Origin of the sequence: Kocuria sp. SM24M-10, from assembly GCF_001027955.1 — a bacterium.
GTDB classification, from domain to species: domain Bacteria; phylum Actinomycetota; class Actinomycetes; order Actinomycetales; family Micrococcaceae; genus Kocuria; species Kocuria oceani.
The window spans coordinates 1-48,580 of record NZ_LDNX01000054.1 but is presented as its reverse complement, the minus strand read 5'-3'; the positions used below and the strand labels follow the sequence as shown (position 1 = coordinate 48,580).

Sequence of the window (48,580 nt, the reverse complement as noted above, 5' to 3'; positions counted from 1 at the left end):
GCGGAACCCTCGAGCGGATCGGCCTGGAGACGGTCGACTCGAAGGGCTACTGCTTCCAGATCGACCTCGGCTGGCGGACGGAGCGCGCCGGGCTGCAGGTCGTGGAGGTCCCGATCACCTTCGTGGAGCGCGCCGAGGGCGAGTCGAAGATGAGCCCGGACGTCACGCGCGAGGCCGTCGTCCGGGTGGCCCAGTGGGGGCTGACCGCCCGCGCGTTCTGGGGCTGCGGGCTCAGATCGCGTGCTTGGCCCGGTAGAACTCGATCCGCTGGGCGAGGATCTCCTCCAGCTCGTCCACGCTGCGCCGCTCCAGGAGCATGTCCCAGTGCGTGCGCTGGTGCTTCTCGTTGGGGTTCTCCGGCTTCTCGCCGTTGACGATGATCGCTTCCTTGCCGGTCTTCGACACCCAGACCGGGGGGATCTCGGCCTCCGCGGCGAAGGTGACCGTCACCGACTCGCCGTCCGCGGTGCGGTACTCCACGCGCTGGCGCGGAGCCGGCTCGACACCGGCCTCCGTCTCCATCGACTGGGAGCCCAGACGCATTCCCCTGAGACTGCGGTCGCTCATAGTGGTGGTTCCTCCATAACTGACGGTGGCCACGGCCGTGGCGCACACTCGGGCTGACGACGGGTCTGCAGGGACCCGGGATCCTCTGGGTGCAACGTCGACGGCCCCCGGGATGTTCCCCGGAGCGGGCCCGGATTCCCGGGCGGCCCCTGCCTCAGCGGACCCTGCCTCAGCGGCCGGCCGGGCCGTCCTGGGGCGGCATCGGGTCCTCGAGGCGCACGGGCGCGTCCGGGTCGATGCTCGAGGGGCGGGGGATCGTGAACTCGTCCGGGTCCACCGTGGTGCGCTCCAGGTTCAGGGAGAGGTCCTCGTCGGTGACCCGGACCTCCTCCGGGGTGACGAGCGGCTCCGACTCCGGTCCCGCGGCCTCCTCCGGCACCACGCCCTCCTCGTCGGCCGCACCGCGGCCGGGACCGGGGCCGTCGCCGTCCTCGTCGGGGCGGGAGAGGAAGTCCCCGACGCCCCGCAGCGCGTCGCCCAGCTCCGCGGGGATCATCCAGACCTTGTTCGCGCTGCCCTCGGCGACCTTCGGCAGCGTCTGGATGTACTGGTAGGCCAGCAGCTTCTGGGTGGGCCGGGCACGGTGGATCGAGTCGAAGACCTTGCGGATGGCCTGCGCCTCGCCGTCGGCGCGCAGGATCGCGGCCTTCGCCTCGCCCTCGGCGGAGAGGATCGCGGACTGCCGCTGGCCCTCGGCCATGAGGATCCGGGACTGCTTGTCGCCCTCGGCCGTCAGGATCACGGCCCGGCGCTCCCGCTCGGCGCGCATCTGCTTCTCCATGGAGTCCTGGATGGAGGGCGGGGGAGTGATCTCCTTGATGTCCACCCGGGAGACCCGGATGCCCCAGCGACCGGTCGTGGAGTCCAGGACGCCACGCAGCTCAGCGTTGATCTTGTCCCGGGAGGTGAGCGCCTCCTCGAGGTTGAGCCCGCCCACGACGTTGCGCAGCGTGGCGGAGGTCAGCTGGTCCGCGGCCTGGATGTAGTCGACGATCTCGTAGGTCGCCGCACGCGGGTCGGTGACCTGGAAGTAGACGACGGTGTCGATGCCGACGACCAGGTTGTCCTCGGTGATCACGGACTGCGCCGGAAAGGACTGCACCTGCTCGCGCAGGTCGATCAGCGGGAGCAGCCGGTCGATGAACGGGATGAGGAAGTGCAGCCCCGGGGTCAGGGTCGTGCGGTACTTGCCGAGGCGCTCCACGATGCCGGCCCGCGCCTGCGGGATGATCCGCACGGAGCGGAACAGGATGATGACGACCAGGACGATCAGGACGGCGAGCAGGATGATGACGGCTAGGTCCACGGGTGCCTCTCTCGGTGGGTGCTGCGCGACGTCGGTGACGCCGGGTCCGGCGGCGCGGCGCCTCCGGAGCGGGGGTTCAGAAGGACGGGCGGGGCTCGGGCCGGCCGTCGGCGGTCGGGGCGGGGTGGGGCGCCACCAGGACGGTGGCGCCCTCGATCTCGTGGACGTAGACGTCGGTGCCCACCGGCAGCTGCTCACCGGTGACCGAGCGGGCGCTCCAGGTGTCGCCCTCCAGCCGCACCAGCCCGCTGCGGGCGGTGACCGGGTCGAGGACCTGGCAGGGCAGGCCGATGAGCCGGGCCGCGTTGGACACGGTCCCGGGGGTGGACCGGTTGATCCGGCGCAGGGCGACGGGCCGGACGAGGAAGATGAGCAGCACCGCGGCGAGGGCGAAGGCCACCACCTGGATCACGAAGTTGTCCGTGACCCAGCTCAGGCCGAAGGCCAGCAGCGACGCCGCGGACATCATGAGGAACACGAAGTCGAGGGTCAGCATCTCGATCGCGGCCAGCACGATCATCGCCAGCAACCAGAACAGCCACGCGTTCTCGACGAGCCATTCCCACATGATCGGTCCCGACCTCTCCTGCGCCTTCGCCAGGGCGTGCGCCCTGGTCTCCATTGTGCCCCAGCCCTCCGACGCCGTCCCGGAGCGGCGTGCCGCCCGAGGACCGCGGGCGGTGCCGCACGGAATACCTGCGCTTTCCCCGCTGTTCACCCGACAACGGTGGTGCCGCGGTCCCGAGCAGGATCCGTGGCACCACCCGTGAGTTCCGCCGGGGCACCCGCGCCCCCGCGGGTCCGCCCGGACCCCGTCCGACGGACCCCGTCGGACGGACGCCGTCGGACGAACCGCGTCAGGCGGACCGTCTCAGCAGGAAGGAGGAGAACCATGAAGCTCGTCACCTCGGTTGCGGTCTCGGCCGCGGGCGCGTGGCTGGCCGGCACGGCGACCGCCGTCGTCGGCCTCTCCGCCCTGCAGTCCCGGCTGCCCGCCATGATGACCCGCTGGCTGGCCGCCGAGCCCGACTTCGAGCGGGCGCTGGTCCTGCTCGGCACCGGGCAGTGCGAGCCCGGGGACGACCGGGCCGAGCGGCTGCGCGCCCGGCTCGAGGCCGCCTCCGGCCGGCCCGTGGTGTACGTCGACGTCACCGTGCGGCCGGGCACCTCCGCGCGGCGGGCCGCCCGCAACCGCGAGCTGGCCCGCAGCTTCCACGCCGACCACGTGCTGGACCACGACCTGGGCGGGGATCCCGGTCCCGGCCCGGGACACGACCTGCGCCTCGGCGCGGCCGGCGGACCCGCGGAGCGCTGACGCCGTGGCTCACCCGCCGGTGCTGGTCACCGGCAGCGGCGCGGTGGCGGCGAGCATGCGGAAGGCCTGGCCGCTCAAGTGGATCAGCGCGTCCTGGCCGTCGATGCGGTTCTTCGGGCGACGGTGGCGTTGGCCGTGCCGTTGCGGTCGATGGTCTCGCGTCCCCGGCGGTGACCATGGAGAAGCGCGTGGCGATCCCCACGAGCTCCAGGTGGGAGTCGTCCCCGACGGCCCGGGCCAGGGGGAGTGCCTCCTCGACCACCACGCCCTCCAGCCCATGCCGCTGTCCACCCGCAGGCGCACCGTCGGCGTCCGATCGGCCGCGTCCTCGATGACCCTCCCGGCCACCTCCACGGGCGCCGTTCGGGAGCACGGCCCCCAGTTGGACGTCCTGTGGGGAGTCGGCCCGGCTCTCCTCGGCGTTGCAGCGCACGGTGTGCGTGTCCGCCGTCAGCACGGGGATGTCCTGTGTGCCCTGCGTCGTATAGGTGTAGGCGGTCTCCGCCCCGACGTCGCTCCCGCCGGCGGCAAAGGCGACTTCCACCGCGCAGGAGGCGCTCGGCGGCGGCGCCTCCTGCGCGGCCGCCCATCGGCCACCTCGGCCGCCGGGTCCGGCACGCCGACGGCGAGTCTCCGGCGCGGCCCGCACCTGTCCGGCCGGGGCTGCCGGGCTTAGGCTCGGAGCGAGCCCGACCGGAGCGCGTCGTCGCCGAGGACGACACCGGCGGGACCGCCCAGGAGGGGACCACACCATGACCACACCGCCCAGCACGGCACCGCGGACGGGCGCGCCGCACGTCGCCGACCACCACGACCTGATCCGCGTGCGGGGTGCTCGCGAGAACAACCTCCGGGACGTCAGCATCGAGATCCCGAAGCGCCGGCTGACCGTGTTCACGGGAGTCTCGGGCTCGGGCAAGAGCTCCCTGGTGTTCGGCACCATCGCCGCGGAGTCGCAACGGCTGATCAACGAGACCTACAGCGCCTTCGTGCAGGGCTTCATGCCCACGCTGGGCCGGCCCGAGGTCGACCGGCTGGAGGGTCTGACGACGGCCATCATCGTCGACCAGGAGCGGATGGGCGCCAATCCCCGCTCCACGGTCGGCACCGCCACCGACGCCAACGCGATGCTGCGCATCCTCTTCAGCAGGCTCGGGGAGCCGCACATCGGCTCGCCCAACGCCTATTCCTTCAACGTGCCGTCGGTGCAGGCCAGCGGTGCGATCACCGTGGATCGCGGCCCCGGCCGGACGCGGGCGGAGAAGACGACGTTCACCGTCCTGGGGGGCATGTGCCCCCGCTGCGAGGGCATGGGCTCGGTCAACGACGTCGACCGGTCCGCGCTCTACGACGACGCCCTGTCGCTCGACGACGGCGCGCTCACGGTCCCCGGCTACAGCATGGACGGCTGGTACGGGCGCATCTTCCGCGGCTGCGGCTTCTTCGACCCCGGCAAGCCGATCCGAGCCTTCTCGGAGCGGGAGCTCCACGACCTGCTGTACAAGGAGCCGACCAAGATCAAGGTCGACGGCATCAACGTGACCTACGAGGGGCTGATCCCCAGGATCCAGAAGTCGATGCTGTCCAAGGACGTCGACGCCCTGCAGCCGCACGTGCGCGCCTTCGTGGAACGGGCGGTGACGTTCACGACCTGCCCCGAGTGCAGCGGCACCCGCCTGAGCGCCCAGGCCCGGTCGTCGAGGATCGGCGGGAAGAACATCGCCGACGTCTGCGCGATGCAGATCAGCGACCTCGCCGGTTGGGTCCGCGGACTCGACGAGCCGTCGGTCGCCCCGCTCCTGACCGGCCTGCAGCACCTGTTCGACGCGTTCTCGCAGATCGGGCTGGGGTATCTCTCGCTCGACCGCCCGACCGGCACGCTGTCCGGGGGAGAAGCCCAGCGCACCCGGATGATCCGCCACCTGGGATCGTCGCTCACCGACGTCAGCTACGTCTTCGACGAACCCACCATCGGGCTGCACCCCCACGACATCGAACGGATGAACGGGCTGCTCCTGCAGCTGCGGGACAAGGGCAACACCGTGCTCGTCGTGGAGCACAAGCCGGAGACCATCGCGATCGCGGACCACGTCGTCGACCTCGGTCCCGGAGCCGGCAGCCACGGCGGGACGGTCGTGTTCGAGGGCACGGTCGAGGAGCTGCGGGCCAGCGGCACGCTCACCGGCAGGCACCTCGACGACCGCGCGTCCCTCAAGAAGACGGTGCGCACGCCCACCGGCACCCTCGAGATCCGCGGTGCCGATACCAACAACCTGCAGGACGTCGACGTCGACATCCCCCTCGGAACGCTCTGCGTGCTCACGGGTGTCGCCGGCTCGGGCAAGAGCTCACTGGTCCACGGCTCGGTCGCCGGCCGCGAGGGCGTGGTGCTGATCGACCAGGGCGCGATCCGCGGGTCGCGCCGGAGCAACCCGGCCACCTACACCGGCCTGCTCGACCCGATCCGCAAGGCCTTCGCGAAGGCCAACGGTGTGAAGCCCGCGCTGTTCAGCTCCAACTCCGAGGGCGCCTGTCCCGCTTGCAAGGGCGCCGGAGTCGTGTACACGGACCTCGGCGTCATGGCGACCGTCGAGTCCACCTGCGAGGAGTGCGGAGGACGGCGTTTCCAGAGCGCCGTGCTGGAGCACACGCTCGGCGGCCGGGACATCGCCGAGGTCCTGGCGATGCCGGTGGCCGAGGCCCTCGACTTCTTCGGCGCCGGAGAGGCGCGCACGCCGGCCGCCCACCGGATCCTCGGCAGGCTCGCCGACGTGGGGCTCGGCTACCTGGTGCTCGGCCAGCCGCTCACCACACTCTCCGGCGGGGAGCGGCAACGGCTGAAGCTGGCCGCCCAGCTCGCCGGGCAGGGGGAGGTCTACATCCTGGACGAGCCGACCACCGGCCTGCACCTGGCCGACGTGGAGCAGCTGCTGGGACTGCTCGACCGGCTCGTCGACGCCGGGAAGTCGGTCGTCGTGATCGAGCACCACCAGGCGGTCATGGCCCACGCCGACTGGATCGTCGACCTCGGCCCCGGGGCCGGCCACGAGGGAGGCCGTGTGGTCTTCGAGGGCACGCCCGCGGACCTCGTGTCCTCCCGCTCGACCCTCACCGGCCGCCACCTGGCGGCCTACGTCGGGGCGTGACCACCGGGCCCGGTGCCGTCCGGCCCGCGCGTGGGTTCCTGCGAACCATGGTCGGCGGGCAACGACCGCACGGGCCGGGGGAGTACCGCGGCCTCTGCGGGTGCGCCCGCGCCCGCCGGGGCGCCGCCGTGGCCGGGAGCAACGACGCCGCACGGCCGATCCGCACGGCCCGGCCGCTGGAACAGTCCTCCGACGGACGACCGGGACCTGTGCGGATCGTGGGCGCGGCAGTGACCCAGGTCACAGGCGATGCCGGAGCCGGGCGGCTCGTGGGCACCGGGGGCCACAGGGTCGCCGGCCACGGGCGTTACCAGCACCTCGGGCAGGCCAGGGATGCCCGGACCGCAGGGAACGATCCGCTGCGTGCGGACGGGCCCGGCGCGGGCCGCATCCGTCCGCGCGCACCGACGCCGAGGACCGCCCGGGCGAAGGCGCTCACGGACACGGGCACACCCAGGCGGCATGCCGAGGCGTCGGACGGCGGACGACACCTCGGCGCGGCACGCCTCGACGGCCGAACACCACAGCCGGACCACGCAGCCGGACCACACTATGGAACACCGGCCCCGGAGGCGCGCCGGGACGCCGCAGCGGAACGGGCCGGCCTCGGCGGAGTCCCGGTCGCGCGTCCTCAAGGCGCCTGCGCGCCGGCCGACGGGGACGCAGGTGCAGGCTGCATGCACGATCGATGAACAGGTCCGAACAGTGGGTTCCGGGCCTACGACGGACCCGGTTCAGCACTCCTCTCCAAAGCGCCGATAATCTACATTATGTAAAGTCGGGGCGAGAGGGTCCTCCCCGTCCGGCCATTCCACCTCCTCTCACCCCGGGTGCGCCACACCCGCTCGGCACAACCACGGAGCACGCCGTGCGGCCGACCGCCTGCGGCCCCGACCCCTCGGTGCGCCGCGCACCGCCGAGCGCATCGGCGTCCGGGTGGCCGGCGCACGACCGCCGACCGCGCCACCACCCTTCGACCCCGGCCGCCGAACCCGCTCGTCGCCGTTCCGGACCGCACCCGGTTTATCCCTGGACTCCTGGTCGAAGGTTGAGGGTTCACCCACCCTCAGTCCTTCAACCTTCAGCTTCGACTTCACCCCGAACGGCATGCGTCGGATCGCCCCGGGACCCCGACTAGACTGCGAGCATGCACACCACGGCCCCCACCACCACGCCGCCCACCGGGCGCACCGGGCGCCGGAGCTCCTGGCCGGCGGCCCTCGTCATCGACGTGCTCCTGGTCCTCCTCTTCGCCGCCGTCGGGCGCAGGACCCACGCCCTCGATGCCGTGGGCGTGCTGGAGACCGCCTGGCCGTTCCTCACCGGACTGCTGCTGGGCTGGGCCGTCTGGCAGCTGCCCCGCCACCCCGTCGGCCTGTGGCCGCGCGGCGTCGCCCTGTGGCTGACCACCGTCGTCGTGGGCATGGGCCTGCGGGTCCTCGTCGGCGAGGGCACCGCACCGAGCTTCGTGCTGGTGACCTTGGCCACTCTCGCCGTTCTCCTGCTGGGCCACCGCGCGCTCGCTCTCACGGTGCGCGCGGCGCAGGCCCGCCGCAGGCCCTGATCCGCCCTGTTCCACCGGCTCCGGCCGGCCCCGTCCCGAGAAAGGCGTCCCATGCTCACCGCCATCGTCCTCATCAAGACCTCCGCCGACCGCATTCCTGAGGTCGCGGAGCAGATCTCGGAGATCCCCGGGATCAGCGAGGTGTACTCCGTGACCGGCGACTGGGACCTGATCGCCATGGTGCGCGTGCACCGGCACGAGGACCTCGCGGACGTCATCGCCGACCGCCTCTCCAAGGTCGACGGTGTGGTGGGCACGAACACGAACATCGCCTTCCGCACCTACAGCAAGCACGACCTCGACGCCGCCTTCTCCCTCGGCATCGACTGAGCCCGCCGGCGCCGCCCCCGGTCGAAGCGCCCGGCGACGACCGGGGGCCGGGACGACGACGGGAGGCCGGAACGACAGAAGGCCGGTGAGCGGGTGCTCACCGGCCGTGCGTCGTCGGATCCTCCGGTGTCCTCAGCGGACGGTGTGGGCGATCCAGCGGTCCAGGACCGCGCGCGCGGCGCCGCTGTCCACGGCCTGCTCGGCGCGCCGGACCCCGGCCGCCAGACGGTCGTGGAACGAACCCTCCGCCTCCTGGTCGAGCGCGACCAGCCCCGCCGCCGCGTTGAGCAGCACGGCGTTGCGCACGGGCCCCGGCTCCCCCGCCAGCACCTGCTCGACGACCCGGGCGTTGTACAGGGCGTCCCGCCCGCGCAGGTCCTCGATCGTGGCCCGCGGCATGCCGAGGTCGAGGGGCTCGAGCTCGTGGTGCTCGACGGTGCCGCCGCGCACCTCCCAGATCTCCGAGGGCGCCGTCACGGTGAGCTCGTCGAGCCCGTCGCCGCCGCGGAAGACCAGGGCGCGATGCCCCCGAGCGGCGAAGACCCCGGCGATGAGCGGAGCCAGGGCGCGGTCGGCCACGCCGATCGCCGAGGCCTCGACCCGGGCCGGGTTGGTCATGGGCCCGAGGACGTTGAACGTGGTGGCCACCCGCAGCTGCGCCCGCGCCGCGGCCACGAAGCGCATCGACGGGTGGAACGTCTGGGCGAACAGGAACGTGATGCCCACGTGCTCCGCGGCGGACTCGACCAGCTCGACCGGCAGGTCCAGGCGGACCCCGAGGGCCTCGAGGACGTCGGCGGAGCCCGACTTCGACGACGACGCACGGTTGCCGTGCTTGACCACCTTCGCGCCCGCGCCCGCGCAGACCAGGGCCGCCATCGTGGAGATGTTCACGCTGGACAGCCGGTCTCCGCCGGTGCCGACGATGTCCAGGGCGGGCCCGGGGATGTCGGCCGGCCGGGCCCGGGACACCATCGCGTCCGCCAGGCCGGTGAGCTCCTCGACCGTCTCCCCCTTGGCCCGCAGGGCCACGAGGAAGCCCGCGATGACGACGTCCGACACCTCCCCCGACATGATCGTGTCCATGGCCCAGTACGCCTGCTCCCGGGTCAGGTCGGCCCCCGAGATCAGCGCGGTGATGAGGTCGGGCCACTCGAAGTGCGGTGCGGTCGCCGGAGTCGTCGTGTTCACGCCTTCGATCGTATCGCCCGCCCCGCCGGGGCCCGGAACCCACCGACAACGGAGCGACCGAGCGCTCCCCGGCCGGTGGTGACACGGATCACGGACGCCCTCCGCAGGCCCCCTCCCGCCCGGGATCCACGGCACCCGGGCGCCGGACACGGCCCCGGGGCCCGATCGCGCGGGGCGGCGGGGCGCCGGACACGCAAATCGCCCGATCCGATCCTGGTTGGTCCACCGGCAGTTTTGGCGACATAATGTCTCTGTGACGACTGCAACCCAGACCCCAGCCAAGCCGGTAGGCGGGTCGATCAACCGACCCAACCTGACCTCCGTGGGCACCATCGTGTGGCTCGCCTCCGAGGTCATGTTCTTCGCCGGCCTCTTCGCCATGTACTTCACGCTGCGCTCCACCTCCCCGGAGCTGTGGGCGGACGAGTCGGCCAAGCTGAACGTGTGGCTGGCCACCGCCAACACGATCATCCTGGTGTCGAGCTCCGTGACCTGCCAGTTCGGCGTCTTCGCGGCCGAGCGCCTCCAGCCCCGGCGTGCCGGCGGCGCCCTGGACGTGCGCCGGTGGGGCATGGTCGAGTGGTTCGCCCTGACCTTCATCATGGGGGCGATCTTCGTGGCGGTGCAGGCGTTCGAGTACGCCGAGCTCGTGAGCCACGGCATCAGCATCCCGGCCAACGCCTACGGTTCCGCCTTCTACATCACCACGGGCTTCCACGCCCTGCATGTGACGGGCGGGCTCATCGCCTTCCTGTTCATCATGGGCCGTGCCTTCGTGGCCAAGCGCTTCGGGCACTTCGAGGCCACCTCGGCGATCGTCGTGTCCTACTACTGGCACTTCGTGGACGTCGTCTGGATCGTCCTCTTCCTCGTGGTCTACTTCCTCAAGTAGCCCGCGCCCTCCCGGGGACGACCCCAGCAAACCAACGCAGCACCGAGTTAAAGGAACGTTTGACGTGAAGGCACTTTCGCAACAGCGGCGCCACCCTCTCGCAGTCCTCGTACTGATGGTCCTGGCCCTGCTCCTCAGCGGTGGGCTCTACGCAGTCGCCACCACCACCAACGAGGCCAAGGCCCAGACCGAGTCCTACTCGGCCCAGGACCTCGAGGAGGGCGAGAAGCTGTTCATCGCGAACTGCTCCACCTGTCACGGCCTCGACGGCGCGGGCACCCCCTCCGGGCCGTCCCTGATCGGCGTCGGCGCCGCCGCGGTCGACTTCCAGGTCGGCACCGGGCGCATGCCCATGCAGGCCAACGGCCCGCAGGCCCCGCAGAAGGCCCCGCAGTTCAACCCCGAGGAAACCGCTCAGCTGGCCGGCTACGTCGCGACCCTGGGCCCCGGCCCGGCCGTGCCCGAGGAGGAGTACCTGGACGTCACCCAGGGCAACGCCGCCAACGGTGCGAAGGTGTTCCTCGCCAACTGCGCCATGTGCCACAACGCCGCCGGCGCCGGTGGCGCCCTGACCCGCGGCAAGTACGCGCCGTCCCTGATGGGCGTCGAAGAGGTGCACATCTACGAGGCGATGCAGACGGGGCCGCAGAACATGCCGGTCTTCAACGACGCGAACATCACCCCCGAGGAGAAGCGGGACGTCATCACGTACCTGAAGACCCTCGAGGAGAGCCCCAACCCGGGCGGGTTCGGCCTCGGCGCGCTCGGCCCGGTCTCCGAGGGCCTCTTCGTGTGGACCATCGGACTCGCGGTCATCATCGGGTTCACCATCTGGCTCACCTCGCGCTCCGCCTGAGCTGCCGTCCCGGCAGCAGATGTCGGACCCACTAGCTACGATCAACTGCACCAAGAGAAGAATGAGGGACCACACATGGGAAGCCACAGTGACGGCACTCCCCACGAGTCGGGAACAGTTGCCACCACGGGCACCACGGCGATGGAGCGTTTCCCTGACCCCGGACTGCCCCCGCACCGCCCGCGCCTGACGGACGTCGACGACCGGGCGGCCAAGCGCGCCGAACGGCAGGTCGTCCTGCTGTTCCTGATCTCGGTCATCGGGTCCGTCCTGTTCTTCGTCGGCTACTTCGGCGTCCGGGTGGACGGTCCGATCTACGACGTCACGAACACGGCCCCCACCCAGGCGCTGCAGCTGCAGAACCTCCTGCTGGGCCTGGGCATCGCGCTCGGCATGTTCGGCATCGGCCTGGGGGTCGTGCACTGGGCGCGCACGCTCATGCCGGACCACGAGTTGGTCGAGAGCCGGCACGCGGTCCGCACCGAGGAGCAGCGCGCCGAGGCGCAGAGCATCCTCACCACGATCTACGACGAGTCGGGCATCAAGCGCCGTCCGCTGCTGCGCAACACCCTCATCGGCGCCGCGGTCCTCGCTCCCCTGCCCTTCGTCGGGCTGCTCAAGGATCTGGGCCCCACCAACCTGGACGTCCTCAAGGAGACCCTGTGGGACGAGGGCATCCGCCTGGTCCGCGACCCCTCCGGGACACCGATCAAGGCCTCGGACGTCACCCTGGGCTCCACGTTCCACGTCGTGCCGGAGAACCTGAGCACGATCGGGCACAACGAGGGCTACCTGGACGAGAAGGCCAAGGCCGTGGTCCTGCTCATGAGGCTGGACCCCGAGTCCGTGAACGTGTCGCCCGAGCGGGCCGACTGGAACGTGGACGGCATCTTCGCCTACTCGAAGGTCTGCACCCACGTCGGCTGCCCGGTGGCGCTGTACGAGCAGCAGACCCACCACCTGCTCTGCCCGTGCCACCAGTCCACTTTCGACCTCACCAACGAGTGCGAGGTCATCTTCGGGCCGGCTGCCCGGCCCCTTCCCCAGCTGCCGATCACCGTGGACGACGAGGGCTACCTCGTGGCCCGCAGCGATTTCCAGGAACCGGTCGGACCGACCTACTCCCAGCGGGGTACCCATGTCGAAGAGATGCAGGGTGAGGCGAACTGATGTCCACGTCCACTGATTTCCAGTACAAGCCGCAGACCGGCACCGGCCGGATCGCGAACTTCGTCGACACCCGGGTCGGCATGTCGCCGATGGTCAAGGAGTTCGGCCGGAAGATCTTCCCGGACCACTGGTCCTTCATGTTCGGCGAGGTGGCGCTGTACACCTTCGTCATCCTCCTGCTCTCGGGAACGTTCCTGGCGCTCTGGTTCGAGCCTTCCATGGCCGCACTCGAGTACGAGGGCTCGTACGTGCCCATGCAGGGCGTCGAGATGTCGGCGGCCTACGCCTCCACCCTCGACATCTCCTTCGACGTCCGCGGCGGGCTGTTCCTGCGTCAGATCCACCACTGGTCCGCGCTGGTGTTCGCCGCCGCCGTGGCCGTGCACATGCTCCGCGTGTTCTTCACCGGTGCGTTCCGCCGGCCCCGTGAGCTGAACTGGCTCGTCGGCGTCGGGCTGTTCCTGCTGACCATCGTGGCGGGCTTCTCCGGCTACTCCCTGCCGGACGACGTCCTCTCCGGCAACGGTCTGCGGATCGCCGACGCGATCCTCAAGGCCATCCCGCTGGTCGGCGCCTACCTGTCGATGTTCCTGTTCGGCGGCGAGTTCCCCGGCCACGACATCATCGCGCGCCTCTACATCATCCACGTGCTGCTGATCCCCGCGGCGATCCTCGGTCTGATCGTGGTCCACCTGTTCATGGTCGTCGTGCACAAGCACACCCAGTTCCCCGGCCCGGGCCGCACCGAGAACAACGTGGTCGGCTTCCCCGTGGGCCCGGTCTACGCGGCCAAGGCGGGCGGCTTCTTCTTCATCGTCTTCGGCATCATGGCGCTGATGGCGGCCACCACCACCATCAACGCGATCTGGAACTACGGGCCGTACGATCCCTCCCCGGTGCAGGCCGGTTCCCAGCCCGACTGGTACATGGGCTTCACCGACGGCGCCGTGCGCCTCATGCCCGGCACCTGGCCGATCAACTGGGAGTGGACCTTCTGGGGCATGTCGATCCCGCTGAACGTCCTCCTGCCCATGGTCCCGATCATGATCCTGTTCGGCCTCATGGCCGCCTGGCCGTGGATCGAGCGGTGGGTGACCAAGGACGACCGCGAGCACCACATCCTGGACCGCCCGCGCAACGCCCCCTTCCGCACCGCCATGGGCGTCGCCGGCGTGGCCTTCTACACCGTGATGCTCGTCGCGGCCAGCGGTGACCTCATCGCCACGCACTTCAACGTGTCGCTCAACGACGTCATCTACTGGCTGCGGGCCGCGTACTTCATCGCGCCGATCCTCGGCTTCATGATCACCCGGCGCGTCTGCCTGGCGCTGCAGCGCAAGGACCGCGAGATCGTGCTCCACGGTCGCGAGACCGGTCGTGTCCAGCAGCTGCCCCACGGGGAGTTCATCGAGGTGCACGAGCCGCTCGACGAGTACAAGCGCTACCGTCTGGTCGCCATGCCTGACTACGACGTGCTGCCGGCCCAGCCCAACGGCAAGGGCAGGATCACGGGCACGGAGAAGATGCGCGAGCGGGTCAGCCGGTTCTTCTTCGAGGACCGTGTCGCCCCCGTGACCCCGGCCGAGCTCGAGGCCGCGCACCACCACCACGAGGTGGAGGCCGTGACGGCCGGTCCGCAGGACCGGGAGCTCGTCCGCTGAGTCGTTCGACCGCCTGACGGAGCCCCGGGAGGATCATCCTCCCGGGGTTTTGTCGTCGCTGCACCGAGGCGCTCCCCCCGCTACGTCGACCCCGTGTTCCCACGGACGCGCAGCCGATCAGCGGGCCCCTCGAACGGCTGCCTCCGGCGGCACCGGCCGTGGCCCGTGGGTTGCCGCCGGACCGTTCTGCGACGGCCCACGTGCCGCCTCACATCGCGGCCCGCGGCGGTTCCGTTCCGCGGCAGAAGTTGGGCATCCGGGCGGGCACCGGGCGGCTGCCCGCCACCCAGAGCCGTGCCTCCGTGATCCCGGTTGCGCCGCCGCGCCAGTGGCGGGCCTGGCCGTGCTCACCGGCGGTACCGTCGTGGCCGGTGACCGTGCGCGACATCTGCGCCGAACACTCCGCCCGGGATGCGCTCCGCCTCGCACGTGCACACGGTGCCGTCGGCCCGGAGGGACCACGCCCTGGGACGCCTAGCCCTGGGACCCCGGCCCTGTCCGATGTCCGTGGCGGGACGGGCTCGGCGTCCGACGGCCGCAAGGACTGTGTGCTGCCGCCGGAACGGCTCCTCGCCGTCCGACGCCGTGCCGGCCGGTGCCGGACGCGGGCGCGGCCGAGATCGACACGGCCGGCACACCCCCTCCGACAGCGAGGAGCACGCCGAGGCCCTGCCTGCCTCTTCTTGGGGGCGGCGGCCTCACCGCCGACGGTGTCAACGACGGTCGAAAAGTGAGCAGTAGCGACGGCCCAAAAGTGAGCAGTGGATGTCGCTAGTTGGTCTGGTGGGTGGTGCTGGGCAGGGAGTCGGTGCCCAAGGTCTTGAGTCGGTAGCTGGCGCCTTTGAGGGTGTGGACCTCGGCGTGGTGGACGATGCGATCGATCATGGCCGCGGCGATGGTGACGTCGCCGAAGACCTCACCCCACCGGGCGAAGGGCAAGTTCGAGGTCAGGATCAGCGAGGCCTTCTCGTAGCGGGTCGAGACGAGCTGGAAGAACAGGTTCGCGGCCTCCTGCTCGAAGGGCAGGTAGCCGACCTCGTCGATGATGATCAGCCGGTACCGGCCCAGCTTGCGCAGCTCTGCGTCCAGGCGCCCGGTGTCGTGGGCGCCCTTGAGCCGGTGGATCCAGTCCACGGCGGTGGCGTAGAGCACCCGGTGGCCCTGCTGGCAGGCGGTGATGCCCAGGGCCGTGGCCAGGTGGGTCTTGCCCGTGCCCGGGGGCCCGAGGAGCACGATGTTGCCGGCCTCGGCCAGGTACCGGCCCGAGGCCATCGCGGCGTAGTCGGTGTGGGTGATCGCCGTCTGGGCAGTGAAGTCGAAGTCCTCGGCGGTCTTGATCGCGGGGAAGCCTGCGGCAGTGATCCGCAGCCGGGCCCCGGAGGCATTGCGGGCGGCGACCTCGCGCTCGAGGACGGCGGCCAGGTACTCCTCGTAGGACCAGTGCCCCGCACGGGCAGTGTCGGCGATCCGGGCGGCGGCCTCACGGATCCGTGGGGCCTTCAACGAGGCGGTGAGGTACTCCAGGGTCTTGGCCGTCTCGGCCGGTGTGGTGGCCATCAGGCGACCTCGATCCCGAACGCGCGGTCGTAGTCGGCCAGATCCCGCACCAGCGGATCCGCCTCGGCGCCCGGGTGCGGGCGCTGCTGGTAGGCCCGGCGCAGCACCGCAGCGGTAGCCACGTGCGCCGGGTCGGTGACCGTGGTCGCCCTTGCCCAGCAGCGCGCGTGCTCGGCCACGACCCGGCCCTGGTGACGCACGAGCACCCGATCCAGGTCAGCGGTGACCTCGACCATGGCCCCGATCACGGTCGGGTCCACGGAGTAGTCGTTGCCGGCGACCCGCACGTAGTAGTCCCGACCCAGCCGCACCCAAGAGCGGTGCCCGATCGCCGGGGCGACCGGCGGCACAGGGAGCATCGCGGCCCGATCAGCGGCGATCAGCTCCGCCGGCCGGGCGGCGATGGCCCGCACCCGCCGGGTGTTGGCACCCACCAGCCACTGGCGCAGTTGGGCGTTGAAGTCGGCCGGGGAAGCGAAACTGCGTCCGGGCAGGAACGAGGTCTCGAGATAGCCGTTGGCCCTCTCCACGATGCCCTTGGACTCCGGATCGTAGGGCCTGAGCTGCACCAGGGTTGCCGCCATCGTGCCCATGAACGCGACCACCCCCTCGGCCGGGCGGCCCCCGCGACCGATGCCGGACTCGTTGTCCCAGACCCACCGCCGCGGCACACCCTGGATCTGCTCGACCACCAGATGCCACATCCCGGCCAACAGATCACCGGTAGTACGCGATGGAATCATCACCGCGGTGACGAACCGCGAGGAGGAGCAAACCATCACCAGCACCGGCGGTGATCCCTGCTGAGCGTCACCCAGCGGGATCCGTGCCGGCGGGAACCACAGATCGCACTGGACCTGGTCCCCGGGACGGTAGAACAACCGGTCCGCCGGATCGGGCGGGGCGTACTCGCGGCGGACGGCTCGGAGATTGTCCCGGAACCAGGTGATGGACCCCGACCACCCCACCCGCTCGGCCAGCACCGTGGCCGGCATGGACGGGTGCTCGGCCAGCAGCGCCCGCACGACCGGCTCGACATCGGTGAACGCGTTGGGCCCGGCGGACCTCTCGTAGCGCGGTGGCCGGGAGGCGGCCACGGCCTTGGCGACCGTGTTCCGCGAAATCCCCAGCCGCGAGGCGATCTGGGACTTCGGCACCCCCTCGGCATGCAGCCGACGGATCAACGCCCAATCTTCCACAGTGATCACACTCCAATCGTCGAGTGCTCACTTTTCGACCGTCGCATCTGCTCAGTATTCGTCCGGCGTCGACAGACGGCCAGCACGCCGGAGGCGCGTCCCGGGCCGTACGGGACCGCTTCTCGGGCGTCCGACACGCTCCTGGCCCGAACCCGCCCGAACCCGCCCGAACCCGCCCGAACGCACGAGCCACGGGCCGGAGCATGGAAGTCCCGGCGGGACAGGAGCTCGGGCACCGGGGCGACGCGACCGGGGCCGTCCTGCCTCGGACGGTGTCCGCCAGCCGGCGGCGGCGTTCCCGACCGCGCGGACGTGCTGTGCGCATCGGCACGCGGACGCGAGCTGTGCAACCCTGTCCAGAGCCGCCTCCCGGGTCGTCAAGGCCGGGACCGCAAAGCCTCCGTCGAGCTGCTGGGTCTGTGGCGAGGTGCCGGTGGTCACGGTCCCGTCACCGTCCACCAGGACCGGCATAACGCTCTCGTCCATGCCCCCGCCGTACATTCGGACGCCGAGGTCTCCCGCCTCCTGCACCACAGCGTGGGCGGTGTCCGACACGGCCTGCCGCTCGCCGCCGGACAGCACCACGGCAACGCCCGCGAACGACATCAGGTGCTTCGTCATCGCGTCGACTCCTTGGCGTGCTGCAGGACCAATGCCGTCCTCGCCGGATCCGCAGCCTCGTGCAGCGGTACGTCCCGCTGGTGCGCGCACCAGGCACGCACTGTGCTGAGGGCGGCCGTGGACGTCCTGCGCCGCCGAGTTTCCGGTCCGGTGTGACCTCGCGGCACCAGGGCCGCCCGGGAGCCGACGCCGGGCCAGTTGCAGGGCGCACCCGGGCGGCTTGGAACGCCCTGGCGCGTTCGGGTCGGTCGGAGCCCCATGAGCCCCTGAACCGTCACGCAGACCCGTACGGCGGCGCACGGGCCCAGAGCGGATGCCTGCGGTCCGGCGGACGCGTGTCCATCCGCGACTGGACCGGTGCGGGTCCAGTAGCAGCGGAGGCACCCGCGACGGGGGTTCCAGGGGCTGGGCGACAAAGACGGGCGCAGGCACCAACGGGCGCGAGCAGGAATGCACCGGGCGGGGATGAGCACCGCCGGGACGCGAGAACGGCGGAAGCCCCGGACACCTGTGGTGTCCGGGGCTTCCGCGTGCTCCGCCTCAGCGGCGCCGATCAGTGGGCGTGGTCACCGCGGGAGTACTCGAAGACGAGCCCGAGCAGGCCCACGCACACCACGGGGGCGGCGAGCATCAGGATCCACCAGTCGATGGCCAGGCTTACGAACGCCAGGGCGCAGCCAATGCCCAGCAGCAACGGCCACCAGCTCCACGGCGAGAAGTGGCCGTACTCGCCGGCCGACTCCACGATCTCGCCGTCGAGCTTGTCCTCGGGCAGCACACCACCCGAGTTGCGGTCCACGAGCCACAGGTAGACGGCCAGCATGAAGGACATCGCGCCGACGGCCAGCAGCGCCGGGAAGCCGACGAGCTCCTCGAAGCGGGTGAGGAAGCCGTAGACGATGGCTGCGACGACGCTGAAGACGCCCAGGAGGTTGAACAGTTTGATGGAGAGTTTCATGCGGTCAGCCCTTCCGCGTGGCCATGGCGGCGTCGTCGACCGGCGACTGCTGCGGGGACTCCGCGGCCAGCTCCGGGTGGTGCAGGTCCAGTGCCGGGCGCTCGGAGCGGATCCGCGGCAGCGAGGTGAAGTTGTGGCGCGGCGGCGGGCAGGATGTGGCCCACTCCAGGGATCCGCCGAAGCCCCACGGGTCGTCGACCTCGACCTTGGTGCCGTTGCGCCAGGTCGTGTAGACGTTCCAGAAGAACGGGATCATCGACACACCGAGAAGCATGGCGCCGACCGTGGAGATCTGGTTCATCCAGGTGAAGTTGTCTTCCGGCAGGTAGTCCGCATAGCGCCGGGGCATCCCCGAGACCCCGAGCCAGTGCTGGATCAGGAAGGTCATGTGGAAGCCGACGAACAGCAGCCAGAAGTGGATCTTGCCGATCCGTTCGTTGAGCATCTTGCCGGTGAACTTCGGCCACCAGAAGTAGAATCCGGCGAACATGCCGAAGACCACGGTGCCGAAGAGCACGTAGTGGAAGTGGGCGACCACGAAGTAGGAGTCGTTGAGATGGAAGTCCAGCGGCGGGGCAGCGAGGATCACCCCGGTCAGACCACCGAAGATAAAGGTGAACATGAAGCCCAGCACCCACAGCATCGGCGTTTCGAAGGTGATGGAGCCCTGCCACATGGTGGCGATCCAGTTGAAGAACTTCACCCCGGTGGGCACGGCGATCATCATGGTCATGAACGCGAAGAAGCTCAAGAACACCGCGCCGGTGACGTACATGTGGTGGGCCCACACCGTCACCGACAGCGCGGCGATGGCGATCGTGGCGAACACCAGACCCTTGTAGCCGAACAGCGGCTTGCGGGAGAACACCGGGATGATCTCGGAGACGATGCCGAAGAACGGCAGGGCGAGGATGTAGACCTCGGGGTGGCCGAAGAACCAGAACAGGTTTTGCCACAGCACCGGCCCACCGTTGGCGGGGTCGAAAATGTTGCCACCGAGGGTGCGGTCCATGCCCAGCGCGAACAGCGCGGCAGTGAGTGGGGGGAAGGCCATGATCACGAGCAGCGAGGTGATGAGCACGTTCCAGGTGAACAGGCCCATCCGCCACACGGTCATGCCCGGGGCGCGCATCGCGATGATCGTGGTGATGAAGTTGACCGCGCCCATGATCGTGCCGAAACCGGACAAGATAAGACCGAACACCCACAGGTCACCGCCGACTCCGGGAGTGAAGGACGCGTTGGACAGCGGTGCGTATGCGTACCAGCCGAAGGAGGCCGCCCCCTGCGGGGTGAGGAACCCGGCGGTGGCGATCAGGGAACCGAACAGGAAGAACCAGAACGCCAGGGCGTTCAGCCGCGGGAAGGCCACGTCCGGGGCCCCGATCTGCAGCGGGACGATGACGTTGGCGAAGCCCACGAACAGCGGGGTGCCGAACATCAGCAGCATGATCGTGCCGTGCATGGTGAACAGCTGGTTGTACTGCTCCTTGGTCTCCAGGATCTGCATGCCGGGCTCGAAGAGCTCGGCGCGGATCAGCAGCGCCATGATCCCGGCGATGCAGAAGAAGGTGAAGGAGGAGATCAGGTACATGTACCCGATGGTCTTGTGGTCGGTGGTCGTCAGCCAGCTGACGACCATCCGCCCCTTGGACCGGGGCACCACGCGCGGAGCGACTGTGGCTGCCTCGTCCCGTGAATACTCGAGAGTGGACACCGGTACTCCTTAGTTGGTCGTGGACAGGTCGGCGGGCTGGTCGACGTCCGGGAACTCGCCGGCGGAGCCGGGCTCGCTCACGTACTCCTCGCCCGGGTCCGGGTAGGAGTCGCGGTTGTACTCCGCGCCCAGCGCACCGGTCTGTCCCGCGTCGCGCAGGGACTGGATGTGGGCGTCGTACTCGGCCTGGCTGACCACGTTGACGTTGAAGAGCATCTCGGAGTGGTACTCGCCGCAGAACTCGGCGCACTTGCCGAAGTAAGAGCCCTCCCGGCCCGTGGTGATGCTGATGGTGTTGGTGCGGCCGGGGAACATGTCCGCCTTCTCGAGGAACGCGGGGACCCAGAAGGAGTGGATGACGTCGCGGGAGGTGACCTGCAGCTCGATGTCGCTGTCCACGGGCAGGTAGAGGGTGGGCACGCGCTCGGGCACGCCCTCCTCGCCGTCCAGGTGGCCCTGGATGCCGGTGTCCCACACGTCGTCGGTGAGGTAGTTGAAGTCCCAGGCCCACTGCTTGCCGTACACCTGGACGGTGACGTCCGGGTTGTCGTGCGGGGTGGTGATCGCGGCCTGCGTGCGCACCGTGAAGAAGAAGAGGGACATGATCAGCGCGATCGGCACGATCGTGTAGAAGACCTCGAGCGGCGCGTGGTAGGCCACCTGCCGCGGGTAGCCGGTCTCGTTCTTGCGGCGGCGGTAGGCGATCATGCACCAGAGCATGAGGCCCCAGGTCACCAGGCCCACGGCCAGGGCCGCGATCCACGACCCGATCCACAGGTCCAGGATCATGTCGGCGTTGTCGGTGACGCCCCGCTCGGTGGGCATCCAGCCGAGCTTCGCCTCCTCGGAGCAACCGGTCAGCGCGGTTGCTGCCAGGACGGCGACCGCGGACGTCCTTGCCGCGCGGCGCCGGCGGCTGCCGGTTCGTGTGTGCGAACTCACAGACGGCCCTTCCTCTTCTTCTCGTGCTCGTCGTCTGCGCGCCGAAGGCCCCGATTCCCAGAGCCTGGACACAGTCATGTGGAATGTTTCCCTCCGAGCTTACCCCTAGTCGCTGACATCTGGTGACACAGTGTCAGCGTCCGCGCGGCGGTCCGGGGCGCGGTGCGGGCCGGTTTCCGGGGACGCTCCCGCAACGCACGGAGGCCCGCCGTCCGGGCGGACGGCGGGCCTCTCGGGAGGGTACGGGGCGGCTCAGTGGAAGGAGTCGCCGCAGGCGCAGGAACCCCCCGCGTTCGGGTTGTCGATCGAGAACCCCTGCTTGGAGATCGTGTCCTCGAAGTCGACGGTCGAGCCCTCGAGGTAGGGCACGCTCATCTTGTCCACGACGACCTCGACGCCGCCGAAGTCCCGCACGGAGTCCCCGTCCAGGATGCGCTCGTCGAAGTACAGCTGGTAGATGAGGCCGGAGCAGCCGCCGGGCTGCACCGCCACGCGCAGCCGGAGGTCCGTGCGGCCCTCCTGCTCGAGCAGGGCGCGGACCTTCTGGGACGCGACCTCGGTCAGCACGACGCCGTGGGTGGGCAGGCCGTCCACTGCGGCGCCGTTCTCGGTCGTGACGCTCATGATGCTCACTTTCTGTGGAGGGTCGCCGCCCGGGTTCGGGCCGGCGGCGGGTCTGTCACGGGCACAACGGACGGGCGCCCGGGTTCATTCCCCGGGCTGCTGCCCGGAACGGGCGGCGTCGTCGAGGCCCAGCAGCATGAGGGTCTCCGCGACCACCGCGCGCTCGAAGTCCGCCAGGTGCAAGGACTCGTTGGCGCTGTGCGCCCGCGAGTCAGGGTCCTCGACGCCCGTGATGAGGATGTCCGCCCCAGGATAGACCTCCAGCAGGTCCGCGGTGAAGGGGATCGACCCGCCGATCCCCGTCTCCACGGCGGGACGGCCCCACGCCTCCCCCAGCGCCCACTGCGCGACGCGGGCCGCCTCGGAGCCCATGTCGGTGCGGAAGGACTGCCCCGTCTCCTCCAGCTCGAAGCGCACGTGCGCGCCGAAGGGCGCGTGGGACTCCACGTGCCGACGCAGGGCCTCGGCCGCCTCGGCGGGGTCCTGGCCGGGCGCTGTCCGCAGGCTGATCTTGGCGCGGGAGGAGGGCGCGATCGTGTTGGAGGCGACGTCGACGGGGGTCACGTCCATCCCCGTGACCGACAGCGCCGGCTGCGTCCAGAGCCGCGACGCGATGGAGCCGCGCCCGGCGAGCCGAACGCCGTCGCGGACCGCGGCGTCGGCGCGGAAGCGCTGCTCGTCGTAGACGAGGTCGGTGCTGTCCTCGGCGTGCAGTCCTGCGACGGCCACGGCGCCGTCGTCGTCGTGGAAGGTGGCGATCAGCCGGGCCAGCAGCGTGGGCGCGTCCAGGACCGGCCCGCCGTACATCCCGGAGTGCACGGCGTGCTCCAGCACGGAGACCTCCACGACCGCCCCGACCATGCCGCGCAGGCTCGTGGTCAGCGCCGGCACCCCGACCTCCCAGTTCGCGGAGTCGGCGATCACGATGACGTCGGCGGCCAGCCGGTCCCGGTAGGCCTCCAGGAAGTCCCGGAAGGACGGGGACCCCGCCTCCTCCTCGCCCTCCACGAAGACCGTCACCCCGAGCCCGAGGTCCTCGCCCCGCTGGTCCGTCGCGGCGCGCAGGGCCGCCACGTGGGCCATGATCCCCGCCTTGTCGTCGGCGGCGCCCCGGCCGTACAGCCGTCCGTCCCGCTCCTCGGCGACGAACGGGTCGGACTCCCACAGCTCCCGCCGGCCCGGCGGCTGGACGTCGTGGTGGGCGTAGAGCAGCACCGTCGGGTAGCCGGGGGCGGGCCGGCGGCGGGCCACGACGGCCGGGTGGCCCGGGCCGTCCCCGAGGGGCACCCGGAGGATCTCCACCTCGTCGAGCCCGGCGCCGGCCAGCACGGCGGCGACGGCCTCGGCGCTGCGCTCGAGCTGCGCGGCGTCGAAGGACTCCCAGGCGATGCCGGGGACCGCCACCAGCTCCGCCAGCTGGGCAACGGTCCTCGGCAGGTCGGCGTGCACGGCCGCGCGCACGGCGTCGAGGGGAACGGGGACGGTGGGGGTGTACGGCGCGTTCATGGTGGCCAGCCTACGTGCGGGCCCCGGCGGTGGGACGCAGGTGCGTCGGCTATCCTTGACGGGTGTTTGGACGCAAGAAGGACGCAGACCGCGCGGGTTCCACCGCGGTGACCGCTGAGCCGCCCCGGGCCGAGCCGGCCGCCCCCCGGCAGACCCCGGGCAAGGGCCGGCCGACGCCGAGCCGCCGGGTGCAGGAGGCCGCCCGCCGCCGCCCCCTGGTGCCCGAGGACCGCAAGGCCGCCAAGGCCCAGTCCCGGGAGAGCGCCCGCGAGCAGCGGATGCGGGCCCAGGCGGGGATGGCCGCCGGCGACGAGCGCTACCTCGGCCCGCGGGACAAGGGTCCGCAGCGGCGCTTCGCGCGGGACTGGGTGGACTCCCGGATCAACGTGGGCGAGTACCTGATGGTCGTGGCCCTGGTGGCCCTGGTCGTGCTGTTCTTCCCGATCCAGGACGTGGCCACCTACGGGGTCTACGTCATCTGGGCGCTCATGCTCCTGGGCATCGCCGACGCCGTCCTGTCCACGGGCCGGATGAAGAAGGCGATCCGGGCCAGGTTCGGGACGGTGGAGCCGGGCGTGCGCTGGTACGCCGCAATGCGCGGGTTCACCATGCGCCGGCTGCGCCTGCCCAAGCCGCAGGTCGCCCGCGGGGAGCGTCCTTCCTGATCGGACCACAGGGCTCCACGGCTCCCGCTCCGCCCCCGTGCCCTCGGCCCGGGGGCGGAGCCGTTCCCGGGCTCAGCCGCGGCGGCGTGCCAGGCGCGCGAGCCCCTGGTTGATGCTCCTGGCCCAGAACGGCCCCTCGTAGAGGAACCCGGTGTAGCCCTGAACGAGGGTGGCGCCGGCGGCCAGGCGCTCCTGGACGTCCTCGGCGGTGGTCACCCCGCCCACGGAGACGAGCACGAGCCGGTCCCCCACGCGCTCGCGCAGCAGGCGCAGCACCTCGAGGGAGCGCTCCCGCAGCGGGGCCCCGGAGAGCCCGCCGGCCCCGCAGGCCTCGACCTCGGCGGGGTCGGCGGCGAGTCCCTCCCGGGAGATCGTCGTGTTGGTGGCCACGATGCCGTCGAGCCCGAGGTCCAGAGCCAGGTCGGCCACGGCCAGGACGTCCTCCTCGGAGAGGTCCGGGGCGATCTTGGCCAGCAGGGGCACGTGCCGGGCGGCGGCCTCGTCGGCCGCGGCGCCCACGGCCGAGAGGAGCGGACGCAGGCTCTCGATGTCCTGGAGCCGGCGCAGTCCCGGGGTGTTGGGCGAGGACACGTTGACCACCAGGTAGTCGGCCAGGGGCGCGAGCGTGCGGGTGCTCTGCAGGTAGTCGTCCACCGCGTCCTCGAGCGGGACCACCTTCGTCTTGCCGATGTTCACGCCCAGCACCGGCCGGGCGCGGCCGCGGTGGTCGGCCTCGAGCTCGCGCCGGGCCCGGGCCAGCCGCGGGGCCACCGCCTCGGCGCCGTCGTTGTTGAAGCCCATCCGGTTCACCACGGCGCGGTCCCGCACGAGGCGGAAGAGCCGGGGGCGCGGGTTGCCCGGCTGCGCCTGGGCGGTCACGGTGCCGATCTCGACGTGGCCGAAGCCGAGGTCGGTCAGGGCGCCGATCCCCTCGGCCCCCTTGTCGAAGCCGGCCGCGAGGCCGAAGGGCGAGGGGAAGCGCAGGCCGAGCGCCTCGACCTCGAGGGCGGGATCGGCGCGGGTGTAGACCCGCAGGGCCGTGCTCAGCCGCACGGCCCGGGCCGCCCGGACGCCGGCGAAGCCCACCCGGTGGGCCTTCTCGGCGTCCATCCGGGAGAACACGGCCTGGAAGAACATAGGGTAGAAGCGCATGGGCCCAGTCTTCCACAGGGCCCCCCACCGCCCGGGCGGCCCCGCGAGCACCTCGGGCGGGCCGACGACCGCCCGCGGGAGGTGACCGGTTGAGCGCTCCCCCGGACCCGTGGGTCCCCGACGTGCTGGGACCGGGTTTCCGCGCCCGCACCGTGGACCTGGGGCCGGACTCGGCGCCGCACACCACCGCCACGGTGGTGCGCCACCGTCCCGACGGCCGACCGGCCGCGGGCGGGGCCCCCTGCGACGTCGTGCTGTACCTGCACGGGTGGTCCGACTACTTCTTCAACGCCGAGCTCGCCCGGACGTGCGCCGCGGCCGGGTACGGCTTCTACGCCCTGGACCTGCACGGGTACGGGCGCAACCTCACCGACGCGGTGCTCGCCGGGGGTGCCGGCAGTCCCGGGCACGCCATCGATCTCGCCGACTACGACGACGACATCGCCGCCGCCCTCGCGCTGCTGGCCGAGGACGGGCTGCCCGCGCCGGGCGGCCGGCTCGTGCTGATGGGTCATTCCACCGGCGGCCTGACCGCGGCCCTGTGGGCGGCCCGCCACCCGGGCCGGCTGGCGGGCCTGGCCCTGAACGCCCCGTGGCTGGGCAGCCACGGCGCGGACGCGGTGGGCGCCGCCCTCCGCCCGGCCCTGGGCCGTCTCGCCCGGCGGCGTCCGGACCGTGCCGTGCGGGCCCGGCTGCGCAGCCACTACTACCGGGTGATCAGCGAGCACGCCGAGGGCGAGTGGCCGATCGATCCGCGGTGGCGGCCCGAGACCAGCTTCGACATCACCCCGGGGTGGCTCAACGCTGTCCTTCAAGCTCAACGTGAGGTCTCGCGCGGGCTGGACCTTCAGGTTCCCGTGCTGGTCCAGGTCTCGGCACGCTCGCACATCCGGCCCTGGTGGTCGGAGCGGATGCGCTCGGCCGACACGGTGCTGGACGTCCGGCAGATCCGACGGCACGCCCCGGACCTCGGCCCGGACGTGACCGTGCGCTCCTACGAGGGCGCGGTGCACGACGTCCATCTCTCCCGCGGGCCCGTGCGGCGGGCCGCCCAGCAGGACCTCGTGGCGTGGCTGCGCGCCCTCGGCCGGCCCGGGGCCGCTCAGGCGGAGACGCCGGGACCCGCGACCCGGTCGACGGCGCCGCCGTACCGGCGGTCACGGCGGGCGTAGGCCTCCACCGCCTCCCACAGCGTGCGGCGGTCGACGTCCGGCCACAGGACGTCCTGGAAGACGAGCTCGGCGTAGGCGGACTGCCACAGCAGGAAGTTCGAGATCCGCTGCTCCCCGGAGGAGCGCAGGAACAGGTCGACGTCCGGGAGGTCGGGCTCGTCGAGGTAGCGCTGCACCGTGGCCTCGTCGATGCTGCGCGGGTTGAGCAGGCCCGCCTTCGCGTCGGCGGCGATGGCCGCCGCGGCGTCGGCGATCTCGGCCCGCCCGCCGTAGTTGACGCACATGGTCAGGGTCACCACGTCGTTGTCGCGAGTGGCCCGCTCCGCCTCCTCGAGGCGGTTGATCACGGCCCGCCACAGGCGGGGCCTGCGGCCGGCCCACCGGATCCGGACGCCCCACTCCTGGAAGGTGGGCAGCTGGCGCTCCATGACGTCGGCGGTGTAGTTCATCAGGAACGTGACCTCGTCGAGGGACCGCTTCCAGTTCTCGGTGGAGAAGGCGTAGGCGCTCACGTAGGGGATGCCCAGCTCGATGGCCCCGGCCATCACCTCGATGAGCGCCGCCTCCCCCGCCTTGTGGCCCTCGTTGCGCGGCAGGCCGCGCTGGTTCGCCCAGCGTCCGTTGCCGTCCATCACCACGGCCACGTGCCGGGGCACGAACCGGGACGGGATGGGCGGGGCGGTGACGCCGGTGGGGTGCGGGGGCGGGGCGGCAAAGCCGGGCATGGTCAGCTCCGTTCCACGAGGTGCAGGGACCGGACGGCCCTCTCCAGGTGCCACTGTACGTAGGACGCCACGATTCCCGCCGCGGCCCGGGCCGTGCGCGGGTCCGCGGCCGCGATGCGCTCCCAGTCCCCCGTGAGCAGCGCGGACAGGTGCGAGACCGTGGCGGGGTCCGGGGCGGCGGCCCCGGGCGGGCGGCACGCCGGGCAGACGGCGCCGCCGAGCGGCGCCGAGAACGCCTCGTGCGGACCGGGGGCCCCGCAGCGGGCGCAGTCCGTGAAGCTCGGCGCCCACCCGGCGGTGGACACGGCGCGCAGGAGGTAGGAGTCCAGGACCGCGCCCGGCTCGTGCAGCCCGCGGGCCAGGGCGGACAGCGCGCCGACCAGCAGCCGGTACTGCTGGGCCGCGGACTCGTCGTCGTTCTCGGTGAACCTCTCCGCGGCCTCGGCCATGGCGGCGGCCGCGGTGTACTTGGCGTAGTCCGCGGCGATGACCGACCCGTAGCCGCGCTTGCCCAGGGCCTGGGAGACGATCTCCAGGTTCCGGCCGGTGACCAGCTGCAGCTCGGCCACGTTGAACGGCTCCAGCCGGGAGCCGAAGCGGGAGGTGGTCCGGCGCACGCCCTTCGCCACCGCCCGCACCTGACCGTGGTCGCGGGTCAGCAGCACCACGATCCGGTCCGCCTCGCCCAGCTTGTAGGTGCGCAGCACCACGGCGTCGTCCCGGTAGGTGCGCGATGCGAAGGTCGTCCTGGCCACTCGGTCATTCTCCCACGCCCGGCGGACACCGCAGCCGGGCGCTCCGGCACCGCGACGGCGGGCCGCCCCCGCAGGGGCGGCCCGCCGTGCCGGCGCGGAGACGGGAGCTCAGCCCTGGGCGTCCCGGACCGCGCGGTTCACCGCGGAGACGACCGCCTTGAGGGAGGCGCGGGTGGTGTTCGCGTCGATCCCCACGCCCCACAGCACCCGGTCGCCCACGGCCGCCTCGACGTAGCTGGCGGCCTGCGCGTCGCCGCCGGCGGACATGGCGTGCTCGCTGTAGTCGAGCACGCGCACGTCCACGCCCTCGGCGGCGAAGACCGCGAGCAGCGCCTCGATGGGGCCGTTGCCCTGCCCGGTGCAGTGGTGCTGGGTGCCCTCGACGTCCAGGCCGATCTCGAGGGTGGTCTCCCCGTCCTCCTCGGAGGTCGTGGTGATGTTGGTGATCCGGTAGCGGCCCCAGCGTCCGTCGCCGGACTCGTGGGCGGTGGGCAGGTACTCGTCCTCGAACGCCTTCCACAGCTGGGCCCCGGAGACCTCCCCGCCGCTGGTGTCCGTGTGCTCCTGCACCACCCGGGAGAACTCGATCTGCGCCCGGCGGGGCAGGTCCAGGCCGTGCTCGTTCTTGAGCAGGTAGGCCACGCCGCCCTTTCCGGACTGCGAGTTGACCCGGATCACGGCCTCGTAGGTCCGGCCGAGGTCCTTCGGGTCGATCGGCAGGTAGGGCACCGCCCACACGAGCTCGTCCACGGAGCGCTCCTGCGCCTGGGCGTCCCGCGCCATCCGGTCGAAGCCCTTCTTGATGGCGTCCTGGTGGGAGCCGGAGAAGGCCGTGAAGACCAGGTCCCCGCCATACGGGGAGCGCTCGTGGACGGGCAGCTGGTTGCAGTACTCCACGGTGCGCCGGATGTCGTCGATGTCGGAGAAGTCGATCTGCGGGTCCACGCCCTGGGTCAGCAGGTTCAGGCCCAGGGTCACGAGGTCGACGTTGCCCGTGCGCTCGCCGTTGCCGAACAGGCAGCCCTCGATCCGGTCGGCGCCGGCCAGGTAGCCGAGCTCGGCGGCGGCCACCCCGGTGCCGCGGTCGTTGTGCGGGTGCAGGGAGACCACGGTGGCGTCCCGGTTGTAGAGGTTGCGGCACATCCACTCGATGGAGTCCGCGTAGACGTTGGGGGTGGCCATCTCGACGGTCGCGGGCAGGTTGAGGATCATCTCCCGCTCCCCGCCGATCTCGAAGGTCTCCGCCACCGCGTTCGAGATGCGGGCTGCGAACTCCAGCTCCGTGCCGGTGTAGGACTCCGGGGAGTACTCGTAGGTCACGGCGGTGTTCTTCAGCTGCTCCTCGTACTTCATGCACAGCCGCGCCCCCGTGAGGGCGATGTCGACGATCCCGTCCATGTCCTGTTCGAACACCACGCGCCGCTGCAGCGTGGAGGTCGCGTTGTAGAGGTGGACGATGGCCTTGTCGGCGCCGTCGATGGCCTCGTAGGTGCGCTCGATCAGGTGCTCGCGGGACTGGGTGAGGACCTGGATGGAGACGTCGTCCGGGATCCGGTCCTCCTCGATGAGCCGGCGCACGAAGTCGAAGTCGGTCTGGGAGGCGGACGGGAAGCCCACCTCGATCTCCTTGTAGCCCATCCGCACCAGCAGCTCGAACATCGTGAGCTTGCGGTCGGAGTTCATGGGGTCGATGAGCGCCTGGTTCCCGTCGCGCAGGTCCACGGCGCACCAGCGCGGCGCCTCCGTGATCACCCGGTCCGGCCAGGTGCGGTCGGACATGTCGAAGGGGAACTGCTGCTGGTACGGCACGTACTTGTGGATCGGCATGCCGGAGGGCTGCTGGCGGTTGCGCATGGGGTGGGCCTGTTCTGCTCGAGAAGTCTGCGGGTGGCCGGGCATCAGGAACTCCGCAACGGGAGGCCGGCCATTCGACGACGGGTCAGGCCCCGTTGCGGCACGTAAGGAGGAGGGTCCCTGTCCGCATGTGTCCAACCTATCACGCGGCGCGCGGCGGACCGGCTCACCAGTCCCCCGCCGCCTGCTGGCAGGTGTACTGCTCTGCGGTCTGGCCGTTGAGCTCCCCCGGCAGCGCGGAGCGCACCTCCAGGCGGTCCCCCTCCGGGAAGTCCTGGCCCACCGAGACGAGGACCCCGGCGATGTCGGTGGTGGGCACGATCTGCGACGACGGCACGCCGAGCAGCTCGGCCACGGCGGCGGCGGCCTCGGACCAGCCGGCGCCGAAGAAGACCTGCGTGCCCGGCAGCTCCGCCGGCTGCGCCCCGCTCTCCACCGGGGCGTACCCCTCGCCCTCGAGCACCTCGGCGATGTCGCCGTCGCGGCCCTCGACGCCGGAGGCGTTGGACACCGACAGCGGCACCGTCTCCGGGTCGAACGGCGGGGCCGTCGACGCCTCGGGCGAGGGGCTCGCCGAGGCCGTCGGGGCCTCCGTGGGGCTGGTGAGCGACCTGTCCTCGCGCAGCGCCTCGAAGAGGTCCTCCGCCGCGTCCTCCTCGAGCTGGAGGCGGTTGGGGTCCAGGGCGTAGGGCTCGGTGGGCACGGTGACGAACACCATGTCCGCCAGGTCCACCCCGCGCACGGCGGTGGCGAGGCCGACCATGGTGGGCACCGACGCGAGGTCCTCGTCCACGTGCAGGTTGCGGGTCGCCACGTCGGCGATCTCGTAGAGCTTGGGCAGATCCTTGAGGGTGCCCTCCTCCTTGATCTTGCGCGCCAGCGAGGCCAGGAAGGACTGCTGGGAGCGGATCCGGCTGGTGTCCCCGCCGTCCCCGAACGCGGCCCGGCTGCGCAGGAAGGCCAGGGCCTGCTCGCCCTCCACCGAGGACACGCCGGCGGGCAGCTCCAGGCCGGACTTCGGGTCGTCGACGGCCTCGTTGACGCACACCTCGACCCCGCCCACCGTGGAGGACAGCTCCTTGACGGCGTTGAAGTCGGCGAGCATGAAGTGGTCCATCTTCAGGCCCGTCATCCGGTTGACCGTGGCGACCGTGCACCCGGGGCCGCCGTTGGCGATCGCCGAGTTCAGCATCGCGTCCTCCTCGGCCGGGTGCACCTCCCCGGACTCGGGGTCGGTGCACCGCGGGATGTCGGTCACGAGGTCGCGCGGGAGCGAGACGACCGTGACGCCGCTGCGGTCCTCGGCCACGTGCACGAGCATCATGACGTCCGTCAGCCCGGACCCGGAGCTGTCGTCGTCGTCGCCGTACTGGTCGTTGCCCTCGCCCTCACGGGTGTCGGTGCCCATCACGAGGACGTCCAGCGGCCCCTCCTCGACCGTGCCGGAGCCGTCGCCGAGGTCCAGCGGGGACGTGTCCAGGTTGGACTGCAGCCGCCAGGTCGCCGCCACCCCGACGCCGAGGACCACGAGCAGCACCAGCACCACCGCCAGGGCGGCCCAGCGCTTCCGGGACCATCGGCGGGCGCGCGGCCGCCCGGGGGCGTCGGGGGGCGTTGAGGACACGGTGATCTTCTCCTGGAACGGCCGCGGCGGGGGCCGGGGTCGGGGGGACGGCGCCCGGCCGGGGCGCCGGGAGCCATGCTAGTCGTGCGCGGCGCGGCCCGTGACGGGCCACGCGGTGGGGGCGCGCGGCGGGGGCGCGCGCCGGGACCTGGACGTCCGGCCTAGAAACCCAGGCGGGAGAGCTGCTTGGGGTCGCGCTGCCACTCCTTGGCGATCTTCACGTGCAGGTCGAGGTAGACCTTGGTACCCAGCAGCGCCTCGATGGCGGTGCGGGAGCGGGTGCCGATCTCGCGCAGCCGGGAGCCGCCCTTGCCGATGATGATGGCCTTCTGCGAGGACCGCTCCACGTAGACGTTGACCCGAACGTCCAGCAGCGGGCGGTCGGCCGGGCGGCCCTCGCGCGGGACCATCTCCTCGACCACGACCGCCAGGGAGTGCGGCAGCTCGTCGCGCACTCCTTCGAGGGCCGCCTCGCGGACGAGCTCCGCGACCATGGTCAGCTCCGGCTCGTCGGTCAGCTCGCCGTCGGGGTACAGCGCCGGGGACTCGGGCATCCGGGCGACGAGCAGCTGGGCGAGGGCCTCCACCTGGAAGCCGTCCACGGCCGAGACGGGGATGACGTCCGCCCACCCCGGCTCCGCGGGAGGCGCGACCGGCGCGGGCGCGGCCGTTCCGCGGTGCCGCGGCTTCCGGGCGGCGCGCTCGGCCCGCTCGGCGCGGGCCTGGTGCTCGGCCGCCATGACGGAGCGGCCGAGCTCGGTGACGGCCAGCAGCTGCTCCGTGAGCTCGGCGCGGGAGACGGTGTCGGTCTTCGTGACGATCGCGACGACGGGCTTGTTGCCGGAGGCGGCCAGCTGCTGGGCGATGTAGCGGTCCCCCGGGCCGATCTTCTGGTCGGCGGGGACGCAGAAGCCGATGACGTCGACCTCCGCGAGCGTGTCGGCCACGAGGTCGTTGAGCCGCTCGCCCAGCAGGGTCCGCGGCCGGTGCAGCCCCGGGGTGTCCACCAGCACGAGCTGCCCCTCGGGGCGGTGCACGATGCCGCGGATGGTGTGGCGCGTGGTCTGCGGGCGGTTCGAGGTGATCGCGACCTTCTGCCCGACCAGGGCGTTGGTCAGCGTGGACTTGCCGGCGTTCGGACGGCCGACGAGCACCGCGAACCCGGCGCGGAACGGCCCGGGGGGCTCTGTGGACCCGGCGGGGGCGGGCTCGGCGGGGGTGGGCTCAGACATGGTGGTGGGACTCCTCCTCGGACTCCAGTGCGGCGGGATCCACGGCCGTGGACCCCGGGGGAACCCACTCCGGGTCCCGGTGGACCTCCAGCTGGCCCACCCGGTTGCGCCGGCCCTCCAGGGTGACGGCTTCGAGGACGATGCCCTCGACGGTGGCGCGGGAGCCCACGATGGGCACCCGGCCGATGCTCTTGGCCAGCAGCCCGCCGGCCGTGTCCACCTCGTCGTCCTCGAGGTCGACGCCGAACAGGTCGCCCAGGTCCTCGACCCCCAGGGCTGCCGAGACGCGGTAGCGGCCGTCGCCGAGCTCGGCGACCTCGGGCTTCTCGCGGTCGTACTCGTCGACGATCTCCCCGAGCAGCTCCTCGATGAGGTCCTCCAGGGTCACCAGCCCGGCGGTGCCGCCGTACTCGTCGACGACGACGGCCACGTGGATGGACTCGAGCTGCATCTCGCGCAGCAGCTCGTTGACCTTCTTGGACTCCGGCACGTAGCGGACCTCGCGGGCCAGCTCGGACAGCCCGCCGATCCGCAGCCCGGCGCCCTGCCGGTGCACGCGCTCCGCCAGGTCCTTCTGGTAGAGGATCCCGAGCACGTCGTCGGCGCTCTCCCCGATGACGGGGATCCGGGAGTAGCCCGAGCGGAAGAAGAGGTTCAGCGCGTTGTCCACGGTGTCGTCGTCGTCGACGGTGACCATGTCGGTGCGCGGCACCATGACGGCCCGGACGTTCGTGTCGTCGAGGTCGAAGACCGAGTGCAGCAGCTCGGCCTCGTTGTCCTCGATGACGTCCTGGTCGGTGGAGCGGTCGACGAACTCGAGCAGCTCCTCCTCGGTGAGGAAGCCGGGGGCGGCGTGCCCGGGCGCCCGGGCGACCGAGGACCCGAGGCGCACCAGCAGGCCCGGCACGGGCCCCAGCACGGCGCGCAGCACGCGCACGAGGCCCGAGGTGAACCGGACGGTGCCGGCGGGGTTGCTGCGGCCCACCTGGCGGGGGGACACCCCGGTGAGGACGAAGCCCACCGCGGCCATCACCACGGTGGCGAGCAGCCCGGCCAGCCAGACGTCCCCGAGCCCGTGGAACATCGCGAGGGCCACGGCCACGGCGGAGGCGGTCTCGAACCACACCGTCCAGAAGCGCAGGGCGTGCAGGTGGGCGGTGGGCGTGGCCAGCAGCCTGGCGGCGGCCGAGCCGGGGTCCTCCCGGACGATGGTCTCGGCGTCGGCGCGCGGCAGGTAGGTCAGGCCGGTCTCCGCGGCGGTGAGCACGAACGCCGTGCACAGGAACACGACGGCCGCGAGGACCAGGACGGCAGTGGTCACGGTCCGCTACTCCATGGTCTCGACCGGGGCGGGACGGCCGAGGAAGTCGGTGAGCAGGTCCCGCTGCAGGGCGAACATGACGCGCCGCTCGTCGGGCTCGGCGTGGTCGTGGCCCAGCAGGTGCAGGATCCCGTGGGTGGTGAGCAGGCACAGCTCGTCCGCGACCGAGTGCCCGGCGGCCTCGGCCTGGCGGCGGGCCACCGGCGGGCACAGCACGATGTCGCCCAGCGTCCCCTCCGCGGGCCGCTCGGCGGTGCCGGGGCGCAGCTCGTCCATGGGGAAGGAGAGCACGTCCGTGGCGCCGGGCAGGTCCATCCACTCGACGTGCAGGCGCGCCATCTCCTCCTCGCCGACGACGGCGATCGACAGCTCGGCGTCGGGGTGCACGTGCAGGCGCCGCAGGACGTGCTCGGCGAGCCGGCCCAGCAGCTCGGCGTCGACGGCGGCCCAGGCCGCACGGTCCGCGGCCGGCACCTCCTCGGGGTCGGCGTGGAGGTCGAACTCGACGGCCATCAGGCGCGCTCCCCGTGCTCGGGGGCGGCGCCGCTCTCGGCGGCCCGCGCCGCCCTCGTGCTCTCCTTGCGCTCCCGGCGCTCGTTGCGCCGCCGGTTCGTGGTGTCGAAGACGTCGTAGGCGCTGACGATGCGGCTCACCAGTTCGTGGCGCACGACGTCCTCCGCGGTCATCTCGGTGAACGCGACGTCCTGGACACCGCCGAGCACGTGCTGCACCTGGCGCAGCCCGGACGAGGTGCTGCCGGGCAGGTCCACCTGGGTGACGTCGCCGGTGATCACCATCTTCGAGCCGAAGCCCAGGCGGGTGAGGAACATCTTCATCTGCTCGGGCGTGGTGTTCTGCGCCTCGTCGAGGATGATGAACGCGTCGTTGAGGGTCCGCCCGCGCATGTACGCCAGGGGTGCCACCTCGATCGTCCCCGCCTCCATGAGCCGCGGGATGGACTCCGGGTCCATCATGTCGTGCAGCGCGTCGTAGAGCGGGCGCAGGTACGGGTCGATCTTCTCGCTCAGCGTCCCCGGCAGGTAGCCGAGGCGCTCCCCCGCCTCCACGGCCGGGCGCGTGAGGATGATCCGGGAGACCTCCTTGGCCTGCAGCGCCTGCACGGCCTTGGCCATGGCGAGGTAGGTCTTGCCCGTGCCGGCCGGACCGATGCCGAACACGACGGTGTGCTCGTCGATCGCGTCGACGTAGGACTTCTGGTGCAGGGTCTTGGGCCGGATCTTGCGGCCCCGGCTGGAGAGGATGTTCTGGGTCAGCGCTCCGCTGGGCCGGACGGAGAGGTCCCGGCCGATGAGCTCGAGCAGCTGCGTGATCACCTGGGGGGTGATCGCGGTCTCGCGTCCGGCGAGGACCTTCAGCTCGTCGAAGAGCGTCGCGACGATCTGCACGGGACCGGTCGGACCCTCGATGCCGAGCTCCAGCTCGCGCGGGCGGGTCGAGAGGCCGGGGAAGGCCGCCTCGACCTGGCGCAGGGTGTCGTCCCCGGAGCCGAGGCAGCGGACCATGGTCTCGCGGTCGGGAAAGGTGATGACGGTGCGGGCCGTCAGTGGGTGCGTGGTGCCGGGCAGCGTCTCAGTCATGGGTGCGGCCCGTGGGGCCGTGCTCTCGCTCTCTCGATGGGTGCTGTGCTTGCGGTGCGGGTGCCGGTGCGGGCACCGCGGTACGGCGGCGGGCGCCCCGCGGGGCAGGCCCTGCTACCAGAGTACCGCGCGGCTCCGGCGCCCGGGCCCGCCCCGGCGGACATTCCGATTTGGTATCGGTCACGGTGCAGCGGCCGTTGCGGGCGTGGGGCCCCGGGACGCTGTGCTGGAATGGTCGGGTCCTCCGGCAGGGGGACGGGTGCGGGCCCCGGCCGGCCGCACCGGCATCCCCACCGACCCGGAGAGACGAGGTGTGCGTCCCCCCATGGCCACTGACCTGTTCCGGTCCCCCGCCCGCCGCGCCCGCCGCCGCGCGGGCGCCCTGTCCGCGGCCTGCGTCGTCGTGCTCGCGGGGTGCGCCCCGGGGCCCGGGGCGGCGCCCCACGGCGTCGTTCCCGCATCGAGCGCTGCGCCCGCCTCCGCGCCGGCCTCCGCTGCCGCGCCCGGCGTGGCGGGCAGCGGCGCCGCGGGCAGCAGCAGCGCGGTCGCCACCACGAAGGTCCCGGTGTACTGGGCGGGGGCGGCCGACGGGGAGCAGCGGCTGTTCCGCGAGTTCCGGGACGCCACCGAGGGCCCGGCGGCCGTGGACCCCATCGCGGCCGCGGCCGCGCTGCTGACCACCGCCGCGCCCCAGGACCCGGGCTACCGCACCCTCTGGTCCCCGGTGGACCAGGTGGGAAGCTCCACCTCGCCGGACGGCACGATCACCGTCGACCTGCCCGCCGAGGCCTTCCGCGCCGGCCTGGACGAGCAGGACGCGCACCTCGCGCTCCAGCAGCTCGCCCACACCGTGACGGCCACGGCGAGCAGCACGGGGCTGCTGCCGCAGAACGCGGAGCCGGAGGTGGTGGTGCTCGTGGACGGGAGGGCCCGGGAGGAGGTCTTCGGCTCCGTCCGGCTCGACCAGCCCCTGCGCCCGGACGGGAACCTGGAGGCGCCCCTGTGGCTGCTGGACCCCCGGGAGGGCCCGCACCCCGAGGGCGCCGTCGAGATCTCCGGCCGGGCCCTGGAGGGCGTGGACGACGTCCGGTGGGCGGTCCTCGACGAGGACGGCGCGACGGTCGCCGGCGGGTCGGTGAGCACCACCGCGCGGGACGACGGGACGGTCGGGTTCCGCACCGAGGTCGAGCTGACCCCCGGCCGGTACGGGGTGACGGTCACGGGCCGGGACGCCGAGGGCGGGACCGTGCGCGACGACGGGGCCGTGGAGGTCGTCGCGGGCTGAGGGCCGGGCCCGCCGGGGGCGTGGGCGGGGCCGCCGGGCCGGGGCTCAGCCCGGTGCGCCGTCCCACCGGCCCAGCGCGGCACTGAGCACGGCCAGGGCGACCGGGCCGGCCGTGGAGCTGCGCAGCACCTCGGGCCCCAGCCGCAGCGTCCGCGCCCCGGCGCCGGCCAGGGCCTCGAGCTCGCCCGGGGCGATGCCGCCCTCCGGGCCGACGACGAGCACGATCTGCTCCGCTGCCTCCCAGGGCCGGTGCGGTCCGCCGAGCAGTCCCGCCAGGGACTCGCGGGCCTGCTCGTGCAGCACGACCCCCGCCGTGCCGGGCCGCCCCAGCAGCGCCGTGAGCTCCCGGGTGGTGCTCAGGGGCAGCACCTCGGGCCAGCGGGCCCGGCGGGACTGCTTGGCGGCGGCCGCCACGGTGTGCACCCACTTGTCGTGGCTCTTGGCCGCCCGCTCCTTCTTCCACCGCACGATGGAGCGCTCCGCCTGCCACGGCACCACCGCGTCGACGCCGAGCTCGGTGGCCGTCTCGACGGCGAGGAGGTCGCGCTCCCCCTTGGCGAGGGCCTGGGCGAGCACCAGCCGCGGCCGGCGGACCGGGTCCGCGCTCACCGCGGCCAGGCGCACGTCCATGCTGTCCCTGCTGTCCGTCCCGGCGGCGCACAGCTCCCCGGTCGCCCGGGCGCCCGCGCCGTCGACCAGCTCGAGGCGCTCCCCGGGGCCGAGGCGGCGCACCGTGACGGCGTGGCGGGCCTCCGGCCCGGTGACGGTGAGCACCGCGCCCGGGCCGAGCCCCTCGAGCCGGCCGGGCTCCACCTTGAAGACGGGCAGGCTCACAGGTCGAAGCGGTCCTTGAGCCGCGAGAAGAACCCGCCGGAGCCGGCGGGGCTGTCGAGCGTGGTGCCGGTGGCCTGCTCCTCCCCGCGCAGCCGGGAGAGCTGCTCCAGCAGCTCCCGCTGCTCGTCGTCGAGCCCCGTGGGCGTCTCGACCTCGAGGTGGACGAAGAGCTCGCCGCGGCCGCCGCCGCGCAGCCGCGTGGCGCCGAGGTCGTGCAGGGTGACCGTGTGGCCGGTCTGGGTGCCCGGGGTCACCGGCACCTCGCGCTCCCCGTCGAAGGTCTCGAGGGTCACGGTGGTGCCCAGGGCCGCGGAGGTCATGGGCACGCGCACCCTGGCGTGCAGGTCGTCGCCCTGCCGCTCGAACGTCGGGTCCGGGTCGACCTTGAGCTCGACGTAGAGGTCCCCGTTGGGACCGCCGGCCGTGCCGGCCTCGCCCTGGCCGGAGAGGCGGATCCGGTTGCCCGAGGAGACCCCGGCCGGGATCTTGACGGTCAGGGGGCGGCGGTCGCGCACGCGGCCCTCGCCGTAGCACTCGTGGCAAGGGTGCTTGATGACCGTGCCGAAGCCGTCACAGGTGGCGCAGGGGGCGGCGGTCACCACGGTCCCGAGGATGGACTGCACCTGGCGCTGCACCTGGCCGGCGCCGTGGCAGACCTCGCAGGTCTCCGGGCGGGTGCCCTCCTGGCAGCAGCTGCCGTTGCAGGTGGGGCAGACCACCGCGGTGTCCACGGTGATCTTCTTCTCGGTGCCGAAGACCGCGTCCTTGAGGGACACGCGCACGTTGATCAGCGCGTCCTGGCCCTGGCGGGTGCGGGAGGCGGGCCCGCGCCGGCCCGCCCCGGAGCCGCCGGCGCCCTGGAAGAAGGTGTCGAAGATGTCCTGGAAGCCGAAGCCGGTGCCCGGGAACCCGCCGCCGAAGCCGGTGTCGGTGCCGTTCTCGTTCCCGGTGGCGTCGTACACCCGCCGCTTCTCCGGGTCGGCGAGGACGTCGTTGGCGTGGGAGACGCGCTTGAACTCCTCCGCGGCCTCGGGACTCGGATTGACGTCCGGGTGCAGCCGGCGGGCCTTCTTCCGGTAGGCCTTCTTGATCTCTTCCTGGCTGGCGTCGCGGGACACACCCAGGGTCTCGTAGTGATTGCTCACCGTGGTCCGTTCTGTCGAGAGGTCTGGTGGGAGTTCTGGTGCAGGGCCCCGGCACCGGGGCCCGCGGGGGCTCAGCCCCCGAGGATACGGGAGAGGTAGCGGGCGACGGCGCGCACGGCCGCCATCGTGGACGGGTAGTCCATGCGCATGGGGCCCACGACCCCGACCTTGGACTGGGGCCCGTAGCCGGTGGCGACGACCGCCGCCTCGGACAGGGGCCCCGCGGCGTTCTCCGCGCCGATGCGCACGGCCACGCCGCGGGCGTCCTGCTCCATCTCGGAGAGCAGCCGGAGCATGACGACCTGCTCCTCGAGCGCCTCCAGGACGGGGCCGATGCTCAGGTGGAAGTCCCCGGTGGCGCGGGCGAGGTTGGCGGTGCCGGCCATGACCATGCGGTGCTCGGCCCCGCCCGCGGCCAGGGCCCCGACGACCTCGGCCACCGTCTCGGCGGCCGGGCGCAGCGCGGGCGCCATGTCGGCGGTCATGGTCACGAGCGCCGCGGGCACCGCGGCCAGGGAACGGCCGACGGCCGCGGCCAGCACCCGGGTGCGCAGCTCGAGCAGCTGCGCCTCCTCCAGGGGGGCGGGCAGCACCGCCACGCGCTGCGCGACCCGTCCGTTGGTGGGGATGAGCACCACGAGCACCCGGCCCGCGCCGAGGTCGACGACCTCCACGTGGCGCACCGTCACCCCGGACGCGTGCGGGTACTGCACGACCGCCACCTGGTGGGTGAGCTGGGCGAGCAGGCGCACGGTGCGCTCCATGACGTCGTCGAGGTCGGCGGCGTCGTCGAGCAGGCTCTGGATGGCCCGGCGCTCCGGGCCGGAGAGCGGCTTGACGGCCGCGATCTGGTCCACGAACGTCCGGTAGCCCTTGTCGGTGGGGATCCGGCCGGAGCTCGTGTGGGGGGCCGTGATCAGGCCCTCCTCCTCGAGCGCGGCCATGTCGTTGCGCACGGTGGCCGAGGAGACACCGAGCCGGTGCCGCTCCACGAGGGCCTTGGAGCCCACGGGCTCCTGGAAGTGCACGTAGTCCTCCACGATGGCCTGCAGGATCTGCAGTCGTCTCGGATGGTTCACGTCGCTCCTCCCCGTCGTCTCCTCGGCACCCGGGCCGCCTGGCACTCGGGCGGCCACAGTGCCAGCGCGATCCAGTGTAGCCCCCGTGTCCGACCCCACGGTCCCGCCCGCCCGGTTTGGTACGCTTCCGGCTGATCCGCGCCGGACGGGCGGGACCGCGACCGGGAGGACGAGCATGAGCGACTACGGCTGGGGGCCGCGCAGCCTCGACGACGCGGGCCTGGCCCGGCGGAAGCCGGTCTCCGCGGAGGTGCCGGTCGCCCCCGGGCTGCTCCTGGAGGACGTCACCACCGGCTGGGTCGGGGCGGTCGTGTCCCTGGAGACGATCGGCGGAATGCGGGTCATGGGCCTGGAGGACCGCCGCGGCCGGGTCAAGGCGTTCCCGCTCGGGCCGGGCTTCCTGCTGGAGGGCGAGCCCGTCGTCGTCGTGGAGCCCCGCCGGGCCCCGGCGGCGAAGCGGCCCGGGCGCACCCGCTCCGGCTCCGTGGCCGTGGAGGGGCTGCGCGCGAGCACCGCCAAGGCCTCCCGCGTATGGGTCGAGGGCTACCACGACGCCGAGCTCGTGGCCAAGGTCTGGGGGCACGACCTGGCGGTCGAGGGCATCGTCGTGGAGCCGCTGCACGGCGTCGACGACCTGCCGGCGGCGGTGCAGGAGTTCGGCCCGGGCCCGGGCCGGCGGCTGGGCATCCTCGTGGACCACCTCGTGCCCGGATCCAAGGAGTCCCGGATCGCCGAGCGGACGATGCGCCTGCCCGGGGCGGCCGGCAACGTGCTGGTGCTGGGCCACCCGTACGTGGACATCTGGCAGGCGGTCCGGCCCCCGGTCCTCGGCATCGAGGCCTGGCCCGTGGTCCCACGGGGCACCGACTGGAAGACCGGCACCGCCGCGGCCCTGGGCTGGCCGCACCGCACTCCCGGGGACCTCGGCCGGGCGTGGCAGCACATCCTCTCCCGGGTGGACAGCTACGCCGACCTCGAGCCCGCCCTCCTGGGGCGGGTCGAGGAGCTCATCGACTTCCTCACCGCCCCGGGCGCCTGAGCTCCCGGGCCGGCGCGACCGACATCACGTCACACAGGCACACGTGCGCGGGCGAACCCCGTGCAACTCCCGAACCGGCCGGTAGAATCGAGCCACTCCATCCGCCGACCGCAGCCGCGCCGCGGTCCCACCCCCGAAGGACTTCCGTGCCCGTGCAGACCGACCCCCGATCGAGCCACGAGAACGCCGAGGCCCCGTTCGAGGGCCTCTCCCCCGTGGCGCAGCCGCTCACCGTCGCCGAGGACCACCAGTGGGCGACCCTGGCGCACTTCGCCGGGGTGGTCGGCTTCGTGCCCTCGTTCCTCATCCACCGCGTCTTCCGCCGCCGGGGGAGGTTCACCGAGCAGGAGTCGCGGGAGGCGATGAACTTCACCCTGCTGCCCACGCTCGTGGTGGTCGCCGGCGTGCTGCTCGCCCCCGTCCCGTTCGTCGGCTGGTTCTTCGCGCTCGCCGCCGCCGCGGCCTGGCTGCTGCTGGCCCTCGGCTCCCTGGCCGGCGGGATCCGGGTGAACCACGGGGAGCCGTACCTCTACCGGTTCAACACCCGTCTGTACGACCGCCTCGCCGAGAAGCTGCGCGAGCGGTCGCGGGAGCGCGCCGCCCGCCGCTGAGGCACCCGCCGCCGGGTCCGGCGGGCGTCGCACGGTCAGTCCAGCAGGCGCCGCACCACGGCGTCGCCCAGGAGCCGGCCCCGCAGGGTCAGCACCAGCGTCCCGCGCAGCGCCGGCCCGGGCTCCACGAGCTCGTCGGCGATGAGCCCGGCCACCGCCGCACGCCCGGCGTCGTCCAGGGCCGCCACGGGCAGGCCGTCCCGGATCCGCGCCTCGAGCATCACGCGCTCGAGGTGGCGGGTGTCCGCGTCGAGGATCTCCCGCCCGGCCGCGGGCGACTCCCCGGCCCGCACCCGGTTCGTGTAGGGCACCGGGTGCTTGAGGTTCCACCAGCGCGTGCCGCCCACGTGCGAGTGGGCCCCGGGGCCGATCCCCCACCAGTCCTGGTTGTGCCAGTACGCGAGGTTGTGCCGGCTGCGGTGGGCCCGGGCGCCGGCGCCGCGGGCGGGCCGGGACCAGTTGCTCACCTCGTACCACTCGTAGCCGGCCTCCCCCAGGATCCGGTCGGCCAGCTCGTACTTGTCGGCCTGGTCGTCCTCGTCGACCGGCGGGACCTCCCCGCGCCGCATCCGGGCGGCCAGCCGGGTGCCGTCCTCGATGATCAGGGAGTAGGCCGAGACGTGGTCGGGCTCGTAGCCCACGGCGGTGCGCAGCGAGTGCTCCCAGTCGGCCAGGGTCTCCCCGGGGGTGCCGTAGATCAGGTCCACGCTCACGCCCAGTCCCGCCTCGCGCGCCCAGGCGACCGCCCGCGGCACGTTGTCGGGGTCGTGGGTGCGGTCCAGGACGGCGAGCACGTGCGGGGCCGCGGACTGCATGCCGAAGGACACCCGGGTCACCCCGGCCTCCGCGAGGACCCGCAGGGACCGCGGGGTCACCGAGTCCGGGTTGGCCTCCGTGGTGACCTCGGCGCCCTCGGCGAGGCCGAAGCTCTCCCGGGCCTGCCCCAGGACGGCGGCGAGGTCCTCCGCGGGCAGCAGCGTGGGGGTGCCGCCGCCGAAGAACACGCTGTGCAGGGGCCGGGCGGCCACGCCGGAGTCCTCCAGCACCCGGCGGGCCCACCGGACCTCCGCAGCGGCGTCGGCGGCGTAGGCGTCCTGGGACACCCCGTCGCCGAGCTCCACGGCCGTGTAGGTGTTGAAGTCGCAGTAGCCGCAGCGGACCGCGCAGAACGGCACGTGCACGTAGAGGCTGAGCGTGCGGTCCGCGGAGCCCTCGGCGGCGGAGGCCGGCAGCCGCCCGTCGAGCGGTGCGGGCAGGCCCTCGGGCTGGGCGGGGGCCACTACTTCTTCTTGTCCTTCGTCCCGGCCTCGTCGGAGGACAGCGCCGCCACGAACGCCTCCTGGGGGACCTCCACCCGGCCCACCATCTTCATCCGCTTCTTGCCCTCCTTCTGCTTCTCCAGCAGCTTGCGCTTGCGGGAGATGTCGCCGCCGTAGCACTTGGAGAGCACGTCCTTGCGGATGGCGCGGATGTTCTCGCGCGCGATCACCCGGGAGCCGATGGCGGCCTGGATGGGGACCTCGAACTGCTGGCGCGGAATGAGCTCGCGCAGCTTGCCGGTCATCATCACCCCGTAGGAGTAGGCCTTGTCCCGGTGGGTGATCGCGCTGAACGCGTCGACCGGCTCGCCCTGCAGGAGGATGTCCACCTTGACGAGGTCGGCGGCCTCCTCGCCCTCGGCCTTCCAGTCCAGGGACGCGTAGCCCTTGGTGCGGGACTTCAGCTGGTCGAAGAAGTCGAAGACGATCTCGGCCAGCGGCAGCCGGTAGCGCAGCTCGACCCGGTCCTCGGAAAGGTAGTCCATGCCCTTGAGCTGCCCGCGCTTGGACTGGCACAGCTCCATGATGGCGCCGATGAACTCCGAGGGCGCCAGCACCGTGGCGGCGACCATCGGCTCGCGGATCTCGGCGATCTTCCCCTCCGGGAACTCGGAGGGGTTCGTGACCACGCGCTCGGAGCGGTCCTCCAGGGTGACGTTGTAGCTCACGGACGGGGCGGTGGAGATCAGGTCGAGGTTGAACTCCCGCTCCAGGCGCTCCCGGACGATCTCCAGGTGCAGCAGGCCCAGGAACCCGCAGCGGAAGCCGAAGCCCAGGGCCGCGGAGTTCTCCGGCTCGTAGACCAGCGCGGCGTCGTTGAGCTGCAGCTTGTCCAGGGCGTCGCGCAGCACCGGGTAGTCGGAGCCGTCGATCGGGAACAGCCCCGAGAAGACCATCGGCTTGGGGTCCTCGTAGCCGCCCAGGTTCTCGGCCGCCGGGCGCTGGTGGTTGGTCACGGTGTCGCCCACGCGGGACTGGCGGACGTCCTTGACGCCGGTGATCAGGTAGCCCACCTCCCCCACGCCCAGGCCCTCGGTGGGCTTCGGCTCGGGGGAGATCACGCCGATCTCCAGCAGCTCGTGCTGGGCACCGGTGGACATCATCCTGATCCGCTCCCGCGGGGTGAGCCTGCCGTCGACCACCCGGACGTAGGTGACCACGCCGCGGTAGGTGTCGTAGACGGAGTCGAAGATCATCGCCCGCGACGGGGCGTCGGCCCGGCCCTCGGGGTGCGGGATCTCCTGGACGATCCGGTCCAGGAGCGCCTCCACGCCCTCGCCGGTCTTGCCGGAGACCCGCAGCACGTCGTCGGGCTCCACGCCGATGAGGTTGCCCAGCTCCTGGGCGTACTTCTCCGGCTGGGCCGCGGGCAGGTCGATCTTGTTCAGGACCGGGATGATCGTGAGGTCGTTCTCCATGGCCAGGTACAGGTTGGCCAGGGTCTGGGCCTCGATGCCCTGGGCGGCGTCCACCAGCAGCAGCGCGCCCTCGCAGGCGGCCAGGGACCGGGAGACCTCGTAGGTGAAGTCGACGTGGCCGGGGGTGTCGATCATGTTCAGGGCGAAGTCCCGGCCGTCCACGTTCCAGGGCATCCGCACGGCCTGGGACTTGATCGTGATCCCGCGCTCGCGCTCGATGTCCATCCGGTCCAGGTACTGCGCCTTCATCTCCCGCGGCGTCACCACGCCCGTGGCCTGCAGCATGCGGTCCGCCAGTGTGGACTTGCCGTGGTCGATGTGGGCGATGATGCAGAAGTTGCGCAGGATCGACGGGTCGGTCGAGGCGGGAACCGGGGGGTTGACGGCCAGCGGTGACACGGGCGGTCCTTTCTCCGGGAGGTCGTCGCTTCCGGCAGGTCCTGGGGCTACCGGCGGGTGGATCGCGCCGGGGGATTCAGCTGTCCAGTTTCCCACGTTTGCCGGTGGGGGGCCATTTCGTCCCGCGCCGCGCCCCGTCCACGACGGCGACCACCTCCGCCCACCGGTCGGGCCCGTGGCTAGAGTGGGGCGCATGAGGCTGAACCTGGGCGCCCTGGGGCGGCTCGCCGCCCGCGCCGTGGACGTCTACCACCGTTCTGCGAGGCCCCGCCCCACCGCGCGGCCGCGGGCCGGCGAGGTCCGATCCACGGGGCTGTCCCGCCCCTACCCGGGCGACTGGACCGGACCCGTCCGCCCCGTCTACCGCCCCCTCTCGGACGGCCAGGCCGACCCCGGGGAGATCGTGTGGACGTGGGTGCCCTTCGAGGAGGACCACCGCCGCGGCAAGGACCGGCCGGTGCTGGTCGTGGACCGCGCCGGGGACGACCTGCTGTGCCTGATGCTCACCTCCCGGGACCGCACCGACGGACTCGACCCGGACCCCGACTACGTGGACGTCGGTGCGGGGCCGTGGGACCCCCGGGGCCGCCCCTCGGAGGTCAAGCTCGACCGCGTGGTGCGGGTGCTGCCCGCGGACGTGCGCCGGGAGGGCGCGGTCCTGCCCGAGGACCTGTTCGACCGGGTGGCCGCACGGCTCGTCCGCCGGCGCGGCTGAGCCCCCGGGCCCCCGGCCGGGCGCGTGTCGTCGTCGCCCGACGGGCGGGTGCCGTCTGCTAGACTGTCCTGCTGTGTGTCCGCGCTGGTCGTCGGGCACTGCAGGGCGGTCGCCACACGGGCGTCCCCACTCCCACTCAGTCACATGGCCGGCCTGTTTGCCCTCACTGACCGTATTCCGCACCCATCGCCAAGGAGTCACACGTGGCCAACATCAAGTCCCAGAAGAAGCGCAACCTCACGAACGAGAAGGCGCGCCTGCGCAACAACGCGTACAAGTCCGAGCTGAAGACCCTCGTCCGCCGCGTCGACGAGGCCGTCAGCGCCTCGGACAAGGAGACCGCCCAGGACGCGCTGCGCGTCGTCTCCCGCAAGCTCGACAAGGCCGTCAGCAAGGGCGTGCTGCACAAGAACAACGCGGCGAACAAGAAGTCCGGTCTGGCCAAGCTGGTCGCCAAGATCTGATCCGCGGTCCCGCGACCGCCGCACCGGAGGCCCCGTCCCGCGCAGGGACGGGGCCTCCGTCGTGCCCGGGCGGCCGCCGGGGACCCCCGTCACCGGGCGCGGCCGCCGCCGGCGGCTCAGCGGCGCCCGGACAGCGCGATCGTGGTGATCGCCCGCTCCACGGCGTAGGCCGGGTCCCGCCCCTCCCCCTTCACCTGGGCGTCGGCCTCGGCCAGCGCCCGCAGGGCGCGCACCAGGTCCTCCTCGGAGAAGCGGCGCGCCTCCTCCTGTGCCCGCTCGACCTGCCACGGGGCGGCGCCGACCCGCTGCGCGAGCTGGCCGGCGCCCCCGCGGGTGCCGTGCACCTGCGCGATCGTGCGCAGTTTCGCGGCCAGCGCCCCCACCATGGGCACGGGGTCCACGCCGGTGTCCAGGGCCTGGCGCCAGAGCTTGAGGGCGTTCTCCGCGCGGCCGGCCAGGGCGGCGTCGGCCACCTTGAACGCGGTGGCCTCGACCCGGCCGCCGTAGTACTTCTCGACGTCGTCGAAGGTGATGCTCTCCGGCCCGTCCGAGAGCAGCTGCGCGCACGCGGCGGCGAGCTCCGCCGTGCTGCTGCCGACCGCCGCCGCCAGGGCCCGGGCGGCGTCCGGCTCGATCCGGCGGCGGTGGGTGCGGAACTCCGTGACGATGAACTCGGACTTGTCGCGGTCGTTCTTCAGGGGCTTGCACTCCACCACGGCGGCGCCGGCGGCCTTGAGCGCGTCGAGCAGCTTCTTGCCGCGGTTGCCGCCGCTGTGCTCCCACAGCACGACGACCTCCGGGTCCGGGGCCTGGACGTAGGCGAGGCCGTCGGCCAGGCAGTCGTCGTTCATGGCCGCGAGGTTGGAGACGTGGATCAGCTTGGCGTCGTCGAACAGGGACGGGCTGGCCAGGGCGGCGAGCTGGCCGGGGGCGTAGGTGGCGGCGTCGACCGTGGAGAGCTCCACGGGACCGCGGCGGTCCTTGAGGAGGTCGCGGACCCGGTCGCGGGCGCGGGCGGCGAGGTAGTCCTCCGGGCCGGTGAGCAGGACGAGCGGGGCCGGTTCGACGTCGCGCCAGGTGGGGCCGGCGGCGGGTGCGGGGCGCCGTGCTGGGGTCATGGCCGCGTCCTCCTGTGCTGGCGGCCGGGCGGCCGCGGGTGGGGTCGCCCCCAGTTTCTCACGGGGCCGGGACACCGGAGGCCCGACGGCGACCCGGTGGTGGCCCGGCCTCGGCCGACGTCGCGCCGCGGTCCCCGATCGGCCCCGCGGCTCGCTAGCGTGGGGTCCATGACGCAGAACACGAGCACCGAAGAGCACAGCACCGGCACGCACACCGGGAAGGTCGCGGTCGTCACCGGGGCCTCGACCGGGATCGGGGAGGCCACCGCCCGCCGGCTCCGCGCCGCCGGCTGGACCGTCTACGCGGTGGCCCGCCGCGCCGAGCGCCTGGAGGCCCTGGCCCGGGAGACCGGGGCCGTGCCGGCCCCGTGCGACATCACCGTCGACGCCGAGGTGGAGGCCCTGCGGGAGCAGGTGCTCGCCGAGCAGGGCCGGGTGGACGCGCTGCTGAACATCTCCGGCGGGGCCCGCGGCACGGACCGGGTGGCCGACGCGAGCACGGAGGACTGGGCCTGGATGTACGAGGTCAACGTCCTGGGCACGATGCGGATCACCCGGGCGTTCCTGCCGGCGCTGCGGGGCAACGGCGAGGGCACGGTGCTGAACCTCACCTCCCTGGCCGCCCACCGGGCCTACGAGGGCGGGGCGGGCTACAACGCGGCGAAGTTCGCCGAGCGGGCCATGACGGAGGCGCTGCGCCTGGAGGAGGCCGAGCACAACGTGCGCGTGGTGGAGATCGCCCCGGGCCTGGTGCACACGGAGGAGTTCTCCCTCAACCGACTGGGCGGGGACCAGGAGGCCGCGGAGGCGGTGTACGCAGGCGTCGAGAAGCCCCTGACCGCGGCGGACGTGGCCGAGGTCTGCGCCTTCGCCGTGGAGCTGCCCCACCACGTGGACCTGGACACCGTCACCATCAAGCCGGTGGCCCAGGCCGCACCGCACAAGGTGATCCGCGCCGGCTGACGCCGCCCGGCGCCCCGGGGCAGCGAGGGCCGGGCGGGGAGGGCCCGGGCGGGGACCGGGCGTCCCCCGCGCTAGCCGTCGACGGGCAGCGCGCGCAGCCGGGCGCCCTCCCGCAGCAGGCGCACGCTGCCGTGCTGGTCGGTGCGCACGAGCGGCACCCCGGCGTCCCGGAGGTGGCCCAGGATCTGCGGGTGCGGGTGTCCGTAGTCGTTGTCCCGGCCCACCGAGACCACTGCCAGCGCCGGGGTGGCCGCGTCGATGATCGCGGTCCCGCCGTTGCGGGCGCCGTGGTGGGAGACCTTGAGCACGTCCACGTCCAGCTGCGCTCCGGCGGAGCGCAGCAGGGACCGGGCTCCCTGCTCCTCGAGGTCGCCGGCGAGCAGCCAGGACGTCGCGCTCCCGTCCGCCCCGGTGAGCTCGGCGCGCAGCACCAGGGAGGCGTTGTTCTCCTCGGCGGAGGACGCGCCGCCCCAACGGCGCGGGGCGGCCGGTGGGGTGAGGACGGTCAGGCGCAGGCCGCCCACGGTGCGGGTCTGCCCGGGTGGGGGGCGGTGGGCCGCCACGCCGGGCAGGTCCTCCCCCAGTTCCGGCGGCGGGTCCGGGTCGGCGGTGCCGTACCAGACCTCCGCCGCACCCCCGAGCCGCGCCACGGCGGCCAGTCCCCCGGTGTGGTCGGCGTGGGCGTGGGTGAGGACCAGCAGGTCGAGGTGCTCCACCCCGCTGTCCTCCAGGCATTGCTGCAGCGCCCGCGGGTCCGGGCCCGTGTCCACGAGCACGGCCCGCCCGGGGGCCGTCCGCAGCAGCACGGCGTCGCCCTGCCCCACGTCGCACAGCATCGCCTCCCACGGGGGTGCCGGGCGGCGGGCGTCCGTGAGGGCGCGCAGGGCCAGCACGGCCAGCAGGAGCAGCAGCAGCGCCGCCGTCGCCGTGCGCCGCCGGCGCCGCCGGCGGTCGCGGTCCCGCCAGTGCTG

The 48,580-nt window shown here is 72.6% G+C and carries 43 protein-coding genes; 16 read left to right on the top strand and 27 right to left on the bottom strand.

What is annotated here, in order from left to right; all coding sequences use genetic code 11:
* Window positions 1-231: 231 nt before the first annotated feature.
* From ABL57_RS06645 to ABL57_RS06635, 3 genes are all read right to left on the bottom strand, one after another.
* Entirely contained in the window at window positions 232-567 is a 336-nt protein-coding gene (locus tag ABL57_RS06645; protein WP_047801781.1) for an RNA polymerase-binding protein RbpA, read from the bottom strand.
* A gap of 169 nt (window positions 568-736) precedes the next feature.
* Complete coding sequence (locus ABL57_RS06640; protein WP_047802670.1) at window positions 737-1,873, bottom strand: SPFH domain-containing protein; 1,137 nt, start codon at window positions 1,871-1,873, stop codon at window positions 737-739.
* 76 nt (window positions 1,874-1,949) lie between these two features.
* Window positions 1,950-2,495, bottom strand: coding sequence for an NfeD family protein (locus ABL57_RS06635; RefSeq protein WP_238985994.1), 546 nt, complete (start codon window positions 2,493-2,495; stop codon window positions 1,950-1,952).
* A 270-nt stretch (window positions 2,496-2,765) separates the two neighbouring features.
* On the opposite strand from ABL57_RS06635, the gene ABL57_RS06630 reads away from it, so the two are divergent.
* From ABL57_RS06630 to ABL57_RS06615, 4 genes are all read left to right on the top strand, one after another.
* Complete coding sequence (locus tag ABL57_RS06630; RefSeq protein ID WP_047802668.1) at window positions 2,766-3,188, top strand: hypothetical protein; 423 nt, start codon at window positions 2,766-2,768, stop codon at window positions 3,186-3,188.
* A 752-nt stretch (window positions 3,189-3,940) separates the two neighbouring features.
* Complete coding sequence (locus ABL57_RS06625) at window positions 3,941-6,334, top strand: excinuclease ABC subunit UvrA (RefSeq protein WP_047802667.1); 2,394 nt, start codon at window positions 3,941-3,943, stop codon at window positions 6,332-6,334.
* A gap of 1,147 nt (window positions 6,335-7,481) precedes the next feature.
* Window positions 7,482-7,898: a DUF3054 domain-containing protein gene (locus ABL57_RS06620; RefSeq protein ID WP_047802666.1), complete on the top strand. Its 417-nt coding sequence runs from the start codon at window positions 7,482-7,484 to the stop codon at window positions 7,896-7,898.
* A 51-nt stretch (window positions 7,899-7,949) separates the two neighbouring features.
* Window positions 7,950-8,228, top strand: a complete 279-nt coding sequence (locus ABL57_RS06615) for an Lrp/AsnC family transcriptional regulator (protein WP_047802665.1) — start codon at window positions 7,950-7,952, stop codon at window positions 8,226-8,228.
* A gap of 132 nt (window positions 8,229-8,360) precedes the next feature.
* On the opposite strand, the gene trpD is transcribed toward ABL57_RS06615, so the two are convergent.
* Window positions 8,361-9,419: an anthranilate phosphoribosyltransferase gene (gene trpD, locus ABL57_RS06610; protein WP_047802664.1), complete on the bottom strand. Its 1,059-nt coding sequence runs from the start codon at window positions 9,417-9,419 to the stop codon at window positions 8,361-8,363.
* 253 nt (window positions 9,420-9,672) lie between these two features.
* On the opposite strand from trpD, the gene ABL57_RS06605 reads away from it, so the two are divergent.
* From ABL57_RS06605 to ABL57_RS06590, 4 genes are all read left to right on the top strand, one after another.
* On the top strand, window positions 9,673-10,311 hold the full coding sequence (locus tag ABL57_RS06605) for a heme-copper oxidase subunit III (RefSeq protein ID WP_082157273.1): 639 nt from the start codon (window positions 9,673-9,675) through the stop codon (window positions 10,309-10,311).
* A 64-nt stretch (window positions 10,312-10,375) separates the two neighbouring features.
* Window positions 10,376-11,167 (top strand): c-type cytochrome, encoded by a 792-nt coding sequence (locus ABL57_RS06600; RefSeq protein ID WP_047802663.1) that lies wholly within the window; start codon window positions 10,376-10,378, stop codon window positions 11,165-11,167.
* Between the two features lie 75 nt (window positions 11,168-11,242).
* Window positions 11,243-12,337, top strand: coding sequence for a ubiquinol-cytochrome c reductase iron-sulfur subunit (locus tag ABL57_RS06595; protein WP_047802662.1), 1,095 nt, complete (start codon window positions 11,243-11,245; stop codon window positions 12,335-12,337).
* Window positions 12,337-13,998, top strand: coding sequence for a ubiquinol-cytochrome c reductase cytochrome b subunit (locus ABL57_RS06590; RefSeq protein WP_047802661.1), 1,662 nt, complete (start codon window positions 12,337-12,339; stop codon window positions 13,996-13,998). Before ABL57_RS06595 ends, ABL57_RS06590 begins: the two co-directional genes overlap by 1 nt.
* 771 nt (window positions 13,999-14,769) lie before the next feature.
* Here ABL57_RS06590 and istB read toward each other — a convergent pair.
* The 7 genes from istB to ABL57_RS06545 form a co-directional block, all read right to left on the bottom strand.
* On the bottom strand, window positions 14,770-15,555 hold the full coding sequence (gene istB, locus ABL57_RS06580; RefSeq protein WP_047802659.1) for an IS21-like element helper ATPase IstB: 786 nt from the start codon (window positions 15,553-15,555) through the stop codon (window positions 14,770-14,772).
* Window positions 15,555-16,763 (bottom strand): IS21 family transposase, encoded by a 1,209-nt coding sequence (gene istA, locus ABL57_RS06575; RefSeq protein WP_082157272.1) that lies wholly within the window; start codon window positions 16,761-16,763, stop codon window positions 15,555-15,557. Before istA ends, istB begins: the two co-directional genes overlap by 1 nt.
* A 1,165-nt stretch (window positions 16,764-17,928) precedes the next feature.
* Window positions 17,929-18,333: a cytochrome c oxidase subunit 4 gene (locus tag ABL57_RS06565; RefSeq protein ID WP_047802658.1), complete on the bottom strand. Its 405-nt coding sequence runs from the start codon at window positions 18,331-18,333 to the stop codon at window positions 17,929-17,931.
* Window positions 18,334-18,337: 4 nt separating this feature from the next.
* The gene (gene ctaD / locus ABL57_RS06560; RefSeq protein WP_047802657.1) at window positions 18,338-20,050 is read right to left on the bottom strand and encodes a cytochrome c oxidase subunit I; all 1,713 of its coding nucleotides are present in this window, start codon (window positions 20,048-20,050) and stop codon (window positions 18,338-18,340) included.
* Between the two features lie 9 nt (window positions 20,051-20,059).
* Complete coding sequence (coxB, locus tag ABL57_RS06555; RefSeq protein ID WP_047802656.1) at window positions 20,060-20,992, bottom strand: cytochrome c oxidase subunit II; 933 nt, start codon at window positions 20,990-20,992, stop codon at window positions 20,060-20,062.
* Window positions 20,993-21,244: 252 nt separating this feature from the next.
* Window positions 21,245-21,616: an iron-sulfur cluster assembly accessory protein gene (locus tag ABL57_RS06550; protein ID WP_047802655.1), complete on the bottom strand. Its 372-nt coding sequence runs from the start codon at window positions 21,614-21,616 to the stop codon at window positions 21,245-21,247.
* Window positions 21,617-21,700: 84 nt separating this feature from the next.
* The gene (locus tag ABL57_RS06545; RefSeq protein WP_047802654.1) at window positions 21,701-23,122 is read right to left on the bottom strand and encodes a dipeptidase; all 1,422 of its coding nucleotides are present in this window, start codon (window positions 23,120-23,122) and stop codon (window positions 21,701-21,703) included.
* A 62-nt stretch (window positions 23,123-23,184) separates the two neighbouring features.
* Between ABL57_RS06545 and ABL57_RS06540 the strand changes: the two genes are divergently transcribed.
* Window positions 23,185-23,787 (top strand): DUF3043 domain-containing protein, encoded by a 603-nt coding sequence (locus ABL57_RS06540; RefSeq protein WP_047802653.1) that lies wholly within the window; start codon window positions 23,185-23,187, stop codon window positions 23,785-23,787.
* A gap of 72 nt (window positions 23,788-23,859) precedes the next feature.
* Here ABL57_RS06540 and ABL57_RS06535 read toward each other — a convergent pair whose 3' ends face one another.
* The gene (locus ABL57_RS06535; protein WP_047802652.1) at window positions 23,860-24,939 is read right to left on the bottom strand and encodes a quinone-dependent dihydroorotate dehydrogenase; all 1,080 of its coding nucleotides are present in this window, start codon (window positions 24,937-24,939) and stop codon (window positions 23,860-23,862) included.
* Between the two features lie 89 nt (window positions 24,940-25,028).
* Here ABL57_RS06535 and ABL57_RS06530 point away from each other — a divergent pair, with 89 nt between their 5' ends.
* Window positions 25,029-26,111: an alpha/beta hydrolase gene (locus tag ABL57_RS06530; protein ID WP_047802651.1), complete on the top strand. Its 1,083-nt coding sequence runs from the start codon at window positions 25,029-25,031 to the stop codon at window positions 26,109-26,111.
* Here ABL57_RS06530 and ABL57_RS06525 read toward each other — a convergent pair.
* The 8 genes from ABL57_RS06525 to ABL57_RS06490 all read right to left on the bottom strand — a co-directional run bounded on the left by ABL57_RS06525 (window position 26,042) and on the right by ABL57_RS06490 (window position 35,220).
* Window positions 26,042-26,836 (bottom strand): isoprenyl transferase, encoded by a 795-nt coding sequence (locus ABL57_RS06525; RefSeq protein WP_047802650.1) that lies wholly within the window; start codon window positions 26,834-26,836, stop codon window positions 26,042-26,044. The genes ABL57_RS06530 and ABL57_RS06525 overlap by 70 nt on opposite strands.
* 2 nt (window positions 26,837-26,838) lie before the next feature.
* Complete coding sequence (gene recO, locus ABL57_RS06520) at window positions 26,839-27,591, bottom strand: DNA repair protein RecO (protein WP_047802649.1); 753 nt, start codon at window positions 27,589-27,591, stop codon at window positions 26,839-26,841.
* A gap of 108 nt (window positions 27,592-27,699) precedes the next feature.
* The gene (gene leuA, locus ABL57_RS06515; RefSeq protein WP_047802648.1) at window positions 27,700-29,445 is read right to left on the bottom strand and encodes a 2-isopropylmalate synthase; all 1,746 of its coding nucleotides are present in this window, start codon (window positions 29,443-29,445) and stop codon (window positions 27,700-27,702) included.
* 166 nt (window positions 29,446-29,611) lie between these two features.
* Window positions 29,612-31,069 (bottom strand): LCP family protein, encoded by a 1,458-nt coding sequence (locus tag ABL57_RS06510; RefSeq protein WP_047802647.1) that lies wholly within the window; start codon window positions 31,067-31,069, stop codon window positions 29,612-29,614.
* Between the two features lie 161 nt (window positions 31,070-31,230).
* Window positions 31,231-32,301, bottom strand: coding sequence for a GTPase Era (locus ABL57_RS06505; protein WP_047802646.1), 1,071 nt, complete (start codon window positions 32,299-32,301; stop codon window positions 31,231-31,233).
* Complete coding sequence (locus ABL57_RS06500; protein ID WP_047802645.1) at window positions 32,294-33,622, bottom strand: hemolysin family protein; 1,329 nt, start codon at window positions 33,620-33,622, stop codon at window positions 32,294-32,296. Before ABL57_RS06500 ends, ABL57_RS06505 begins: the two co-directional genes overlap by 8 nt.
* A 6-nt stretch (window positions 33,623-33,628) precedes the next feature.
* Window positions 33,629-34,135, bottom strand: a complete 507-nt coding sequence (ybeY, locus tag ABL57_RS06495; protein WP_047802644.1) for an rRNA maturation RNase YbeY — start codon at window positions 34,133-34,135, stop codon at window positions 33,629-33,631.
* Window positions 34,135-35,220, bottom strand: coding sequence for a PhoH family protein (locus ABL57_RS06490; protein ID WP_047802643.1), 1,086 nt, complete (start codon window positions 35,218-35,220; stop codon window positions 34,135-34,137). Before ABL57_RS06490 ends, ybeY begins: the two co-directional genes overlap by 1 nt.
* A 325-nt stretch (window positions 35,221-35,545) precedes the next feature.
* Between ABL57_RS06490 and ABL57_RS06485 the strand changes: the two genes are divergently transcribed.
* Window positions 35,546-36,505 carry a GerMN domain-containing protein gene (locus ABL57_RS06485; RefSeq protein WP_053004791.1) on the top strand — a complete coding sequence of 320 codons (960 nt, stop codon included), beginning with the start codon at window positions 35,546-35,548 and terminating at the stop codon, window positions 36,503-36,505.
* Between the two features lie 45 nt (window positions 36,506-36,550).
* On the opposite strand, the gene ABL57_RS06480 is transcribed toward ABL57_RS06485, so the two are convergent.
* The 3 genes from ABL57_RS06480 to hrcA form a co-directional block, all read right to left on the bottom strand.
* Entirely contained in the window at window positions 36,551-37,339 is a 789-nt protein-coding gene (locus ABL57_RS06480; protein WP_047802642.1) for a 16S rRNA (uracil(1498)-N(3))-methyltransferase, read from the bottom strand.
* Window positions 37,336-38,484 carry a molecular chaperone DnaJ gene (gene dnaJ / locus ABL57_RS06475; protein ID WP_047802641.1) on the bottom strand — a complete coding sequence of 383 codons (1,149 nt, stop codon included), beginning with the start codon at window positions 38,482-38,484 and terminating at the stop codon, window positions 37,336-37,338. Before dnaJ ends, ABL57_RS06480 begins: the two co-directional genes overlap by 4 nt.
* 71 nt (window positions 38,485-38,555) lie before the next feature.
* On the bottom strand, window positions 38,556-39,563 hold the full coding sequence (gene hrcA / locus ABL57_RS06470) for a heat-inducible transcriptional repressor HrcA (protein WP_047802640.1): 1,008 nt from the start codon (window positions 39,561-39,563) through the stop codon (window positions 38,556-38,558).
* A gap of 175 nt (window positions 39,564-39,738) precedes the next feature.
* Between hrcA and ABL57_RS06465 the strand changes: the two genes are divergently transcribed.
* A complete protein-coding gene (locus tag ABL57_RS06465) occupies window positions 39,739-40,602 on the top strand; it encodes a DUF3097 domain-containing protein (protein ID WP_047802639.1) in 864 nt (287 codons plus the stop codon).
* A 146-nt stretch (window positions 40,603-40,748) separates the two neighbouring features.
* Complete coding sequence (locus ABL57_RS06460; protein WP_047802638.1) at window positions 40,749-41,213, top strand: DUF4870 domain-containing protein; 465 nt, start codon at window positions 40,749-40,751, stop codon at window positions 41,211-41,213.
* 35 nt (window positions 41,214-41,248) lie between these two features.
* On the opposite strand, the gene hemW is transcribed toward ABL57_RS06460, so the two are convergent.
* Both hemW and lepA read right to left on the bottom strand, forming a co-directional pair.
* Window positions 41,249-42,493 (bottom strand): radical SAM family heme chaperone HemW, encoded by a 1,245-nt coding sequence (gene hemW / locus ABL57_RS06455; RefSeq protein WP_047802637.1) that lies wholly within the window; start codon window positions 42,491-42,493, stop codon window positions 41,249-41,251.
* Entirely contained in the window at window positions 42,493-44,349 is a 1,857-nt protein-coding gene (gene lepA, locus ABL57_RS06450; protein WP_047802636.1) for a translation elongation factor 4, read from the bottom strand. Before lepA ends, hemW begins: the two co-directional genes overlap by 1 nt.
* 193 nt (window positions 44,350-44,542) lie before the next feature.
* Between lepA and ABL57_RS06445 the strand changes: the two genes are divergently transcribed.
* Both ABL57_RS06445 and rpsT read left to right on the top strand, forming a co-directional pair.
* Window positions 44,543-45,064: a type II toxin-antitoxin system PemK/MazF family toxin gene (locus ABL57_RS06445; protein ID WP_047802635.1), complete on the top strand. Its 522-nt coding sequence runs from the start codon at window positions 44,543-44,545 to the stop codon at window positions 45,062-45,064.
* 203 nt (window positions 45,065-45,267) lie between these two features.
* Window positions 45,268-45,528 carry a 30S ribosomal protein S20 gene (rpsT, locus tag ABL57_RS06440; protein ID WP_047802634.1) on the top strand — a complete coding sequence of 87 codons (261 nt, stop codon included), beginning with the start codon at window positions 45,268-45,270 and terminating at the stop codon, window positions 45,526-45,528.
* Between the two features lie 116 nt (window positions 45,529-45,644).
* Here rpsT and holA read toward each other — a convergent pair whose 3' ends face one another.
* Window positions 45,645-46,646 carry a DNA polymerase III subunit delta gene (gene holA, locus ABL57_RS06435; RefSeq protein ID WP_047802633.1) on the bottom strand — a complete coding sequence of 334 codons (1,002 nt, stop codon included), beginning with the start codon at window positions 46,644-46,646 and terminating at the stop codon, window positions 45,645-45,647.
* 168 nt (window positions 46,647-46,814) lie between these two features.
* On the opposite strand from holA, the gene ABL57_RS06430 reads away from it, so the two are divergent.
* Window positions 46,815-47,609, top strand: a complete 795-nt coding sequence (locus ABL57_RS06430) for an SDR family oxidoreductase (protein ID WP_047802632.1) — start codon at window positions 46,815-46,817, stop codon at window positions 47,607-47,609.
* Window positions 47,610-47,680: 71 nt separating this feature from the next.
* On the opposite strand, the gene ABL57_RS06425 is transcribed toward ABL57_RS06430, so the two are convergent.
* On the bottom strand, window positions 47,681-48,580 hold a 900-nt coding region (locus ABL57_RS06425), incomplete at its 5' end, for a ComEC/Rec2 family competence protein (RefSeq protein WP_047802631.1).

Bases quoted from the DNA above. Each gene is read 5' to 3' on its own strand.
- ABL57_RS06645 (WP_047801781.1), bottom strand. From the start codon at position 567: ATGAGCGACCGCAGTCTCAGGGGAATGCGTCTGGGCTCCCAGTCGATG.
- ABL57_RS06635 (WP_238985994.1), bottom strand. From the start codon at position 2,495: ATGGAGACCAGGGCGCACGCCCTGGCGAAGGCGCAGGAGAGGTCGGGA.
- ABL57_RS06630 (WP_047802668.1), top strand. From the start codon at position 2,766: ATGAAGCTCGTCACCTCGGTTGCGGTCTCGGCCGCGGGCGCGTGGCTG.
- ABL57_RS06625 (WP_047802667.1), top strand. From the start codon at position 3,941: ATGACCACACCGCCCAGCACGGCACCGCGGACGGGCGCGCCGCACGTC.
- ABL57_RS06620 (WP_047802666.1), top strand. From the start codon at position 7,482: ATGCACACCACGGCCCCCACCACCACGCCGCCCACCGGGCGCACCGGG.
- ABL57_RS06615 (WP_047802665.1), top strand. From the start codon at position 7,950: ATGCTCACCGCCATCGTCCTCATCAAGACCTCCGCCGACCGCATTCCT.
- ABL57_RS06595 (WP_047802662.1), top strand. From the start codon at position 11,243: ATGGGAAGCCACAGTGACGGCACTCCCCACGAGTCGGGAACAGTTGCC.
- ABL57_RS06590 (WP_047802661.1), top strand. From the start codon at position 12,337: ATGTCCACGTCCACTGATTTCCAGTACAAGCCGCAGACCGGCACCGGC.
- istB (WP_047802659.1), bottom strand. From the start codon at position 15,555: ATGGCCACCACACCGGCCGAGACGGCCAAGACCCTGGAGTACCTCACC.
- ABL57_RS06565 (WP_047802658.1), bottom strand. From the start codon at position 18,333: ATGAAACTCTCCATCAAACTGTTCAACCTCCTGGGCGTCTTCAGCGTC.
- ABL57_RS06550 (WP_047802655.1), bottom strand. From the start codon at position 21,616: ATGAGCGTCACGACCGAGAACGGCGCCGCAGTGGACGGCCTGCCCACC.
- ABL57_RS06545 (WP_047802654.1), bottom strand. From the start codon at position 23,122: ATGAACGCGCCGTACACCCCCACCGTCCCCGTTCCCCTCGACGCCGTG.
- ABL57_RS06535 (WP_047802652.1), bottom strand. From the start codon at position 24,939: ATGCGCTTCTACCCTATGTTCTTCCAGGCCGTGTTCTCCCGGATGGAC.
- ABL57_RS06525 (WP_047802650.1), bottom strand. From the start codon at position 26,836: ATGCCCGGCTTTGCCGCCCCGCCCCCGCACCCCACCGGCGTCACCGCC.
- leuA (WP_047802648.1), bottom strand. From the start codon at position 29,445: ATGCGCAACCGCCAGCAGCCCTCCGGCATGCCGATCCACAAGTACGTG.
- ABL57_RS06505 (WP_047802646.1), bottom strand. From the start codon at position 32,301: ATGTCTGAGCCCACCCCCGCCGAGCCCGCCCCCGCCGGGTCCACAGAG.
- ybeY (WP_047802644.1), bottom strand. From the start codon at position 34,135: ATGGCCGTCGAGTTCGACCTCCACGCCGACCCCGAGGAGGTGCCGGCC.
- ABL57_RS06490 (WP_047802643.1), bottom strand. From the start codon at position 35,220: ATGACTGAGACGCTGCCCGGCACCACGCACCCACTGACGGCCCGCACC.
- ABL57_RS06485 (WP_053004791.1), top strand. From the start codon at position 35,546: ATGGCCACTGACCTGTTCCGGTCCCCCGCCCGCCGCGCCCGCCGCCGC.
- ABL57_RS06465 (WP_047802639.1), top strand. From the start codon at position 39,739: ATGAGCGACTACGGCTGGGGGCCGCGCAGCCTCGACGACGCGGGCCTG.
- ABL57_RS06445 (WP_047802635.1), top strand. From the start codon at position 44,543: ATGAGGCTGAACCTGGGCGCCCTGGGGCGGCTCGCCGCCCGCGCCGTG.
- holA (WP_047802633.1), bottom strand. From the start codon at position 46,646: ATGACCCCAGCACGGCGCCCCGCACCCGCCGCCGGCCCCACCTGGCGC.
- ABL57_RS06430 (WP_047802632.1), top strand. From the start codon at position 46,815: ATGACGCAGAACACGAGCACCGAAGAGCACAGCACCGGCACGCACACC.